The sequence below is a fragment of the Nocardia grenadensis NBRC 108939 genome, assembly GCF_001613445.1.
Taxonomy (GTDB): domain Bacteria; phylum Actinomycetota; class Actinomycetes; order Mycobacteriales; family Mycobacteriaceae; genus Nocardia; species Nocardia grenadensis.
On the sequence record NZ_BDCJ01000017.1, the window covers coordinates 1 to 56,570 of the forward strand.

The 56,570-nt window shown below is 68.8% G+C and carries 56 protein-coding genes and 3 pseudogenes (1 of these 59 running past the window's edge); 15 read left to right on the plus strand and 44 right to left on the minus strand.

Annotated elements, in window-relative coordinates:
* Positions 1-4,184, plus strand: a 4,184-nt coding sequence (locus NGR01S_RS17540; protein ID WP_063038127.1) for a bifunctional nitrate reductase/sulfite reductase flavoprotein subunit alpha, incomplete at its 5' end; no start/stop codon positions are given.
* A gap of 9 nt (positions 4,185-4,193) precedes the next feature.
* Here NGR01S_RS17540 and NGR01S_RS17545 read toward each other — a convergent pair.
* Positions 4,194-4,415: pseudogene (locus NGR01S_RS17545) on the minus strand (aldo/keto reductase); the annotation flags it as partial.
* A gap of 15 nt (positions 4,416-4,430) precedes the next feature.
* Between NGR01S_RS17545 and NGR01S_RS32850 the strand changes: the two are divergent.
* A pseudogene (locus NGR01S_RS32850) lies at positions 4,431-4,523 on the plus strand (TetR family transcriptional regulator); the annotation flags it as partial.
* A gap of 33 nt (positions 4,524-4,556) precedes the next feature.
* Positions 4,557-4,958, plus strand: a complete 402-nt coding sequence (locus tag NGR01S_RS17550; protein WP_245664646.1) for a TetR-like C-terminal domain-containing protein — start codon at positions 4,557-4,559, stop codon at positions 4,956-4,958.
* Positions 4,959-4,983: 25 nt separating this feature from the next.
* Here NGR01S_RS17550 and NGR01S_RS17555 read toward each other — a convergent pair whose 3' ends face one another.
* The 4 genes from NGR01S_RS17555 to NGR01S_RS17570 form a co-directional block, all read right to left on the minus strand.
* Positions 4,984-5,568, minus strand: a complete 585-nt coding sequence (locus NGR01S_RS17555; protein ID WP_063038133.1) for a TIGR03086 family metal-binding protein — start codon at positions 5,566-5,568, stop codon at positions 4,984-4,986.
* A gap of 98 nt (positions 5,569-5,666) precedes the next feature.
* Positions 5,667-7,304, minus strand: coding sequence for a 2-succinyl-5-enolpyruvyl-6-hydroxy-3-cyclohexene-1-carboxylic-acid synthase (gene menD / locus NGR01S_RS17560; protein WP_063038135.1), 1,638 nt, complete (start codon positions 7,302-7,304; stop codon positions 5,667-5,669).
* 205 nt (positions 7,305-7,509) lie between these two features.
* Complete coding sequence (locus NGR01S_RS17565) at positions 7,510-7,956, minus strand: DUF6918 family protein (RefSeq protein WP_039826921.1); 447 nt, start codon at positions 7,954-7,956, stop codon at positions 7,510-7,512.
* Positions 7,957-8,231: 275 nt separating this feature from the next.
* Positions 8,232-8,888 carry a PaaI family thioesterase gene (locus tag NGR01S_RS17570; protein ID WP_063038137.1) on the minus strand — a complete coding sequence of 219 codons (657 nt, stop codon included), beginning with the start codon at positions 8,886-8,888 and terminating at the stop codon, positions 8,232-8,234.
* Positions 8,889-8,993: 105 nt separating this feature from the next.
* Here NGR01S_RS17570 and NGR01S_RS17575 point away from each other — a divergent pair, with 105 nt between their 5' ends.
* From NGR01S_RS17575 to menE, 3 genes are all read left to right on the plus strand, one after another.
* A complete protein-coding gene (locus NGR01S_RS17575; RefSeq protein ID WP_063038138.1) occupies positions 8,994-9,887 on the plus strand; it encodes a 1,4-dihydroxy-2-naphthoyl-CoA synthase in 894 nt (297 codons plus the stop codon).
* A gap of 176 nt (positions 9,888-10,063) precedes the next feature.
* Positions 10,064-10,447: a VOC family protein gene (locus tag NGR01S_RS17580; protein WP_063038140.1), complete on the plus strand. Its 384-nt coding sequence runs from the start codon at positions 10,064-10,066 to the stop codon at positions 10,445-10,447.
* A gap of 296 nt (positions 10,448-10,743) precedes the next feature.
* Positions 10,744-11,907 carry an o-succinylbenzoate--CoA ligase gene (gene menE / locus NGR01S_RS17585; RefSeq protein WP_063038142.1) on the plus strand — a complete coding sequence of 388 codons (1,164 nt, stop codon included), beginning with the start codon at positions 10,744-10,746 and terminating at the stop codon, positions 11,905-11,907.
* Positions 11,908-11,950: 43 nt separating this feature from the next.
* Here the strand turns inward: menE and NGR01S_RS17590 are convergent, their stop codons facing one another.
* Entirely contained in the window at positions 11,951-12,238 is a 288-nt protein-coding gene (locus NGR01S_RS17590) for an Rv3202a family protein (protein ID WP_063038146.1), read from the minus strand.
* A gap of 300 nt (positions 12,239-12,538) precedes the next feature.
* Here NGR01S_RS17590 and NGR01S_RS17595 point away from each other — a divergent pair, with 300 nt between their 5' ends.
* Complete coding sequence (locus tag NGR01S_RS17595; protein WP_063038148.1) at positions 12,539-13,411, plus strand: 1,4-dihydroxy-2-naphthoate polyprenyltransferase; 873 nt, start codon at positions 12,539-12,541, stop codon at positions 13,409-13,411.
* A 4-nt stretch (positions 13,412-13,415) separates the two neighbouring features.
* Here the strand turns inward: NGR01S_RS17595 and NGR01S_RS17600 are convergent, their stop codons facing one another.
* The 3 genes from NGR01S_RS17600 to NGR01S_RS17610 all read right to left on the minus strand — a co-directional run bounded on the left by NGR01S_RS17600 (position 13,416) and on the right by NGR01S_RS17610 (position 14,710).
* Positions 13,416-13,799, minus strand: a complete 384-nt coding sequence (locus tag NGR01S_RS17600) for a phage holin family protein (protein ID WP_063038150.1) — start codon at positions 13,797-13,799, stop codon at positions 13,416-13,418.
* Positions 13,800-13,912: 113 nt separating this feature from the next.
* A complete protein-coding gene (locus tag NGR01S_RS17605) occupies positions 13,913-14,488 on the minus strand; it encodes a Clp protease N-terminal domain-containing protein (protein ID WP_063038152.1) in 576 nt (191 codons plus the stop codon).
* On the minus strand, positions 14,489-14,710 hold the full coding sequence (locus NGR01S_RS17610) for a hypothetical protein (protein WP_039826929.1): 222 nt from the start codon (positions 14,708-14,710) through the stop codon (positions 14,489-14,491). It lies immediately after the preceding gene.
* A gap of 108 nt (positions 14,711-14,818) precedes the next feature.
* Between NGR01S_RS17610 and NGR01S_RS17615 the strand changes: the two genes are divergently transcribed.
* Positions 14,819-15,808: an ATP-binding cassette domain-containing protein gene (locus NGR01S_RS17615; RefSeq protein WP_063038154.1), complete on the plus strand. Its 990-nt coding sequence runs from the start codon at positions 14,819-14,821 to the stop codon at positions 15,806-15,808.
* The gene (locus tag NGR01S_RS17620; RefSeq protein ID WP_063038160.1) at positions 15,805-16,629 is read left to right on the plus strand and encodes an ABC transporter permease; all 825 of its coding nucleotides are present in this window, start codon (positions 15,805-15,807) and stop codon (positions 16,627-16,629) included. Before NGR01S_RS17615 ends, NGR01S_RS17620 begins: the two co-directional genes overlap by 4 nt.
* 22 nt (positions 16,630-16,651) lie before the next feature.
* Here NGR01S_RS17620 and NGR01S_RS17625 read toward each other — a convergent pair whose 3' ends face one another.
* The 3 genes from NGR01S_RS17625 to NGR01S_RS33020 are packed head-to-tail and all read right to left on the minus strand — an operon-like array spanning position 16,652 to position 21,630.
* A complete protein-coding gene (locus NGR01S_RS17625) occupies positions 16,652-20,047 on the minus strand; it encodes an ATP-binding protein (RefSeq protein ID WP_063038512.1) in 3,396 nt (1,131 codons plus the stop codon).
* A 57-nt stretch (positions 20,048-20,104) separates the two neighbouring features.
* A complete protein-coding gene (gene cds1 / locus NGR01S_RS17630; RefSeq protein WP_063038162.1) occupies positions 20,105-21,190 on the minus strand; it encodes an L-cysteine desulfhydrase Cds1 in 1,086 nt (361 codons plus the stop codon).
* The gene (locus NGR01S_RS33020; protein WP_307718774.1) at positions 21,187-21,630 is read right to left on the minus strand and encodes a DUF4229 domain-containing protein; all 444 of its coding nucleotides are present in this window, start codon (positions 21,628-21,630) and stop codon (positions 21,187-21,189) included. Before NGR01S_RS33020 ends, cds1 begins: the two co-directional genes overlap by 4 nt.
* A gap of 159 nt (positions 21,631-21,789) precedes the next feature.
* Here NGR01S_RS33020 and NGR01S_RS17640 point away from each other — a divergent pair, with 159 nt between their 5' ends.
* Entirely contained in the window at positions 21,790-22,002 is a 213-nt protein-coding gene (locus NGR01S_RS17640; RefSeq protein WP_063038164.1) for a BldC family transcriptional regulator, read from the plus strand.
* A gap of 235 nt (positions 22,003-22,237) precedes the next feature.
* Positions 22,238-22,438, plus strand: coding sequence for a hypothetical protein (locus tag NGR01S_RS17645; protein ID WP_063038514.1), 201 nt, complete (start codon positions 22,238-22,240; stop codon positions 22,436-22,438).
* Between the two features lie 57 nt (positions 22,439-22,495).
* Here NGR01S_RS17645 and NGR01S_RS30995 read toward each other — a convergent pair whose 3' ends face one another.
* The 7 genes from NGR01S_RS30995 to hemL all read right to left on the minus strand — a co-directional run bounded on the left by NGR01S_RS30995 (position 22,496) and on the right by hemL (position 29,563).
* The gene (locus tag NGR01S_RS30995; RefSeq protein ID WP_157107305.1) at positions 22,496-22,720 is read right to left on the minus strand and encodes a hypothetical protein; all 225 of its coding nucleotides are present in this window, start codon (positions 22,718-22,720) and stop codon (positions 22,496-22,498) included.
* A gap of 167 nt (positions 22,721-22,887) precedes the next feature.
* Complete coding sequence (ccsB, locus tag NGR01S_RS17650; protein WP_063038166.1) at positions 22,888-23,856, minus strand: c-type cytochrome biogenesis protein CcsB; 969 nt, start codon at positions 23,854-23,856, stop codon at positions 22,888-22,890.
* A gap of 91 nt (positions 23,857-23,947) precedes the next feature.
* Entirely contained in the window at positions 23,948-25,567 is a 1,620-nt protein-coding gene (resB, locus tag NGR01S_RS17655) for a cytochrome c biogenesis protein ResB (RefSeq protein WP_063038168.1), read from the minus strand.
* Positions 25,564-26,448, minus strand: a complete 885-nt coding sequence (locus tag NGR01S_RS17660; RefSeq protein ID WP_063038170.1) for a cytochrome c biogenesis CcdA family protein — start codon at positions 26,446-26,448, stop codon at positions 25,564-25,566. Before NGR01S_RS17660 ends, resB begins: the two co-directional genes overlap by 4 nt.
* Before the next feature lie 247 nt (positions 26,449-26,695).
* Complete coding sequence (locus NGR01S_RS17665) at positions 26,696-27,316, minus strand: TlpA disulfide reductase family protein (protein WP_063038172.1); 621 nt, start codon at positions 27,314-27,316, stop codon at positions 26,696-26,698.
* Between the two features lie 121 nt (positions 27,317-27,437).
* Positions 27,438-28,109: a histidine phosphatase family protein gene (locus NGR01S_RS17670; RefSeq protein ID WP_063038516.1), complete on the minus strand. Its 672-nt coding sequence runs from the start codon at positions 28,107-28,109 to the stop codon at positions 27,438-27,440.
* A 119-nt stretch (positions 28,110-28,228) separates the two neighbouring features.
* Positions 28,229-29,563, minus strand: coding sequence for a glutamate-1-semialdehyde 2,1-aminomutase (gene hemL, locus NGR01S_RS17675; protein ID WP_063038518.1), 1,335 nt, complete (start codon positions 29,561-29,563; stop codon positions 28,229-28,231).
* A 170-nt stretch (positions 29,564-29,733) separates the two neighbouring features.
* Between hemL and NGR01S_RS17680 the strand changes: the two genes are divergently transcribed.
* Positions 29,734-30,129, plus strand: coding sequence for a hypothetical protein (locus NGR01S_RS17680; protein WP_245664647.1), 396 nt, complete (start codon positions 29,734-29,736; stop codon positions 30,127-30,129).
* Between the two features lie 9 nt (positions 30,130-30,138).
* Here NGR01S_RS17680 and NGR01S_RS17685 read toward each other — a convergent pair whose 3' ends face one another.
* The 9 genes from NGR01S_RS17685 to NGR01S_RS17725 form a co-directional block, all read right to left on the minus strand.
* Complete coding sequence (locus NGR01S_RS17685; protein ID WP_063038174.1) at positions 30,139-30,387, minus strand: hypothetical protein; 249 nt, start codon at positions 30,385-30,387, stop codon at positions 30,139-30,141.
* 63 nt (positions 30,388-30,450) lie between these two features.
* Entirely contained in the window at positions 30,451-30,966 is a 516-nt protein-coding gene (gene mce1N, locus NGR01S_RS17690; RefSeq protein WP_063038176.1) for a transport-regulating membrane protein Mce1N, read from the minus strand.
* Between the two features lie 350 nt (positions 30,967-31,316).
* A complete protein-coding gene (locus NGR01S_RS17695; RefSeq protein ID WP_063038178.1) occupies positions 31,317-31,820 on the minus strand; it encodes a hypothetical protein in 504 nt (167 codons plus the stop codon).
* Complete coding sequence (gene hemB, locus NGR01S_RS17700) at positions 31,817-32,794, minus strand: porphobilinogen synthase (RefSeq protein ID WP_063038184.1); 978 nt, start codon at positions 32,792-32,794, stop codon at positions 31,817-31,819. Before hemB ends, NGR01S_RS17695 begins: the two co-directional genes overlap by 4 nt.
* A 154-nt stretch (positions 32,795-32,948) precedes the next feature.
* A complete protein-coding gene (locus NGR01S_RS17705; RefSeq protein ID WP_039826942.1) occupies positions 32,949-34,511 on the minus strand; it encodes a bifunctional uroporphyrinogen-III C-methyltransferase/uroporphyrinogen-III synthase in 1,563 nt (520 codons plus the stop codon).
* Entirely contained in the window at positions 34,508-35,674 is a 1,167-nt protein-coding gene (hemC, locus tag NGR01S_RS17710; protein ID WP_084481291.1) for a hydroxymethylbilane synthase, read from the minus strand. Before hemC ends, NGR01S_RS17705 begins: the two co-directional genes overlap by 4 nt.
* Positions 35,671-37,098: a glutamyl-tRNA reductase gene (locus NGR01S_RS17715; RefSeq protein ID WP_063038186.1), complete on the minus strand. Its 1,428-nt coding sequence runs from the start codon at positions 37,096-37,098 to the stop codon at positions 35,671-35,673. The genes hemC and NGR01S_RS17715 overlap by 4 nt, the downstream gene beginning before the upstream one ends.
* Positions 37,095-38,066, minus strand: a complete 972-nt coding sequence (locus NGR01S_RS17720; RefSeq protein WP_063038188.1) for a redox-sensing transcriptional repressor Rex — start codon at positions 38,064-38,066, stop codon at positions 37,095-37,097. Before NGR01S_RS17720 ends, NGR01S_RS17715 begins: the two co-directional genes overlap by 4 nt.
* Positions 38,067-38,314: 248 nt before the next feature.
* Positions 38,315-38,578, minus strand: coding sequence for a glutaredoxin family protein (locus NGR01S_RS17725; RefSeq protein ID WP_063038190.1), 264 nt, complete (start codon positions 38,576-38,578; stop codon positions 38,315-38,317).
* A 107-nt stretch (positions 38,579-38,685) separates the two neighbouring features.
* Here NGR01S_RS17725 and NGR01S_RS17730 point away from each other — a divergent pair, with 107 nt between their 5' ends.
* Entirely contained in the window at positions 38,686-39,708 is a 1,023-nt protein-coding gene (locus NGR01S_RS17730; RefSeq protein WP_373861433.1) for an HAD family hydrolase, read from the plus strand.
* Positions 39,709-39,742: 34 nt separating this feature from the next.
* Here NGR01S_RS17730 and NGR01S_RS17735 read toward each other — a convergent pair whose 3' ends face one another.
* The 9 genes from NGR01S_RS17735 to NGR01S_RS17770 form a co-directional block, all read right to left on the minus strand.
* Positions 39,743-40,756, minus strand: coding sequence for a lysophospholipid acyltransferase family protein (locus tag NGR01S_RS17735; protein ID WP_063038192.1), 1,014 nt, complete (start codon positions 40,754-40,756; stop codon positions 39,743-39,745).
* Positions 40,753-41,826 (minus strand): NAD-dependent epimerase/dehydratase family protein, encoded by a 1,074-nt coding sequence (locus NGR01S_RS17740; RefSeq protein WP_063038524.1) that lies wholly within the window; start codon positions 41,824-41,826, stop codon positions 40,753-40,755. Before NGR01S_RS17740 ends, NGR01S_RS17735 begins: the two co-directional genes overlap by 4 nt.
* A 186-nt stretch (positions 41,827-42,012) precedes the next feature.
* Positions 42,013-42,114 carry a 30S ribosomal protein bS22 gene (locus NGR01S_RS30300; protein WP_003402602.1) on the minus strand — a complete coding sequence of 34 codons (102 nt, stop codon included), beginning with the start codon at positions 42,112-42,114 and terminating at the stop codon, positions 42,013-42,015.
* Positions 42,115-42,315: 201 nt separating this feature from the next.
* A complete protein-coding gene (locus NGR01S_RS17745; protein ID WP_030525584.1) occupies positions 42,316-42,564 on the minus strand; it encodes a helix-turn-helix domain-containing protein in 249 nt (82 codons plus the stop codon).
* A gap of 145 nt (positions 42,565-42,709) precedes the next feature.
* Positions 42,710-43,528 carry a pyrroline-5-carboxylate reductase gene (proC, locus tag NGR01S_RS17750; protein ID WP_063038196.1) on the minus strand — a complete coding sequence of 273 codons (819 nt, stop codon included), beginning with the start codon at positions 43,526-43,528 and terminating at the stop codon, positions 42,710-42,712.
* A gap of 120 nt (positions 43,529-43,648) precedes the next feature.
* Positions 43,649-44,551, minus strand: coding sequence for a thioesterase family protein (locus NGR01S_RS17755; RefSeq protein ID WP_063038198.1), 903 nt, complete (start codon positions 44,549-44,551; stop codon positions 43,649-43,651).
* Between the two features lie 463 nt (positions 44,552-45,014).
* The gene (locus NGR01S_RS17760; protein WP_063038200.1) at positions 45,015-45,941 is read right to left on the minus strand and encodes a sugar phosphate isomerase/epimerase family protein; all 927 of its coding nucleotides are present in this window, start codon (positions 45,939-45,941) and stop codon (positions 45,015-45,017) included.
* Between the two features lie 11 nt (positions 45,942-45,952).
* A complete protein-coding gene (locus NGR01S_RS33025) occupies positions 45,953-47,677 on the minus strand; it encodes an Rv0497 family membrane protein (protein ID WP_063038202.1) in 1,725 nt (574 codons plus the stop codon).
* Positions 47,674-48,702: a Ppx/GppA family phosphatase gene (locus NGR01S_RS17770; RefSeq protein WP_063038204.1), complete on the minus strand. Its 1,029-nt coding sequence runs from the start codon at positions 48,700-48,702 to the stop codon at positions 47,674-47,676. Before NGR01S_RS17770 ends, NGR01S_RS33025 begins: the two co-directional genes overlap by 4 nt.
* A gap of 128 nt (positions 48,703-48,830) precedes the next feature.
* Between NGR01S_RS17770 and NGR01S_RS17775 the strand changes: the two genes are divergently transcribed.
* Entirely contained in the window at positions 48,831-49,697 is an 867-nt protein-coding gene (locus NGR01S_RS17775) for a DUF3109 family protein (protein WP_063038526.1), read from the plus strand.
* 12 nt (positions 49,698-49,709) lie between these two features.
* Positions 49,710-50,063, plus strand: coding sequence for a hypothetical protein (locus NGR01S_RS17780; RefSeq protein ID WP_063038206.1), 354 nt, complete (start codon positions 49,710-49,712; stop codon positions 50,061-50,063).
* Between the two features lie 9 nt (positions 50,064-50,072).
* Here NGR01S_RS17780 and NGR01S_RS17785 read toward each other — a convergent pair whose 3' ends face one another.
* The 7 genes and pseudogenes from NGR01S_RS17785 to NGR01S_RS17810 all read right to left on the minus strand — a co-directional run.
* Positions 50,073-50,762: a response regulator gene (locus NGR01S_RS17785; RefSeq protein ID WP_039826973.1), complete on the minus strand. Its 690-nt coding sequence runs from the start codon at positions 50,760-50,762 to the stop codon at positions 50,073-50,075.
* Positions 50,759-51,994 carry a sensor histidine kinase gene (locus NGR01S_RS17790; RefSeq protein ID WP_063038207.1) on the minus strand — a complete coding sequence of 412 codons (1,236 nt, stop codon included), beginning with the start codon at positions 51,992-51,994 and terminating at the stop codon, positions 50,759-50,761. Before NGR01S_RS17790 ends, NGR01S_RS17785 begins: the two co-directional genes overlap by 4 nt.
* 222 nt (positions 51,995-52,216) lie before the next feature.
* Positions 52,217-54,268 (minus strand): CocE/NonD family hydrolase, encoded by a 2,052-nt coding sequence (locus tag NGR01S_RS17795; protein ID WP_063038209.1) that lies wholly within the window; start codon positions 54,266-54,268, stop codon positions 52,217-52,219.
* Between the two features lie 246 nt (positions 54,269-54,514).
* The gene (locus tag NGR01S_RS17800) at positions 54,515-55,252 is read right to left on the minus strand and encodes a phosphoglyceromutase (protein ID WP_063038528.1); all 738 of its coding nucleotides are present in this window, start codon (positions 55,250-55,252) and stop codon (positions 54,515-54,517) included.
* A gap of 70 nt (positions 55,253-55,322) precedes the next feature.
* Positions 55,323-56,219: an ROK family protein gene (locus tag NGR01S_RS17805; RefSeq protein WP_063038530.1), complete on the minus strand. Its 897-nt coding sequence runs from the start codon at positions 56,217-56,219 to the stop codon at positions 55,323-55,325.
* Positions 56,220-56,316: 97 nt separating this feature from the next.
* Positions 56,317-56,412 (minus strand): annotated as a pseudogene (locus NGR01S_RS32600) (PPOX class F420-dependent enzyme); the annotation flags it as partial.
* Positions 56,413-56,560: 148 nt separating this feature from the next.
* Positions 56,561-56,570, minus strand: the 3' end of a protein-coding gene (locus NGR01S_RS17810; protein WP_063038532.1) for a type III secretion system chaperone family protein. 494 nt of this gene lie beyond the right edge of the window; the window shows 10 of its 504 coding nt (coding positions 495-504); its start codon lies off the right edge, out of view; the stop codon is at positions 56,561-56,563.

Genomic DNA, 56,570 nt, shown 5'->3' on the forward strand with positions numbered 1-56,570 from the left:
GCAATCGGCGGCCGGGCACGACCAGGACCGCGTGCTCCTACTGCGGGGTCGGGTGCGGTATCGAGGTCACCACCACGTCCGACGACACCGGCGCACCGGTGATCGCCAAGGTGAGCGGAGACACACTGCATCCGTCGAATACCGGGCGGTTGTGCACCAAGGGGGCCACCCACCTCGAGTTGATGCGGGCACCGGGCCGGATGTCGACCGCTTTTCTGCGACCCGAACGTGGCACCCGGCCACAGTCGGTCGGCGTCGACGAGGCGGTACGCGAGGCCGCTGCGCGGTTGCGGCGGATCCTGGCCGAGCACGGCCCCGACGCCATAGCGCTCTATGTCTCCGGGCAGATGTCCCTGGAGGCCCAATACTTGGCCACGAAGCTCGCCAAAGGTCACCTGCGCACTATTCATATGGAGGCGAATTCCCGGCTGTGCATGGCCGGTGCGGGTACCGGTTACAAACAGTCGCTGGGCGCGGACGGACCGCCGGGTTCCTATGACGATTTCGAGCACGCCGATCTGTTCTTCGTGATCGGCGCGAATATGGCCGACTGCCATCCCATCCTGTTCCTGCGCATGGCGGACCGGCTCAAAGCGGGCGCGAAACTGATCGTGGTGGATCCGCGGCGCACCGATACCGCCGCCCGCGCGGATCTGTTCCTGCAGATCGCCCCCGGCACAGATCTGGCCCTGCTCAACGGTCTGCTGTACCTGCTCGTCGAAGCCGGCGATATCGATACCGAATTCATCGCCGAGCACACCGAGGGCTGGGATGCCATGCCGGAGTTCCTCGCCGGCTATCCACCGGAGAGAGTGGCGGAGCTGACCGGTCTGGCCGAATCGGATATCCGTACCGCCGCGCGTTGGATCGGGACGGCCGGGGAATGGATGAGCCTGTGGACCATGGGACTCAACCAGTCGACCCACGGGACCTGGAACACGAACGCGCTGTGCAATCTGCATCTGGCCACCGGCGCCATCTGCCGTCCCGGCAGCGGACCGTTCTCGCTCACCGGGCAGCCGAACGCCATGGGCGGACGCGAGATGGGCTATATGGGTCCTGGTCTGCCCGGCCAGCGGAGTCTGCTGAACCCCGCCGACCGCGCGTTCGTCGAGGACGCCTGGGGGCTGCCGCCGGGAACACTGCGCGCCGAGGCGGGCCCCGGCACCATCGAGATGTTCCGCGAACTCGCCGCGGGCACGATCAAGGCAGCCTGGATCATCTGCACCAATCCGGTGGCGACCGTCGCGAATCGGAAGACGGTGATCGCCGGCCTGGAAGCGGCGGAACTGGTGATCACACAGGACGCCTACACCGAGACCGCTACGAACACCTACGCCGATATCCTGCTGCCGGCCACCCTGTGGGCCGAATCGGACGCGGTGATGGTGAACTCCGAACGCAGTGTCACGCTGCTGCGGGGAGCGGTCGAACCGGCCGGTGACGCCCGGCCGGACTGGCAGTTGATCGCCCAGGTGGCCACCGCCATGGGGTTCCCCGGCTTCGAGTACGCCTCGAGCGCCGAGGTGTTCGACGAACTGCGCCGCTTCGCCAACCCCGCCACCGGCTACGACCTGAGCGGGATGAGTTACGAGACGCTGAGCGAGGGTCCGATGCAGTGGCCGTGCCCCGACCCCGCACAACGCCGCAACCCGATTCGCTATCTGAACGACGGCGTGAGCGGTCCACGCTACCGTGATCCCGAAGGCAACGAGCCCCGGCCGGCGTTCGCCACCCCGAGCCGACGCGCCGTCTTCTGGCCGCGGCCGCATATGCTGCCCGACGAAATGCCCGACGACGACTACCCGTTCCTGCTCAATACGGGCCGGCTGCCGCATCAGTGGCATTCGATGACCAAGACCGGTCGCGTCGGCAAACTCACCAGGCTGAACGGCGAACCGTTCGTGGAAGTCCATCCCGACGATGCCCGCACTCTCGGGCTGGAGCCGGGGGACGAACTGGAGATCGCCTCGCGGCGCGGGCGCGCGGTGCTGCCCGCCCGGATCAGTGACCGAGTGCGGCCCGGTGGCTGTTTCGCGCCCTTCCACTGGAACGACGAACAGGGCGAATACCTGACCATCAACGCGGTGACCCACGACGCGGTCGATTCCGATTCACTACAGCCGGAATTCAAGGCCTGTGCGGTCGCCCTGCGCCGGGTCGCGCCGATGCGGCGGGCGGATAGGCCGGAAACAGTGGGCAGCGCACCGGAATCCGCCGCGGCCGGTCCGCACCCCCTCGCCACGCTACTCGGCCTGAATACCGCGGCCACACCGACGCTGAGCGAAACCGAGCGGATCTATCTGGGTGGCTATCTCGCCGCGCTGCAGTCGTTGCCGGTCTCCGGGCAGCCGGTCCTGCCCACGTCGGCACCGCTGTCGGATCGGAGCCGGCTGTGGGTGGACGGGTTGCTCGCCGGTATGTATTCGCGCGAAGTGCCCGCGGACCCGGAGGCCGGCGACCCGACCGCGGCCCCGGCCCGGACCGTGACCGTGCTGTGGGCCTCCCAGACCGGCAATGCCGAGGATTTCGCCGCGACCGCCGCCGCGCGGCTCACCGAGTCCGGGCTCCGGCCGCGGCTACTCGATATGGACTCTTGCGAACTCGAGGGGCTGACCGACGACGTCCTGGTCGTCACCAGTACTTTCGGTGACGGCGGCCCACCGGACAACGGGGCCGATTTCTGGACCCGGCTCGCGGCGAGCGCGGTCCGGCTCACCGGTATGCGGTATGCGGTGTTCGCGCTCGGCGACTCCTCCTACGACGATTTCTGCGGCCACGGTCGCAAACTCGACACCCTGTTCGCCGACCGCGGCGCGATCCGGCTGCTACCACGCCAGGACTGTGAGCCCGATTTCGACGAACCGGGGGCGCACTGGCTGGACGCGGTGATCACCGCACTGTCCGAAGCGGGTGGATCCGAGCCGTCCGCCGGCCCCGGCGGTGGAACTCCGCGCCGAACCGCCGACGCGCCGGCCGGTGGTGCTACCGCGGTCGGTGTCCTGGAACGGACCGCGCCCGCCCCGCTCTCGGTGCGGGAAGCGGCAGCCACCGCGTTCGCCCGCACCGCACCGGTCGCCGCGCCTCTCCTCGACAACGAGGTGCTGACCGCCCCGGGCGCGGCGAAGGAGGTCCGGCGGATCAGTTTCGACCTGACCGGGCTCGACGCTCGGTACGAGGTAGGCGATTCGCTCGGGGTCTGGCCGGCCAACTGTCCGTCGCTGGTCGGGGAATGGCTGGCGGTGACCGGCCTGGACGGTCGTCGCTCCGTCGCCGCCGGCCAGCGCGAGATACCGCTGGAGCAGGCCCTGCGCACCAGCTACGACATCACCCGGGTCTCGCGCGATCTGCTGGAATTCGTCGCCGGGCACAACCCGAGCAACCGGCTCGCCAAATTGCTGCGCCGCGACAACCGCAACGAACTCGCCTCCTATCTGTGGGACCGCCAGCTGGTGGATGTGCTGCGGGACTTCCCGGTCCGCGCCGACCTGGTGGAATGGCTCGATGTGCTGAAGAAACTGCAGCCGCGCCGGTATTCGATCTCGTCGAGCCCGCTGACGAGCCCCGACCGGGTGGAGCTGACCGTGGGCATCGTGCGCTACGGCGACCCGGCGGCCGCGGGCTCGGCGGCCCGGCGCGGCGGCGTCTGCTCCACTTTCCTGGCCGACCGGGCCACCAACGCCCCGGTGCCGATATTCCTGCAGCGCGCACCGCATTTCCGGCCACCGCTGGACCCCGGCGTGCCGATGATCATGGTCGGCCCGGGCACCGGTATCGCGCCATTCCGCGGTTTCCTGCACGAACGGCGCGCGCTCGGGGCGACGGGACGCAACTGGTTGTTCTTCGGCGATCAGCACGCCGCGCAGAACTTCTACTATCGGGCCGAGCTGGAGGACATGTTCCGCACCGGCCACCTGGCGCGACTGGATCTGGCCTTCTCCCGGGATCAGCGGGAGCGGATATACGTGCAACACCGCATGATCGAGCACGGTGCCGAACTGTGGTCGTGGCTGCGCGACGGCGCCCATTTCTATGTGTGTGGTGATGCCGCGCGGATGGCCGCGGATGTGGACGACGCGCTGCTGCGGATCGCCCGCGTCCACGGCAAACTCGACGAGGACGGCGCCCTGGCCTTCAAAAAGCAGCTCACCGCCGAGAAACGCTATGTCCGAGATGTGTACTGACGACCCGGCTCAGGCAGCGGGGGCATTGAGCCGGGCGAAGTCGGCCAGGCGGTAGTACGGGTAATAGGGGTAGGGCGGGGTGAGCGCGCTCGCCTTGTCCAGCCGGGCCAGCTGGTCGGCGGTGAGTGCCCAGCCGACGGCCCCGAGGTTCTGGCGCAACTGTTCCTCGTTACGCGCACCGACGATGACGGTGCCGACGGTGGGCCGGGCGAGCAGCCAGTTCAATGCGATTGCGCCGGCGACCTACTGGCCGAACACGGTTTCGCCCGGCTCGACCTCACCGAGGTCGCCGCACGCGCCGAGGTCGGCAAAACGACCGTCTACCGTCGCTGGCGCACCCCGACCGGACTCATCGTCGACCTCCTGGTAGATATGGCCGCACAGTCACTACCGCGCGCCGATACCGGCTCCCTGCTCGGCGATCTCACCGTCAATGCCCGGCTGGTCGCGGAAACCCTCGCCGACCCCCGGCAGGGCCGCCTGTTCCGCGCCGTGATCGCCGCCGCCACCTGTGACGAGAGCACCGCTATGGCGCTGCGCCGGTTCTACGACGTCCGGCTCACCGAATGGTCGCCGTGTATCACCGACGCCGTCGCCCGCGGGGAGGTACCGGCCGGAACCGACCCTCGCGCGGTCCTCACCGCGGTCTCCGGCCCGCTCTACTACCGGCTGCTGGCCAGCGGTGACCCCATCGACGACGCGGCCGCCCGGACGGCGGCCGAAACCGCGGCGCACGCGGCCGCGGCCGGGATATTCGGCCGTACCGGCCCATGACCCCACCGGATCACCGGGTGGCCGTTCACCGCGCCTTGGGAATCCAGAACGGATCACGCCCGGTGAGCCCCAGCACCCGGTGCAGGGCCGGAGCTCCGGGGCCGACCGGCACCACGGGGCCGAAGAGGCCGGGTGTGCCCTCCGGCGGTGTGTCCTTCAGGAACCGCAGCAACACCGCGAGATCGGTTTCGGCCACCTCGACGTCGCGGCCGGTGGCCCGCGCCAGATCCCAGGAGTGGATGATCAACTCGTCCAGCGCGACGCGCGCCGTGACCGCCGCGGGCATGGTCACACCGCCGGCCTCCGTCTCGCCCTCCCATGCCTCCGGTTCCTGCCACGCTGCGGCGAGAGCCTTCAACTGCGCGGGAATCCGGGCCCGCCAATCCGGCGCCAGGGCCGCGCCGCTGTCGAATTGCGGCGCCGCCGACGCCCCGACCGCCTCCTTGGTGGCGGCCGCGCGAAACGCCTCGGCCAGTCCGCCGACATGTTCCAGAATCGCGCGGACCGGAAGATCGGCGGGAGTGCGGGCATCGAGCTGCTCGTCGCCGATCGCGGCGACGATATCGGCGAGTGCGGCGGCCGCCTGCGACATATCGAATTCGGGTTGCATTGGGGCTCCTCGGGGTCGGTGGATCCACCTGTACCGACGAACCCGGCCGATGGAATTCACCGGCCGTTCGGCAAAAGGTACCGAGCGACCGCCGGAGGTTACGCCGGGGCCCCCACACTCGAGCGGACCGCCGCGTGCAGATCACGCAACCCGGCCCGGCTGGTGACCACCTCCAGCACCCGGAACCCGCTCGTGGTCCCGGTAAGCTCGGTCGCCAGATCCTCCAGTCCGACCTGCCGGTGCGGAACCCGGTAGGCCGCGCACAGCGCCGACAGGTCCATCCCGTGCGGGGTGCCGAACACCCGCTCGAAAACACCGGCGTACTGCGGGTCGCCCTGTTCGAGGAGTTCGAAGATCCCGCCCCCGTCGTCATTGGCGACCACGATGGTCAGATCCTCCGGGCGTGGTTCACCGCGCCCGATCAGCAGGCCGGAGGCATCGTGCAGGAAGGTGAGATCCCCGATCAACGCGACAGTGCGACCCGGATGGTGCAGGGCCGCGCCCACCGCCGCGGACACCGTGCCGTCGATACCGGCCACGCCCCGGTTCGACAGCACCCGGACGCCGGGGCGCGGCGTCGACACCAGCGCGGCGTCGCGTACCGGATTCGACGCCCCCAACAGCAATTGATCACCCTCGCGCAGCGCGTCCATCACCACCGCGGCCACGTGCAGGCCGGTGGGCTTCATATTCCTGGACAGTTCCTCGCGGACCACCGAGTGGGCCCGCTGGTCCAGCTCGCTACAGCGGGTCAGCCACGCCGGATCGGGCGTACCGGTCGTCGTCGCCCGGGTCCCCGTGCCGACGACATTGCCCGAGACATCGGGCCAACGCGGGCCGGTGGTGAGCGCGTACACCCTGACCTCGGGGTCGGCCAGTACCCGGGAAACCTGCCGGTGCAGTGTCGGCCGCCCGGTGATGATCGCCTGGCGGGGCTTCAGCAACGGCAGTGCCAGCGGATGCAGGGCCGGACCGTGCACCGACGCGGTGGGTTCGGCGACCGTCGGCAATGCCGCCAGTTCGGTGTGCAGACCGGCGCCGTGCCCGGATATCACCACGGTATCGGGAGTGAGGTCGATACTCAGCGGGACATCGAGAGTGGCGTACTGGGTGGCCGTCCAGGGCTGTCCGATGCCACGCCCGGCCGGGATGTTCTCGTCCTCCAGTGAATCCGGCACCAGCGGTTCGCGTAGCGGAATATCGAAGTGCACCGGACCGGCGTTGCCCGAGCGGATCCCGCGGGCGGCCGCCAGTACTCGGCACACCGCGGAACGCCAGACGCTGTTCTGCTTCGGATAATCGGCGGCCGGCTCGGCCTCGGCGAGTCCCAGATTGATGGTCGTACGCACCTGGCTGCCGAACAGACCGAGCTGTTCGACGGTCTGGTTGGCGCCGGTGCCCAGCATCTCGTACGGACGATTGGCGCTGAGTACGATCAGCGGGACCCGCGCGTAATTGGCCTCCAATACCGCGGGCCCCAGATTGGCCACCGCGGTGCCCGAGGTCATCACCACCGGAACCGGGGCGCCCGAGGCTATGGCCAGGCCGATCGCCAGGAATCCGGCGGTCCGCTCGTCGACTCGCATATGCAAGCGGAGTCGTCCGGCGGCATCGGCGGCCTGGAGGGCGAACGCCAGTGGAGCGTTACGCGAGCCGGGACACAGCACGACTTCCCGAACCCCACCGCGTGCGAGTTCGTCGACGACTACCCGCGCCTGCGCTGTTGACGGATTCACGCCTCTAGATTGTCAGACCACGGGCGCCGTGTCGGCGTCGCCCTGCTCACACAACTCGGCCGTGACCGTTCCGCGTCGGAACCCGGCGGCTCCGCGCCGCTCGGGGCAGGCCGGATATCGATACCCCCGAGAATTCCCCCCGTTGGGGACCTCGCCGTCGAGGCCCCCAGGTGCCGCGCGCACGCGCGGTCTTGTCACACGTCGCTCAGCCGGCGTGCTTCTGCACCAGGTCGCCGACCCGGGGCAGCGCCTCGATAACGTTCTTCTTCGCCGAGGAACGCATCGAGTTGTACACCTTCTGCAGGGCCGGGCGGCTGGAGCTCGCGGCACGTGCGTCGGTGACGGTCAGCAGGGACTCGGCGACCTCGTCACCCTTGGCGCTCAGCAGCTCACCGAAGGTGCCGGTGCCACCGGCCTGGAACTCGCTCCAGTACGGCTGGAGCTGCTCGAGCAGCTTGGGCGCCAGCGATTCCAGGGCGTCGGGCACGATGGACGGGCTGATCTTCTTCACCGCCGCGTACCCACCCTTCACGGCCAGACCCGACGCACCACCCTTATCGGAGACCTCGGCGTCCAGAACCTGGACGGCGTCGGCGAGAAAGGCCGGGCGCGTGGCCTCGTCAAGCAGTGATTCAGACAGTGCTGCAACCAATTTAAGGATCCTCCGGATCAGTACTCGTATGGACGGGCAACGCAACTATACGCACCACCCGCAGGAGTACTTTCCGCCCCGCATGGGTAAGCAACAGGCGGAGATGACGCCTCCGCAACCACGGAAGCGTTACGGCGCCACGTGATTCGGCCCGGCCCGCCCCGCCGCACCGGGCCCGACCAGCAAGATCGGCCGGGCGACCCGTCACACGCGGGAACCGGGAGCCCCTGCCCCGACCCGGATACCGCCGTGGCGATACCGCCGGGACGCCCCGATCACGGCTGCCAGGGCAGAAGTTGAACCATCAGTCCTTCACTGTCGGCCAGCACGGTGCCCTCTTCGTCGACGAGTTCGGCGCTGATGAAGGTTTTGCGGCCCTCGATGCGCTCGACCCGGCCGCGCACCGTCAGTGGCGTATCGAGCGGCGTCACCTTGCGGTAGTTCACGTGCAGGAAGGCGGTGCGGCTGATCGGACGCCCGGCGTAGTGCACGGTCATCCCGAACAGGTCGTCGAACAGTAGCGGGAGGACACCGCCGTGCGCGGCGGCGTTCCCGCCGAGATGGAATCGCCGGAACACACCCTGCATCACGATGCCGTCTGGTCCGGCCGAGACCGTCCGCCAGGGCAGCAGCAGCAGACTGCCGCGCCCGGGCAGTTCGACGGCCCGGCCGGCCGGGCCCTGCTGCTCCGGAGCCCGGTAGGGTCCGAGCAGATCGATGAGCGCGTTCACCTGATCGCGGGCCGCCCCGTACACCTCGGCGGGGGCGTCCGCGGAGACGGCGAGATCCTGGAGCGTGCGCATGGCCTCGACGAATTCACCGAATTCCGGGCCCACCCGGGCCGGGGTGACCTTGGGGAACCCGCCGTGCCGCTCGTACCGATCCTCGTCGACGGCGCTGTCGTCGATCGTCGGTTGGGTCTGCTCGCTCATATACGCACCGTAACTCCGGGTTATACAGCGTCCAAACATTTCGGCTCAGATGTGGTGAACTCAACGGCCCGCCGACAGCCCCGCCGAGCCTGGTGTAATCACCCCATGACGTTCAATCCGACGCTGTGGCGCGAAGTGGCCGGGTTCGAGAACCTGACCGACATCACCTACCACCGCCACATCGAGCAGGGCACGGTCCGGATCGCATTCGACCGCCCCGAAGTGCGCAACGCCTTCCGCCCGCACACGGTCGACGAACTCTTCGGCGTCCTCGAACACGCCCGGACGACCGCCGATGTCGGCGCCGTCCTGCTCACCGGCAACGGACCCAGCCCCAAGGACGGCGGCTGGGCGTTCTGCTCCGGCGGCGACCAGCGCATCCGCGGCCGCAGCGGCTACCAGTACGCCAGCGGTGACACCGCCGACACCGTGGACAAGGCACGTGCGGGCCGGCTGCACATCCTGGAGGTCCAGCGCCTCATCCGGTTCATGCCCAAGATCGTGATCGCCCTGGTCAACGGCTGGGCCGCCGGCGGCGGCCACAGCCTGCACGTCGTCTGCGACCTCACCCTCGCCAGCCGCGAGCACGCGCGCTTCAAACAGACCGACGCCGACGTCGGCAGCTTCGACGGCGGCTACGGCAGCGCCTACCTCGCCAAGCTGGTCGGCCAGAAATTCGCCCGCGAGATCTTCTTCCTCGGCCGCACATACACCGCCGAGGACATGCATGCCATGGGCGCGGTCAACGAAGTGGTCGACCACGCCGAACTGGAGAACGTCGCCTTGGAATGGGCGGAAGCCATCAACGGCAAGTCACCCCAGGCCCAACGCATGCTCAAATACGCCTTCAACCTGGCCGACGACGGCCTGGTCGGACAGCAGTTGTTCGCCGGGGAGGCCACGCGGCTGGCGTACATGACCGACGAGGCCGTCGAGGGCCGCGACTCCTTCCTGGAAAAGCGCGCCCCCGACTGGACCCCCTACCCCTGGTACTTCTGAAATTTTGGCGCCGCCTCCGGCGGCGCCAAAAAACCCAAAAAACACAGCACCTTCACGAGCAGGTCGGCATCTCCCACCTTCACCAACAAGCCCGCCCCCGCCGCGCGCCACCCACCCCGTCCCACGCGGCGCAAATCGGACACAACATCGCTGGCACACCCCTAGACTTTTCGACGATGGACATCCTCAGCAGCCGCATCATCCTGCGCCCGCGGGACTACGCGACCACACTGGCCTTCTATCGGGACTCCCTCGGCCTGGCGATCTACCGCGAATACCCGGGGGGAACGGTTTTCTTCGCCGGGCAGTCGCTCATCGAGGTGGCGGGGCACGGCGGTTCCGACGCCGCTCCGCGTAGCTTCGCGGGCGCGATCTGGCTGCAGGTGCGCGATGTCGGCGCGGTGGCGGTCGAACTGACGCTGAGCGGGGTGGCGATCGACCGGGCGCCGGTGACCGAGCCGTGGGGCCTGGTGGAGATGTGGGTGACCGATCCGGACGGGGTACCGATCGTGCTGGTCGAGGTGCCGGAGGAGCACCCGCTCCGACGGGACACCCGCTGACCCGGTACGGGTCGGAGTTTTCTGCCGGGTTGCCAACCCCCGGTCTCCCGGGCGACGATACGATCGGATGGCCGCCCGATCACCGACGCCCGGTGCGACCGCTTTCGTACCGTCCGACGAGTGAATCGCAGTCCCATGCCTGGCCCAGCCCAATCCGATCAGCCGGCTCCGGCACCCTGTCCCGGCAGCATCGAACCCTGCTGTCCGCTTTCCGGCGGACAGGAAACCATCGCTGCCGTGCGCGAGCGCAGCGCGCGAGTCACGGCCTACCGACAAGCCGGAGACAGGGCGCGGCCGTGACGAAAACCTTGCGTACTCTGCCCATACCTACCGGCAGCGGCGTCAGCGATGTGCTGCCGCATCTGCGGCAGGTGCTGGACGATAGCGGTTCGGCGGCCTGGCTACCGGTACCCGCCAGCGACCGGCGCGAAGCCCGCCGGCTGGGTGACGCGCTCGCCCCGGGCGAGCCGATCGCCGAGGATATCGCGCTGGTGGTCACCACCTCCGGTACAACGGGGGTCCCGAAGGGTGCCATGCTCACCGCGGCGGCGTTGCGAGCCAGCGGTGATGCCACCCACGAACGGCTCGGCGGCCCCGGTAGCTGGCTGCTCGCCCTGCCCACTCATCACATCGCCGGACTGCAGGTGCTGCTGCGGTCGTTGCTGGCCGGGACCGAGCCGACGGTGGTGGATGTCTCGGGCGGTTTCCTGCCCGAGGCGCTGGCCGGCGCGATCGCGGGTATGCGCGGGGAACGCCGGTACACCTCGCTGGTGCCCACCCAGTTGATCAAGGTCCTGGAGACACCCGCCGCGACCGCCGCGCTGGCCGAGTTGGACGCGGTGCTGATCGGCGGCGCCGCGACCCCGTCGCCGGTGTACGAGCGGGCTCGGGACGCCGGGATCAATGTCGTGCGCACCTATGGCATGAGTGAGACCTGCGGCGGCTGCGTCTACGACGGTGTCCCGCTGACCGGGGCCCGGGTGCGGATCGAGAACGACCGCATCCTGCTCGGCGGCGAAATGCTCGCCGCCGGCTACCGCAATATGCCCGACCATCCGGCGTTCGCCGAACCGGGCTGGTTCCGCACCGACGACGCGGGCGCTCTCCAGGACGGCGTACTGCGCGTCCTGGGCCGGTTGGACGAAGCGATCAGCACGGGCGGCCTGCTGGTGATCCCGCAGGTGGTGGAGGCGGTACTCGCCACTCATCCGGCCGTATCGGAATGTGTGGTGCTCGGCCTACCCGACGACAGGCTGGGTCAGCGGGTGGCGCTCGCGGTGGTGCCGGCGCCCGGATCCACGCCCACTCTCGACCAGCTGCGTGACCATGTGCTGGCCGAACTGGATGCCGTGGCCGCCCCGCGCGAACTCACCCTCGTCGACGAGATTCCGTTGCTGGGACCGGGCAAACCCGATCGCGGCGCGCTGCGCAAGCATCTGCTGGCCGGGTCGGCGTCCTGAGCGAGCGGTCCGTGGCGGTTCCCGCCACGGACCGCTCGACGGTTCAGGACTCGTCGTCGCCGTACTCGCCTTCGTAATCGTCCCCCAGCGGGACCGCGATGGACTGTTCGGCGATATCGACCGGGTTCGCCTGCCACTCGTCGAGACGCCCGCCGACCAGCGCGGGCTCGTCGGGTACCGGCATATCCTCGGGCACCGACCGGGGATCGATATCGCTGTCGGGGGCATCGTCGGGGTAGGCCGGTACGTCCTGTTCGGCGCGGTCGGCCTCGGGCACTGCTTCGAAGGTGCCCGGATCGATCGTCCGGGGCAGCTTGTCGCGCTGGGCCATGATGGGCTCCTCTCCTCCGTATACGCCTCGCCGGGCGACTACCCGCCGAGAGGAAGATCAGTCCAACTTTGTCGAGAATGCCCCGAATGATCCGATCGGGCAAGTAACCGGTATCCCTCGTCACAGTTCCTGTGCACAGCCGCCGCGGCATACCCGGGCCCGGTTCCACCAGGCCACACTCCTGGACCGCGGCGGTCCGGGGAGAGGTACCGTCGACTACCCCGGCGGCCCGGCGCCTCGCTGCCGCCGTACGCGGTCCGTGGCCGAGCCGCGCTCCACCCCGCGCATTAGGCTGCGGAGATGGCTACCGCAGCACAATGGATCGAGGGCGCCCGGCCCAGAACTCTGCCGAACGCGATCGCCCCCGTCGTGGCCGGTACCGGCGCCGCGGCCGCCATCGATGGTGCGGTGTGGTGGAAAGCGCTGCTGGCCTTGGGTGTTTCGCTGGCGCTGATCATCGGGGTCAACTATGCCAACGACTATTCCGACGGGATCCGCGGCACCGACGACGAACGCGTCGGCCCGCTGCGGCTGGTCGGCTCCGGGCTGGCCTCTCCCGCAGCGGTCCGGGGCGCGGCCCTCGCGTGCCTCGCGACCGCCGCGGTACTCGGGCTGATCCTGGCAGTGCTGTCGGCCCCCTGGCTGCTGTTGGTCGGCGCGGTATGCCTGGCGGGTGCCTGGTTCTACACCGGCGGAAGCAAGCCCTATGGCTATAGCGGTTTCGGCGAGATCGCCGTTTTCGTATTCTTCGGCCTGGTGGCCGTGCTGGGGACGCAGTACGTCCAAGCGCTCCGGATCGACTGGGCCGGAGCGGCGCTGGCGGTCGGGGTCGGGGCGTTCTCCAGCGCGGTTCTGGTGGCCAACAACCTGCGCGATATCCCGACCGACAGCGAAACCGGTAAGACGACGCTGGCGGTGAAGATGGGTGACACCCGCACCCGCACCGTGCATCTGGTTCTGCTGGTGGTCCCGTTCGTACTGACCCTGGCGCTGGTGGCCCGCACCCCCTGGGCCCTGGCGGGTATGCTGGCCCTCCCCCTGGCCGTCCGCGCGAACGCGCCCGTCCGGGCGAACCGCGCCGGCCTGGAGCTGATCCCCGCCCTGCGCGATTCCGGCCTCGCCCTCCTCGCCTGGTCCGTACTGTCCGCCGTCGCCCTCTGGCTCGGCACCTGAACTCTCAGTCGTTGTCCGGGATCAGGATGCCGATGGCCCAGTTGACGATCGTGACGATGATGGCACCCAGGAACGCCGCCCAGAATCCGTCGATCCGCAGGCCGTAGTCGGTGACTTCGGTGATCCAGGCCGTGAGCCACAGCATCAGCGCGTTGATCACCAGCAGGAACAGGCCGAGGGTCAGGATGACCAGTGGTAGCGACAGTAGTTTCACCAGCGGTTTGACGAAGGCGTTCACCACGGTGAACACCGCCGCTACCGCGAGCAGGACCACGATCTTCGCGCCGTTGCCCTGGTCGGGCGGGGAGACGATTTCGATATTGCCGACCCATAGCGCGGCCAGCCAGATGGCGAAGGCGGTGCCGATCAACCGGAGCACAAGCTGCATATCTCATGCTAAGCACACCGGAGCGTCGCGCGCCGGATACGGCGGGATTCCGGCCCGGCCGCAGGCGTGATCCGAGGAGTCGGGGACGCCGAGCGCGGCCGGGCCGGGTGCGCTCATGCCGCCTTGTCGAGAAGGGTGTTGATCTCGCCACGCAGGCGGGCGATCCTGTCGGGGCCGCCGAGCAGTTCGGTGGCGACCGGACCGGGTGTGCGCAGGATGCCGAGCAGGACATGGCCGGATTCGATGGATTTGTCCTTACGCGCCAAGGCTTCGCGCAGCGACAGTTCCAGGGCTTTCTTTGCGTCGCGCGTGAACGGGACATGCCCGAAGCGCCCGCCGCGGCGACGGCCGCGGGATTCCGCCGCGGGGATCGCCCGGTCCAGTGCGTCGGCACCGAACCCGGCTTCCAGGCTTTCGCGTACCGCGTCCAGGTCGATACCGATGGAGCGCAGCGCCTCGGCGTCGCCGGGCCCCAGTGGGTCGTCGGTGGTCGCGGCGCTCAGCGATTGCTGTGCTCCGTGCAGCGTGAGCCCGGTCTGTTCCAGTAGCGAGCGCAGTTGCGGTTCGCTCTCTTCCAACAGTCCGAGCAGGAGGTGCTCGACCCGGATCTCCGGGGACCCCAGTTCCCGCGCCTGCTCCTGCGCTGCGACGACCGCCGTTCTGGCGGCCCCGCTGAATCGTTCGAACATCTATCGACCCCTGTCTCTCCGGTTGTGTTTCTGATGAACCGCCTGTTTGCTGACCTCGAGTGCGTCCGCGATGGCCTGCCAGGACCAGCCCTGGTCGCGGGCATTGCCCACCTGGATCGCTTCCAGCCGTTCGAGGAGTCTGCGCAGCGCCAGCACGGCCCGTAGACCCACCGCGGGGTCCGGGCTGCCCGCCGCCGCGGCCAGCGTGGTTGCTTCAGTCATAAGTCAATTTTTATTGACGCTCACGCCTGATGTCAACAAAAATTGACGACAGGTGCGCGCAATCGCGACGCAAGAGCTGTGCAAGTGGGGAAGAGGACCGTAGCCGCCATGACGAATCACGTATCCGCGGCCACGTTCGCGATCGAGGCGGACGACCTGGTCAAGGTGTTCGGCAGCCAGCGGGCCGTCAATGGGGTGAGCCTGGCCGTGCCCCAGGGCTCGGTCTACGGCGTACTCGGGCCGAACGGGGCGGGCAAGACCACGACCATCCGCATGCTGGCCACTCTGCTCCGCCCCGACGGCGGCAGCGCCCGGGTGTTCGGCCGCGATGTCGTCGCCGAACCGGGCGCCGTGCGGTCGCTCATCGGCGTCACCGGGCAGTACGCCTCCGTCGACGAGGATCTGACCGCCACCGAGAACCTGATGGTCTTCTCCCGGCTGCTCGGACTGAGCCGAGCGACGGCCAGACGCCGGACCGCCGAACTACTGGAAGAATTCGAGCTCACCGACGCGGCGAACAAATCACTGAAGAACTTCTCCGGCGGTATGCGCCGCCGGCTGGACCTGGCGGCCGGTCTCATCGCGACCCCACCGTTGCTGTTCCTCGACGAGCCGACCACCGGCCTCGACCCACGCACCCGGGCCCAGATGTGGGAGACCATCCGCAGGCTGGTGCGGGACGGCATCACCGTACTGCTCACCACCCAGTACCTGGACGAAGCCGATCAGCTGGCCGATCGGATCGCGGTGATCGATCACGGCCGGGTCATCGCCGACGGCACCGCCGACGAGCTGAAGGCATCCATCGGCGGCTCCTCGCTCCAACTGACCCTGGCCGACCGATCTCAGCTCGAAACCGCCCGCCGGATCATCGCCGAGGTGTTGCACACCGAGGCCCAGACCACACCGGAGGCCGGCCGGCTCACCGCGGCGCTGCCCGATCCGAACGGCACCACCGAGTTGCTGATCAGCCTGCGTGACCGCGCTGTCGCGGTGGAGGAGATCACGGTGACCAAACCCAGCCTCGACGAAGTGTTCCTCACCCTCACCGGCCACCCGGTCGAATCCGTTACCGACACCGAACGGACCGCAGCATGACCACGACACTGACCGAACCCGCGCCCGTGGCGGCGCCGCGGGTGCCGGTACCGGCCGCCCGCATCGGCCTGCGCAGAACTTTCGACAACACCTTGACCATGGCTTACCGCGGCCTGCTCAAGATCAAGCACAATCCCGAGCAGCTCTTCGATGTGGTGATCCAGCCGGTGATCTTCACTCTGATGTTCACCTACATCTTCGGCGGGGCCATCTCCGGCGATGTGAAGAACTATCTGCCGGTGATCATTCCGGGCATTCTCGTCCAGACTGTGGTGATGACCTCGGTGGTCACCGGTGTACAGCTCAAAGAGGATATGGAGAAGGGCGTCTTCGACCGCTTCAAATCCCTGCCCATCGCCCGGATCGCCGCGCTGTCCGGTGCGCTGACCGCCGATATGGTCCGCTACGGCATCGCGTCGGTGCTGACCGTGGTGATGGGGTTCCTCATGGGCTACCGTCCCGAGCCCGCCGGTGTCCTACTGGCGGTGCTGCTGGTGGTGGTCTGTTCCTTCGCCACCAGCTGGATCTGGGCCTTCTTCGGCGTGATCGCCAACAAGGCCTCGGCGGTGCAGGGCTACTCCATGCTGGTCATGTTCCCGCTGACCTTCGCCTCCCCGGCCTTCGTGCCCAAGGAGACGATGCCGGGCTGGTTGCAGGCGTTCATCGACGTCAACCCGGTCTCCCATCTGGTCTGGGCCTGCCGGGAACTGATGAACACCGGGCATATCGGAATCCACGTCGTCTGGTCCCTGGTCGGCGCCGCGGCGATCGTCGCGGTATTCGCGCCACTGACCGTCCGGGCCTATATGCGCCGGGCCTGACGGCAGCGGCCGCCGGGCCCGCTCAATCGGCCGCGATCCGATCGAGCGGGCCCGGCGGCCTCGCCGCGATCCCGCCGACCAACTCGAGAATCCGCGCGGCGGCCATATTCCTGCGCAACCGGCGCGCGGCCGCCAGCGCCGCGTCCAGCCGCGGCGCACCGATCCGGTCCCGCCACAGCGCGCAGTGCCGCTCCCACCGGATCACCGGGTAGTCCTGCCGACCCGACACCACCTGCGCCAGCGCGAGCAGTTCGACCGCGGCCTCGGTCCGCTCGTCCAGAGCCAGCAATCCCGATCCCAACGCACAGGCCACCGCCCCGATCTGCGGCAGGTCCGGGACGCTGTCGAGCCGGTCCAGTGCCATACCCGCGAGTTCGGGTACCAGCACGGCGACCGTCTCGGCCCGCCCGGCGAGCACATGCGCGGCGACCGTTGTCGCACACATCAGCAGCGCCCCGGGGCCAGGCGTGAATTCGCCCTCCTGCCAGGCCAGCAGATCCAGCGCGCGCCGGAAATGGGCCAGTCCGGCCTCGATATGGCCTTCGGCGAGTTCGACCTCGGCCAGACCCGCCGCGATCGTGGACAGTCGATGGTTACGGCGGATGGTCGGGTCGTCGACCAGTTCCAGTCCGGCGGGACCGGAATCGGACAGACCCAGGGCAGCCGCGAGTTCCCGGCGTGCCCGCACCGGATCCCCGATACCGGCCAGGGAGACCGCCAGGTACGACCGCACCTCGAGACTTTCTTCGTAGGCCTGGATCCGGAGCAGCAACTCGGCCGCTTCCTCGTAATAGCCGACCGATTCGCGGTAGTGCCCGGTCTGGCCGTCCAATGCGCCCAGATGCTGCACCACCATCGCCCGATTCCACACCTGTGCCTCGCCGGTGAGCGCCCGGGCGACGTGCGCGTCCCGGCGGGACGCGTGGATCCGGCCCATGTTCTCCCAGATGTTCGCCCGGGCAACCAGCGCGACAACCCTGATCCGTTCGTCGTCTGCCCGCGCTCCGTCCGCGAGCAATCGGGCCAGCCGTATCGAATCGGCGGGACAGGTCAGCAGCAGCCCGAGATAACGCAGGGTTGCGGTCAGCCCGACGGCGTGCCGCAGCAGCGCGCGGACCCGGGACCGGACCACCGCCAACTCCCGGAGACTACGAGTCATGAATGCCAGATGCAGCGCGGTCATGGCATGGCCGAGCATGTGCAGATCCGCGTAGGTTCCCGACGCCCGCTCCGGCGGCGGTAGTGCGAGCAGCCGCGGGATCCAGCCCAGCAATTCCAGGTGGGCCCCATGTGCGACCCACCGCATGGCCAGCGCCGGGAACACGGCGTACACGGTGAACCGGTCCCGGTCCGCCTCGGCCCGGCGCAGCACCGCGACGAGGTTGTCCAGTTCCGCGACCATGAGCAGGGCCGGTCCGAGTTCGTCACCGGCGAGATAGCGCCGCGCGACCGCCACCGCGAAGTCGCGCGCCCAGCGCGCCATCCGCGACTCCACGAGTTCGATCTCGCCACCGGACTCGTCATCGGCCGCGACCAATTGCTGCTCACCGAATTCGCGAACCGTCTCCAGCATCCGGTAGCGCACGCCCCCGACGTGCTCGGCAGCGGGGTCCGCGTCCTCGACAACGGTCAGCAGCGATTGCCCGACCAGTCCGTCGACGGCTGTCGCGATATCGCCGACCTCCGGACCGCCGGCCACCACCTCCGCCGCGTCCAATGTGAAACCCGCCGGGAAACGGCACATCCGGCGCAGCGCGATCTGCTGGGAGGGCTCCAGCAGGTTCCAGCTCCAGGCGATCACCGCGTGCAGGGTGCGATGCCGTTCCGGTGAAGTGCGGTCGCCGGTACGCAACAGCGCGAAACGCTGGTCGAGCCGCCGCTCGATATCCTCCACGCTCATGGTCCGCACCCGGGCGGCGGCAAGTTCGATGGCCAGCGGCAACCCGTCCAGCGTGTGGCAGAGCCGGGCCACGACCTCCGGGTCCAACCGGACCGACGGCCGTACCGCGCGGGACCGGGCGGCGAACAGGTCGGTGGCCGGTGACCCGGCCGGGTCGATCGCCAACGGCGCCAGCGGATACACCGTTTCGGCGGTGATCGCCAGCGGTGATCTGCTGGTGGTGAGCACGGTGAGTTGCGGACAGCTCCCCACCAGATCGGCGACCACCAGAGCCGCACCGTCGATCAGATGTTCACAGTTGTCCAGTACCAGCAGCATCGGCCGGGCCGAGAGCGCGTCGCGTAACCGGCGACTGCTGTCGGTGGGCGGACGCACCTGCGGCAGCGCGCGATCGCGGACGGTCTCCCCGAGACCCACCGCCCCCGCGATCGCGGACTCGATATCCACCACCGCGTCCCGGCTCGTACCCTCCGGACGCACCGAGGCCAGTTCCACCAGCACCACCGGCCGATCGGCGGCCGACCGTGCGGCCAGTTCATTGGCCACCCTTGTCTTCCCTGCCCCGCCCGGCCCGAGCACGGTGGTCACGCGCGAAACCCGGAGCAGGCGGGCGAGTTCCGTGAGATCGTCGGCACGGCCGAGCAACGCGTTGGGCGCGGCCCGCACACCGACGGCCGTGATCGGTGATAGCGGGGCGGGCCGCCCCGCCTCCTCGCGGGATCCGAGATCGCCGCGCAGGATCGCAGTGTTGAGTTCGGTGATCGCGGCCCCCGGGTCGGTACCGAGTTCGGTGGCCAGAATCGTCCGCAGCGCGGCGAAGACGTCCAGCGCCTCGTTATCGCGGCCCGCGGCGGCGAGCAAACGCATCAGGGTCCGGGCGCGGGCCTCGTCCGCGGGCTGCTGTCGTGCTTGCGCACGGGCGATTTCGACAGCGCCGTCCAGATCGCCGCATGCCTCTCGGGCCGCCCGCTCGATATCGTCGAGTTCTCCGGCGTATTCCGCGGCCAGGCCGGCGAGTTCGGTGGCCGGTTCGCTCGGCGGCAGCTCGGCGCCCGGCTCCCCGGACCACAGGCCGCGCGCGTGGCCCACAAGGGCCAGCGCCCCGGCCGGATCGCCCGCGGCCAATGCGGCACCGGCGCGGCGCGCCGATTGCCGCGCGGCCGTCAGATCCACCTGGTCCGGCTGCAGCGCGAGCCGATATCCGGCCGGGCCCGCCTCCAGCACTCCCTCGGGCAGAGCGGCCCGTAGCCGCGAGATCTGGGTGTGCAGCGCGTTCATCGGCGAACGCGGCGGCTCATCGCCCCAGATATTGTCGATGAGTACGGCGGCGCTGCGGTCGCGACCCGGCCGTAGCGCCAGCGCGACCAGCAGCAAACGGGCCCGGGCCCCCGGCAGCGCCACCAGCTCCGCGTCCCGGCGCAGCGCGATACGGCCCAGCAGCGTCACCACGAGTGTTTCGGCCGCGGATGCCGGGATCACCGGAAGACGGCCGTGCGAGCGGCCCGGATCGAGCTCCATACCGACGTCATCGTATGCGCCGCGCCGTCGGCTCGGCGTCACCACCGGGTTGTGCCGTCAGGCCCGCCACCGTCCGGTGGCCAGGAACTCATCCAGGACCGCTGTGGGCTCGGTCAGGTCCCAGCCCTGGCCCGCGACCCATTCGTCGCTGTAATAGGTGCCCGCGTAGCGTTCACCGCCGTCGCACAGCAGGGTGACCACGCTGCCGCTGCGCCCGGCCGCCAGCATCTGCGCGATCAGCGCGCACGCGCCCCAGAAGTTGGTTCCGGTGGAACCGCCCACCATCCGGCCGAGCCCTTGGCTCGCGAACCGGGCCGCGGCGATCGAGGCCGCGTCGGGGACGTGGATCATCCGGTCCACCACCTCCGGGACGAACGAGGGTTCCATCCGGGGTCGTCCGATCCCCTCGATCCGCGACGGCATCCCGGTCGCGTAGTCGCGCAGGCCGGTCTCGTAGGCGCCGTAGAACGCGGAGTTGTCCGGATCCACTACGGCCAGCCGGGTCGAATACCGGCGGTAGCGAATATACCGGCCGATGGTCGCGCTGGTACCGCCGGTGCCGGCGCCGACCACGATCCACTCGGGCACCGGGTGGGTCTCCAGGGCCAGCTGGTTGAAGACGGACTCGGCGATATTGTTGTTCCCGCGCCAGTCCGTCGCGCGTTCGGCATTGGTGAACTGGTCCAGGTAGTGCCCGCCGCATTCGGCGGCCAGCCGGGCCGCCTCGGTGTACATATCGGGTGCGCGCTGGACGTAGTGGCAACGCCCGCCCTGGGCTTCGATGAGCGCGATCTTCTGCGGTGAAGTATTGGCCGGGACCACCGCCACGAAATCCAGGTCGAGGAGTTGGGCGAAATACGCCTCGCTCACCGCGGTCGAGCCCGACGATGCCTCGACGATCGTGGTGCCCTCGGTGATCCAGCCGTTGCACAGGGCGTAGAGGAACAGGGACCGGGCCAGCCGGTGCTTCAGGCTGCCGGTGATATGGGTGGATTCGTCCTTGAGGTAGAGCTGCACATTCCAGCCGGCCGGCAGCGGATACCGCAGCAGATGGGTGTCGGCACTGCGCTGGGCGTCGGCGTCGATGAGCCGGATCGCCTCATCGGCCCAGTCGCGCGGGTTGCCGCGCGCGCAGGACTTCACGCCGGGCCGCCGGAGCTACCCTTTTCCCCGCGTTCCGGATCCGTCTCCGGCGTGCTCTCGGCCGTGCTGCCGGACCCCGGCGCGGCGGGCTTCTCCGGTACCGCGGTCCCGGGCTCCCCGCGCAGCCGGGCCCGCAGCTGTGCCTTGTCCCGGCGGCGGCGTTCGTCGACCGCCGCGATATCGGAGTTCACCTTCGTGCGCAGGCCCTTGAACAGGGTCAGCGAGAGCGGGAGCGCGATGACGATCGCGAAGAGAATCGCCACGACCAGCGGAATCTGCACCCCGATCACCGCGGTCACGGCCATGATGACAGCGGTGAGTACCGCGACCAGTACCAATCGGGCCAGGGTGTAGAGCGCCAGGTTGCGTGCCAGCCGCCGGCCCGGCGACGTACCGGGCCGGGGGGCGTTCGGTTCCTCGGATAGGTTCACGTCACTCACCTGACCAGCGTAAGCGACGCACCGAACGCCCTCGTACCGCGTATCCGTTTTGTCCATTACCTCCGCTTTACCAACAGTAGGTGGTTCGAACACCCGGGGGTCGCGGTGCCACTATGTCGGAATCCGATGAGAAAACGTGACGAAACAGAAAGGTTTGCCATGACCGCGATCGCCATGGGGGCACAGGAGAACCTGTTGACCCCGGGCCAGGTTGCCGCCCTGTTCCACGTAGACCCCAAGACCGTCACCCGCTGGGCACATGCGGGACGGCTCGGCTCGCTGCGCACCCCGGGTGGCCATCGCCGGTTCCGTGAATCGGAGGTGATGCGATTGCTCGAATCGCTCACCACCGAGGCGACCGTACGCGGCTGAGGCCGCGTACGCACGGACGGCACCACTATGCGGACAGCTCGGCCGCTCCCTCGACGCGGCTGAGCTGGCCCCCGCCCGGCGGGCGGCCCGGCAGGCACCGTGGGGCGGACCCGTCCGCGGCCCGCGGGCGGCGCGCGCGAAAGCGTAGGTACCGACGTGGAGCTACGCCGGCCCCACGACCGCACTTACCCCGTAGCGGCTCGTGGAGTTAACCTCGTTGGAGGAGGTGAGCCACGTGATGTACCTGTTGGCACTCATCGCGATCGTTGCGATCGTGGTGCTGTGCTGGAAGGCATTCGGCCCCGGACACAGCACGTCCGCGCCGGGACCGACCCGAAAGCGTGTTCTCGGCCCGGATGACGATCCCGAATTCCTCTGGCGTATCTCGCGTCAGCAGAAACATCGGGACGGCGATCCGGGGCCCGCCGAACACTGACGCCCGCGTCCCGACAAAGCCCGGCCGCGGGTATTACCCGCGGCCCGGAGGGCAGGTTCAATCGCTGGTGCTGTCCACTTGGGGCAACCCCTCGACCGCCCGCAATTTATCCGCGACCACGGCCAGGCGGTCGAGCGCGTCGGCCGGCAGGCCGACCGCGGTGCGCACCAATCTGACCAGGGAGTCCGGCTCGAGACCACAGATGAGCGCGTTGTTCGCGGCCACCGACGCGCAACAATCGGCATCGCCGCTGTTATCCGAACTGAAATTCTCCGAATCCACTGCCGCTCTCCTCATTGCTCGCCGCGCTATGGAGGGGAAATGACCGGTCACGCCCGATAAATCGCAGGCCGGGCCTCGTACAGTTCAGCAAATAACTCGCCCGAACAATAGCAACCGTGCATTGCGGCGGAGTAACGATCATTACGGCCGGAGAAATAGCCGTCCGATCAGGTCAGGCCGGAGTAACTGTGCAGACCGGAAACGACCAGGTTGATGATGAAAAGGTTGAACAGCATCGCCACGAAGCCCGCCACATTGATCCACGCGGCTTTCGTGTCCCGCCACCCGGAGGTGGCCCGCGCGTGCAGGTACGCGGCGTAGAGCACCCAGGCGATGAACGAGCAGGTCTCCTTCGGGTCCCAGCCCCAGAACCGTCCCCAGGCCGCCTCGGCCCAGATCGCCCCGAGGATGACCCCGGCGCCGAAGAGCGGGAACCCGATGATGGTGGTGCGGTAGGCCAGCCGGTCGAGCGTACGGGCATCGGGCAGGCGACGCGCGATCATACCCAGCACATTCGAGGATTCCGCACCCTCGGGCTGACGCATCCGGTACAGGAACAGCAGACTCGCCACACCCGACACCAGGAACACGCCACTGCCCACACTCACGATCGTGACGTGCAGCGGCAGCCAGAACGAGCGCAGCGCGGGTACCACCGGCGCCGCGTCCGAGTAGAGCACCGTCCCGGCGAGGAACATCAGGATCAGCATCGGTACGAGCAGGAACACCCACATCGCGCGGAAGCGGGCGTCCCGCATGAGCACCAGGCCGACCACCGCCGCGGCCGCGGTCGCCATGGATACGAACTCGTACATATTGCCGAGCGGGAACCGCCCGGTGGAGAATCCGCGCAACACGATCGAGCCCACATGCAGGGCCACCGCCACGAACAGCACCGAGAAGGCCATATTGCCCAGTCGCTCGGACAGCGGCCGGGTCGGCGTCTCGGCGATCCGGCCCGGGGTCGCACTGCCCGCGGCGACGCCGCCGGCGGGAACCATCTCCCGCTCGCTCACCTGCCGGACCCGCGCCGAGGCGTACTGCACGATCAATAGCAGCAGCACCAGCGCGTACACGACGATCGACGTCTTGTAGGCGAGGTCGCTGTAGCCGGCGAGCGTATCGTCGATCGGCATCGTTATATCTCCCGTGTTCGTACCGCGGTGCTCGGTGGACAGCACTGCTGCCCGTGCGTGGTCGCCCACGCGGGTGCTCAGGGGCCGGCGATCAATCGCCGGACGCGTCCAGCAGCCGGTGCCGCAGGCGATCGAACTCCCCGCCCCAGCCGGCCTGATCGGTACGGGCCAGTCCGCCCATCTCTACTACGACGCGTCGTTGCTCTACGGTACCCTCCGGGGTCACCCGCAACCAGACCCGCCTCCGCGAAACCAGCAGCGAGACCAGCAGCCCGCCCATCATCACCAGCGCACTCACCAGCACCCACTCCTGGGCCGGATCGTGCGACACCTGGAGATTCACGAACTCCTCGGCCCCGTCGAAGCGCACCTCCGTACCACCCGGCAGCTTCGTGGTCTCGCCCGGCCGCAGGTTCACCCGGGCTTCCTTGGTGAGCCGGCCCTGCGCGACCATCTCCTGATCGAGCGCGAAGATCGACTGCGGGCGGCCGGTGTCCAGGCCGGTATCACCGCGGTAGACATCCACCGCCACCGCCGGATCGGTCATCTCCGGATACACCGAGGTGAGCAGCGACCCGTGGAAACTGGCGGTCGGCGCGAAGAGCCCCTCGATCGCGATCTGATTCTGCCGCCGCTCGGCCTCGGTGGCGAACATCCCACCCGGCGGATCGATCCGCAGCACCCCGCTGGAGAGGAAGGTCTGCAGATCGGAGGGCTGCCACTGTATGGTCTCGGTGCGCTTCTCGCCGTTCGGGAAGGTTACGGTGAACGTCGGCGCGTAACCGTGCCCCTGCAGGTAGACCCGGTCCCCGCCGACCCGCAGCGGATGGTTCACCCGGATGGTCGTATCCCGCCAGGTACCGGCAGCCAGATCCGCACCCTCCTGATACGAGATATCGGAGGTGAACATCTCGGCCTGACCGTTGTCGAGGTAGTCGGCCCGGAAGTTCTTCACCTTCACACACATCGGGGTCATGCCGGTGCCGTCGTTCACATTCCCGGCCCGGAACGAGTCGAAAACCGCCGGCGAGGTGGTGCAGAAACCGGGTCCGTTGTTCGCGACGACGATGACGTTGCCCTCGTAACCGAACAGCTTCCCGGCCGCGATGGCCACCAGCAGACCCACCAGGGCCAGGTGGAACACGAGATTGCCCAGTTCGCGGGTGTAGCCCTTCTCCGCCGACAGCGTGACCTCGCCGTCGCGCTCCCCCGGCCGGATCTCGATACGCCAGCCCCGCAGCCGCGTCCGGGCCCGCTCGGCGATCTCGTCCGCGCTGCCGTCGAGCACCACTCGATGGTGGTGCGGCAGCCGGGCCAGATTACGCGGTACCCGCACCGGCGGGGTCCGCAGCGCGCGATAGTGGTCCACCGTACGCGGCAGGATGCAACCCACGAGGGAGATGAACAGCAGCACATAGACCGCGGTGAACCAGAAGCTGGAGAACACGTCGAACAGTTCGAACCGGTCCATCCACGCACCGAGCACCGGCCGGTCGGCGATATAGGTCGCCACCTTCTGTTCGTTCAGGCTGCGCTGCGGCAGCAGCGCACCCGGAATCGCGGCCAAGGCCAGCAGGAACAGCAGCACCAGCGCGGTCCGCATACTGGTGAGCCCACGCCAGGCGTTACGCACCAGCGCGCGGGCACGGCCCAGCGGGGATTGCCGGGGCGGTTGGACCGGGGGGGCCTTGGGGCGTTCTGTCACGGTCATATCGGCAGCGTCACCTCGGCGACGAAGCCGTCGCGGACCCAGCCGACGAACTGATCCCAGGCTCCGGTGACCAACGCCGCCCCCACCGCGACCAGCAGGATTCCGCCGACGATCTGAATCCGGCGGGAATTACGCCGCAACCACCCCACACCGCGCAACGCGCTCGCCGACCCGAAGGCCAGAATCACGAACGGCAGGCCGAGGCCCAGGCAGTAGGCGACGATAAGGGCCACGCCACGCACCGCGGTGGCGCCCTCGGTACCGGCGGCCACCGCCATCACGCCCGACAGCGTAGGACCCAAACACGGGGTCCAACCGAGCGCGAACACAGCGCCGAGTAGCGGGGCCCCAGCGATCCCGCCGAGCCGCCGGGGTTCCATCCGGGTATCGCGCTGCAATGCCGGGATGAGACCCAGAAACGCCAGACCCATCACGATGGTGACCACGCCGCCCAAGCGCTGCAGCAGTTCCCGGTTCACATTGAGTGTCTGGATGAGACCGAAGACGGTGGCGGTGGCCAGCACGAACACCACTGTGAAACCGGCGACGAACAGTCCCGCCGCGCCCGCGACCCGCAGCCGCCCCGAACCAGGGGCGGGCGCGGTCTCCGCCCCGGCGGGGGTTTCGGTGAGCACCGCCGTGGCGGTACCACCGGCGGGCGCCGCGCTCCGGTTGCGCCGGGCCTGGTCCACAGTCGCCGGCGGCGCCTGCGCGCCGACCAAACCGGCCAGGTAGGACAGATACCCCGGCACCAGCGGCACCACGCACGGCGAAGCGAACGACACCAGACCGGCCAGCAGGCAGGCTCCGAGGGCGAGCAGCAACGGTCCGGTGGCCGCTGTCTGCTGAAACGATTCCCCCACTCCTGCCAACACCGTCAACGCGAACTACGCTCCGATTCGCCTTCGGCGGTATTCACACGCCGCTCGTCACCGCGCCCACCCGGCGCGGTCGAACCCCGGCCACCCGACGGGCGTGAACTCGACACCCGCCGATCACTGCCTGGCTGCTGGGTCGCGGGCTGTAGCTCCCACGAACCGAGCGAGGACTTCACCAGTACTTCGGCCCGGACTCCGCGCGGTGGCCGGGTGGCCCCGTAGCGGCGTACGCCTCGGGATCGAAGACTTCTCATGATGCTCCCTCCGCGGCGATGTTCTGCACCACCGGTAAAAGATCTTCTGTGAGTAGGGCGCGCAGGAAAACCGCCGCTACCCGGTGGTCCCGATCCAGTACCAGAGTTGTGGGAATAACACTGGTCGGGAAATTTCCACCGAGCGCCAGCAGCGTGCGCATCGACGGGTCGTAGATCGACGGATAACCGACGTGGTTATCGATGACGAAATCTCGTGCTTTGTCCTGTTGGAAATCACGGACATTGATCCCGAGGAAAGCGACCCCGAGATCTTTGGTCTGTTCGTAGACCTGTTCGAGCGCGGGGGCTTCACCGCGGCAGGGCCCACACCACTGCCCCCACAGATTGATGACCACCACCTGGCCCGGGAAATCCTCCACCGAAACGTTCTCCCCGGTATCGGACATCAGCTCCGGCCCCGCCAGCTTGCCGATCGTGCCACGCGCGGCCGGCGGATCGTAGAAGATATCGGTCTGCCCGCCCGGCGAGACGAATTCGAAGGTGCCGCCCGTGGCTACCGCATCGGTACCGGTCGAACACGCCGACGCGGTCAGGCACAGCAGTGCGGCGAGCGCCGGCAACAGCCGGAAACGGAAAGCCGCGGCACCTTTTCTCATGCGCTCTGCCTTCTGGTTCTCATGCGCTCTGCCTTCTGGCTTCTCATGCGCTCTGCCTTCTGGCGCACGACCGGGCGCCCTGCGTGGTTACGCTGCGCTACCGCCTCCGGGCGCTGACCGTTCATGCGCCGTGCACCGTCGGGTCCGAACCGCCCGCGGGCTCCGAGTAGACGATATCGACGAGGGTGTCGCCCCGGTACACCAGCGAGGTGAGCGAGGCCAGGCCGCACTGCCGGGCGCGCGGATCGTGCCAGAGGCGCTGGCCCTGCAGGAACCGGCGCAGCGTCCACACCGGCAACTGATGGGAGACCAGCACCGCCTCGCGACCCGCCGACTCCACCCGGGCCTTGTTCACCGCGGCCAGCATGCGGTGCGCGATCTGCAGGTAGGGCTCGCCCCAGGAGGGGGTGAACGGGTCGCGCAGTTTCCACCAGTGCCGGGGCTTGCGCAGGGCACCGTCGCCGACCGACACCCGCAGCCCCTCGAAGGTGTTACCGGCCTCGATGAGGTTCTCGTCGGTGCGCACGATCAGCCCGTGCCGACCCGCGATGGGTTCGGCGGTCTCCTGCGCGCGCTGCAGCGGTGACGCGATGACCAGGGCGATATCGTGATCGGCCAGCGCCCGTGCGACCGCGCCGGCCTGCGCCCGCCCGGTCACCGACAGACCGAAACCGGGCAGCCTGCCGTAGAGGATCCCGCGCGGATTGTGCACTTCGCCGTGCCGCAGCACGTGGACGATGGTTTCGACCGATTCGGCATCGGCGGCACCGGTCGACGGCGCGGCGGCGGCCACCTCACCCGGCGGGCCGGCATCGGTGCCGGTCTCCGCTGGGGGGACGGTCGCGCCGGCGCTGGAGATCGGGTCGTCCCGGTCTGCCGGGGCGGCGGATACGCGCTCGGGGTCGGGCTTGCTCACGCGCGCTTTCCTTCGGGTGTGGCGCTCGCGGCCGCTTCGGCGGCGGCGGGCAGGGCTGCGGCGATTCGATCGAACGCGGCGTCGTCGAGCGCGGCCGAGACGAACCAGGCCTCGAACGCGCTGGGCGGCGCGTACACCCCGCCGTCGAGCAATGCGTGGAAGAAGCCCGGATAACGCCAGGTCGCGCTCGCCTTGGCGGCGGCGTAGTCGAGTACCGGTTCATCGGCGAAGAACACGCTGACCATATTGCCCGCGAACTGCACCCGGTGCGGGACCCCCGCGCCGGTGAGGGCATCGGTGAGCAGAATCCCGAGCCGTTCGCTGTTGCGGTCCAGCGTGGCGTACACCGCGTCGTCGGCGGCGCGCAGGGTCGCGAGCCCGGCCGCCACGGCCACCGGGTTCCCCGACAGGGTGCCCGCCTGATAAACGGGGCCCAGCGGGGCCAGCCGGTCCATCACCTCGGCCCGGCCGCCGAACGCGGCCGCGGGCAGCCCGCCGCTCATCACCTTGCCGAAGGTGTAGAGGTCGGCGGCCACCGGATCGAGTCCGTACCAGCCGGCCGCGCTCACCCGGAAACCGGTCATCACCTCGTCCATGATGAGCAGCGCCCCGTGATCGGAGGTGATCCGGCGCAGCCCGGCATTGAAATCGGGCAGCGGCGCCACCGCGCCCATGTTCCCGGCGGCGGCCTCGGTGATCACCGCGGCGATCTCGCCCGCGTTCGCCTCGAAGGCGGCGCGCACGGCGTCCAGATCGTTGTACGGCACCACGATGGTGTCGGCGGCCTGCGCCCCGGTGACACCGGGCGAGGTCGGCAAGGCGAATGTCGCGACGCCGGAACCGGCTTCGGCCAGCAGCGCATCGACGTGACCGTGATAACAACCGGCGAATTTGATGATCTTGGTGCGCCCGGTGTACCCACGCGCCAGCCGGACCGCGCTCATGGTCGCCTCGGTCCCGGAATTCACCAGCCGCACCTTCTGCACCGGAGCGACCCGCTCGACGATGAGTTCGGCCAGTTCCACCTCGCCCGGTGTCGGCGCCCCGAAGGACAACCCCGAGCCGGCGACCTCGCGGACCGCCTCGACCACCGCCGGATGAGCGTGCCCGAGGATCATCGGCCCCCACGAGCACACCAGGTCGACGTAATCGTTACCGTCGGCGTCGGTCAGCCGGCAGCCCCGGGCGGATGTGATGAACCTCGGCGTGCCGCCCACCGAGCCGAAGGCACGCACCGGGGAATTGACACCACCGGGAACAACCGCTTCGGCTCGCTGGAAAAGCTGACTGGAGGTCGGCACCGCCGTACCGGCCACGCGCAGAGAACTCACGGCCTCCAGTTTGGCAGCCGCCTCCGGCGGCGTCGACGACAGGGTGCGCATACGTGACATACACCGCCACGGCGACACCGGCAAAGCCAAATACAGCCGGGTCCGGATTCGAGTGCGTAGTCTCTGTCTGCATCGGAACTAACAGTGGATCACCGGCCGGGGAGGTCGTTTTGCGAATTGCCAGGAGTACTGCGGCTCTTTCTCTGGTCTCGGTCGCCCTCGGAGCCCTGGCCACCGGACTCGGCGCGGGTACGGCGGCGGCCGCCGTACCGGTCGTGGACCCCGACAACGCGCGCGCCGGATTCCGGCTGAACCAGCCCGAAACCGCGGCGCTGGCCGCAGGCCCGATCCCGGCCCTGGTCGACCACGTGGTCCCGCCCTCCCAGATCGGTGCCGGTCTCGACAGCGACACCCGCCTCTACCGCGACGAGAACGGTGGCGTCCACGCCTCACTGCGCCAGGTGATCCTGGAATCGGCCGACAACGGTGGTTCGGTACTGGTGTTCTTCCACGTCCCCGGCGCACCGCACGGCCGAGTGTTCGATATCTACCAGCAGTGGCGCTGACCGGCCGGTTCAGGCCCGCCGCGGCGCCCGGACCAGCCGGGCGACGGCATCGATGACGGCGCTACCGGCACCCGCCACCAGCAGCATCGCCAGAAACAACCACGGCCCCGCGTACCGGGTCGCGGTGTAGGCCGGCACGTCTCCGGTCGCCGGGAAATCGGTGTTCTGGACGCCCAGGTTCCAGCAGAGCGCGGCCGCCGCCAGCGCGAGAACCGCCAGCAGGATATCGGCAGCCGGTAGGACGAGCGAACGGTTCACAGGTCTCCTCGGGTCGGCGGCTGGGACGCGATCACCCGATCGTGCCCGCGCGCGACCCGATAATCAATCGTCGCGACCGGGATCCGGCGCGCGATTCTCCTCGACGGAAGGCGCGCCCACCACCCGGGTCAGCGCCGACCGCAGCGCGCGATGATCCTTGGCCCAGGTGCGCACAAGTTCGCCGTCGGTGCGGCGCAACCCGATCGCGGTACGCCGCCGCGGGATCCCGGTCAATTCGCCGAGCGCCCGGCCGCTCTCCCAGGGTTCGTCGGCATCCACCGGCAGCACCGCGGCGATGGACCGGACCGGTGTCGTCTCGGCGCCGTTGCGCAGAAACCCGTCGGTGAGTTCGACGCCGACATGGGTGCGTGCGGCATACACCTGCAATACCGCGAACCCACCGATCAGCACGGCGCAGAAGATGAGGGCGAACCAGTGCGGTGTGACACCCACCGCGATCTCCACGGCCAGCAGTAGCGCACACACCAGCGGGCCGTACGCGACCGCCCGCCAGCGGGCTCCGGGCTCGGAGAAAAGAACCGCCCCGGCCTCCGGGGCGGTATCCACTCGATCAGGCATGGGTGAACCGGCCGGAAACCAGGGCCACCCGTATCAGCCGATAACGCCGGGGATCAGCAGAACCGCGACGGTGAGAACCCCGAACAGGACCAGAAGAGTCAGTACGAGCATATCCCGCCGAATACTCTGTGGCTGTTGGATCACCACTCGCATCATTGCCTCCGATCCCCGGACGGTCAGGTCTCCGTCCTACTGACCGGGTACCCGAGGCCGCCGGTTGGCATGTCCTCTGTGACAGCCCTCACCATACATGGCGGAATACCGGGAACAAACTCCACGTTCGTTATCTGAATCGGCCACCGACCAGGCGTGGATAACGATGCCCAGGTCAGCGATCCGGGTTTCGGTTATCAGCGATTTCCGGGCGCGCCGGGTCCACGCGGCGGCAGGAACCATTTCGCCGCTTCCGGGCGCTGGCAGAGGAAGATCGCCCCGCCGGCCAGTACCGCCTGCACGATGGACGCCGCCCCGGACAGCACCGGCCAGATACCCTCCACCACGCCGATGGAGAACAGCGCGATCACCCCGGAGACCACCAACCAGACCCCGGCGAAGGTGAGCAGGGTCCGCGCCCACACCTTCCCTCTGCCGAGCTGATGCACGACCAGCACACCCAGCGCGGCGACCGCCAGGCCCAGAATCACGCCCAGCACCGCCCCCACCGTGACCAGCAGGTCGACCATGGCCGGTGTGATCTGCGGGTCCGCCGCTTGCATACGTTCCCGGAAATCCGCGCTGAACCGCTCGCGGTTCGTCAGGGTGTCGGCCAGGGATACGAACAGCCGGCCCACACCCAGACCGATTACGCCCCACCACAGTTGCCGCGCGGTGACAATATCCACCGGCGGAGTCATGACAGCCAGAGCGCCGCCTCCGTCGCCCAATAGGTGAGCACGATATCCGCGCCCGCGCGCCGGATACCGGTCAGCGATTCCAGCACGGCGCCGCGGCGATCGATCCACCCGCGTTCGGCCGCCGCCGTGATCATCGAATACTCCCCGGAGATCTGATACGCCGCTACGGGAACCGGGGAGCGGTCGGCCACCTCGCGCAGAATATCCAGGTACGACATGGCCGGTTTCACCATGACGATATCGGCGCCCTGCTCCAGATCCAGCTCCAGCTCCCGGATCGACTCCCGGCGGTTGGCCGCGTCCTGCTGATAGGTCCGGCGATCGCCCTGCAGCGACGACGCCACCGCCTCCCGGAAGGGGCCGTAGAACGCCGACGCGTACTTGGCCGCATAGGCGAGGATCGCGGTATCGGTCCGGCCCGCCTCGTCCAGCCCGTCGCGGATCGCGCCGACCTGACCGTCCATCATCCCGCTCGTACCGAGCAGATCAGCACCCGCCTCGGCCTGCGCCAGCGCCATCTCCACGTACCGCCGCACCGTGGCATCGTTGTCGACCGCGCCCGAGCCGTCCAGCACCCCGCAATGGCCGTGATCGGTGAACTCGTCGAGACAGGTATCGGCCATGACCACGGTGGCATCCCCCACCTCGGCGGCCAGCGCCCGCAACCCCCGGTTCAAGATGCCCTCCGGATCGGTCGCGCCGCTCCCCACCGGATCCTTGTCCTCCGGCTTCGGCACCCCGAACAACATCAAACCACCCACCCCGGCGGCGACGGCCTCGGCGGCGGCCGCGCGCAGGGAATCCAGCGAATGCTGGAACACCCCGGGCATCGAACCGATCTCCCGGGGCTCGGACAACCCATCCGCCACGAACATCGGCAACACCAGATGCCGCGGCTCCAGACTGGTCTCGGCCACCAGCCGCCGCAACGCCGGCGTACGCCGCAGGCGCCGCGGACGCTCGATACCGCTCATGGGAGGAAGTCTAGGGGTGCCGGTTGCAGCGGGTTCGACGCCCCTCTTACCAGGCCCTGAAAAGGTCGAGGCTTTTCACCGAGCCACCCACGCTCGGAGCACCAGCCGTGACCACGCAACGTCGTCCACGCGTAGGCGATCCGAGCGTCGACAACTAACGGCTGCGGCGGCTCTTCTTACGAGGGGGCGGGAGCAATCCCTCGGCCCGGAGCCGGGCTGCGTGTTCGGCGAGGGCTTCCACCAGCGGGCCCACCTGCGCGACCTCCGGCTGCACATCGACGCGCAGGCCGAATTCCACCGCGGTTTCAGCGGTTTTCGGGCCGATGCAGGCCACGATGGTTCGGGCGTGCGGCTTTCCGGCGATACCGACCAGGTTGCGGACCGTGGAGCTCGAGGTGAACAGCACGGCGTCGAAGCCGCCGGTTTTGATCATCTCGCGGGTTTCCGCGGGCGGCGGGGAGGCCCGGACGGTCCGGTAGGCGGTGACATCGTCGATCTCCCAGCCGCGTTCGCGCAGTCCTTCGGCCAGGGTCTCGGTGGCGATATCCGCCCGCGGCAACAGAACCCGGTTCACCGGATCGAATACGTCGTCGTAGGGCGGGAAGTCGGCAAGCAGGCCGAGCGAGGACTGTTCCCCGCTGGGCAGCAGTTCCGGGTTGATACCGAAGGAGCGCACCTTCTCGGCGGTGGCCTCACCGACGCAGGCGATCTTCACGCCCGAGAACGCGCGAGCGTCCAGACCGAATTCGGCGAATTTCTCCCAGACCGCGCGGACGGCGTTGGTGGAGGTGAAGACCACCCACTGGTAGCGACCGTCCACCAGCCCCTTGACAGCACGTTCCATCTGGGCGGGACTACGCGGCGGTTCCACCGCGATGGTCGGCACTTCCTTGGGGATGGCTCCGTGGGTGACCAGCCGTTCGCTCATCTCGCCGGCCTGGTCCTTGGTCCGCGGTACGAGCACGGTCCAGCCGTACAGCGCGCGTGACTCCCACCACGACATCTTCGACCGTTGCGCGACCGCCTTGCCGATGGTGACCACCAGCGGGCCGACCAGTTCGGAGGCGGCGCTGTTCAGGGTGGCCAGGGTGGCCTCGATGGTGCGCTGCTGGCGGGTGGTGCCGCGGACGGTGACCGCGACCGGGGTCTGCGGGGCCATACCGTGTTCCACCAGGGCGCTCGCGGTTTCGGCCAGATGCCCGGAGGTGGCGTGCAGGACCAGCGGCCCGGGTGCGGCGGCCAGGGCGGGCCAATCCACTTCGCCGCGCACATCGGCCTCGGTATGACCGGAGCCCAGCGCGATACCGGCGTAGCTGGGCACCGCCGAGCCCGACGGCAGCCCGGGCAGCACCTCGAACACGATATGCGAGCGGGTGACCGTGGTGACCTCGGCGATCACCGCGTCGGTGGTGAGCGGGTCACCGGAGACCACGCGTACCACGTCATGGCCGGCTTTGGCCTCGGCGATCAGCGTTTTGGCGACCTCGGCGGGTTCACCGAGGGCGGGCCGGACATCGACCGAGCGCTCCCCGTCGGGTTCCGGTTCGACCTCGGTGCCGATCAGGGCGAGTACCCCGGCGTCGACATCGGGGTCGGTGAACGCGAGGGTTGCCCGGCACAGCACTTCGCGCGATCGGGTGGTCAGCAATGCCGGGTCCCCCGGGCCCGATCCGACGAACAGGATCCGCCCCGGATGCTTCTTGCTGGCTCGACTCATCGGTTGTTCTCCATTGGACTGGGTTCGGTGAAGTCCGTGGCGGTGCTCGTTCCCGCTGCGGCGGCGCTCGGTTCCACGGCGGCGGTGCCGCCTGATTGCGCTGCGGCGGTGCTCGTTCCCACCGGGGTGGTGTGGTCTCCGGCTCTCGCGAGATCCGGTTCCGCGGTGCCGGGTTCGGCGGCGAGTAGCTCGCGGGCACCCAGCTCCAGCAGTTCGCGGGCCAGGGCACGGCCGAGTTCGGCGGCCTCGGCCGGTGCACCCACCGTCGAGGCCCGTATCACATCGGAACCGTCGAGCGCGGCGGCGCAGCCACGCAGCGAGAGTTCCTCGACGATACGCCCGTCGTCGTCCAGAGATTCGACGATTTCGGCGATCGCTCCGACGGGCGCGGTGCAGCCCGCCTCGAGTTCGGCGAGCAGTGCCCGTTCCGCGGTGACGGCCGTTCTGGTGGCGGCGTCGTCGAGGACGGTGAGCAGCTCGATCAGGTCTGTGTCGTCGGCGCGGCATTCCACCGCCAGCGCGCCCTGCGCGGGCGCCGACAGCATCTGCACGGGCTCCAGTGCCTCGGTGACGGCGTCCAGCCGGCCGATCCGGGCCAGCCCGGCGCGGGCGACAACGACGGCGTCGAATTCGCCTTCGGCGACCTGACGCAGACGGGTGTCGAGATTGCCGCGCAGCGGACGGATCTCCAGACCCAGCCCCAGTGCCAGCAGTTGCGCCACCCGGCGCGGCGCGGAGGTGCCGACCACCGCGCCCGGCGGTAGCTCGCCCAGCACCAGGCCGTCGCGGGCCACGACCGCGTCGCGCGGGTCCTGGCGCGGCGGCACCGCGGCGAGCACGAAACGGTCGTCCCCGGCGGTGGGTAGGTCCTTGTACGAGTGCACCGCGATATCGATGTTCGCGGCGGCGAGTTCGGCGCGCAGCGCGCTGGTGAACACGCCCACGCCGATCTCCTGGACCGGGTCGGCGGACAGATCGCCCGGTGTTTCCACGATCACCAGCTCCGCCGGCTGCCCGGCCGCGATCAGCGCGTCCCGCACGTCACCGGCCTGGGTCCGCGCGAGCAGACTGCCGCGGGTGCCGATCCGCCACGGGCGCCGGCCCGCTCCGGGCCCCCCGGCGCCCGCGACCGCTGCCGCGTCCGAGCCCTGCAGGATTGTCATGTCGACTGCTCCTGTTCCTCGTCGTGGCCGGCGGGTGTGAAATCGTCGGCCAGGGCTACTTCGCCGTCCAGGCCCATCCAGCCTGCACCGTTGTGTTCGGCCCGGCTGATCTCCATGGGCGCAGCGACCGCCTGGGCCGATCCGGGTGTCAGTTCGAACAGTTCGCGCAGCGCCTCGGCGTAGCTGTCGCCGCCGGGGGTGCTGGCCAGTTGTTTGACCCGCACCGTCGGCGCGTGCAGCAGTTTGTCCACCACCCGCCGCACCGTGCGTGCCACCTCGTCACGTTCGGGGTCGGCCAGTCGCGGCAGCCGCGAATCCAGCCGCAGCAGTTCGGCCTCCACCACCTCGGCGGCGCGCTGGCGCAGCGCGGCGACGGTCGGCGTGACCTCGGCCATCCGCTGTCCGGCCAGATACCTGGCCAGTTCCTCGGCGACGATGGCCCGGGCGGCGGCGGTGTCGCCGGCCGCGGCGCCGGCGGCCGGGTCGTGCTGCAGGGTCTCGATATCGATCACCGTGACACCGGGCAGTCCCGCCACCGCGTGGTCCACGTCCCGGGGTAGGCCCAGATCGCAGAACACCATGGGGCGGCCGTGCCCGCGAGCGGGATCCGACAGCGCGTTGTGCGCATCGGCCAGGGTGACCACCGAACCCACCGCGCCGGTGCAGGTGACCACCACGTCGGCCACCGACAGCGCGTCGGCGAGCCGGGACAGTTCATATGCCTGCGCCGCCACCCCGTGCGACTCCGCGGTCGCGGCGAGCCGCTGCGCACGTTCGATGGTGCGGTTGACCACCAGGATCCGCCCGATCCCGGCGCGGGCCAGATGCGCGACCGACAGGCCGCCCATGGCACCGGCGCCGATCACCGCGGCCGTCCGACCGGCCAGCGGACCGAGCACCGTGGTGGCCCGGTCCAGGGCCACCGACACCACCGACGCACCGGCCCGGTCGATACCGGTTTCCGAATGCACCCGCTTACCGACGCGCAGCGCCTGCTGGGAGAGTTCGTGCAGGGTGCGGCCGACGGCCTGCTGAGCGTCGGCGGTGGTGTAGGCGCTGCGGATCTGGCTGAGCACCTGCTGTTCGCCGACCACCATCGAATCCAGCCCGCTGGCCACCGCGAACAGATGCTCGGCGGCGGCCTCGCTGTAGCGCACATAGGCGTGGCGGGTCAGTTCCGGCATCGGCAGCCCGGAATGGGCGGTCAGTAGCTCTCCGACATCGGCCAGGCCGCCGTGGAACGCGTCGACCACCGCGTAGATCTCCACCCGGTTGCAGGTGGAGACGATCATGGCTTCGGAGATATGGCTGGAGGCCAGCATGCGGTCGATCAGCTTGGGCCGATCGGCATCGGTGATCGCCACCTTCTCCAACATCGCAACCGGCGCGCTGCGATGTGAGATCCCGACGAGAAGAACGCTCATGGTGTGACCACCGATCCCTTGCTGGTTGGCTCCGTTGCCGTATGCGAGGTCGTCTGGGCGGTCTGGGCCGCACAATGGGACAGTCCGGCGGAGCCCGGCGGCGAATGCGCGGGCATCCGGCGGGCGATCCGGCCGGAGCCGTTCAGTGGATGGGCGGACGGCACGGCACTACCCGTTGCAACGCCGCCCACGATGGGATCGTTTGCCGCTTCGGGCGCGTTCTCCGCCACATCCGCGGTGTTCACGACGTCGTCCCGGTCGGTGGCGAGTTCCTCCGGGTCGGCGTTGCGGACCCGCTCGAACGAGAGCATCTGCATCTCCACCGCCAGATCCACCCGGCGTAACTCCACACCCGGCGGTGCGGTCAGCGGGCACAGGGCGAAACTCAGGATGGACTGCACCCCGGCGGCGACCAGTTCGTCGCACACCCGCTGGGCGGCGTCGTCGGGCACCGCGATCACCGCGATGGTCGGCCGCAGGATCGCGATACCGTCGGTGAGTCCGGCCGCGTCGCGTACCCGCAGGCCCTCGACATCGCGGCCGATCACCTCGGGGTCGTTGTCGAAGACCCCGACCACCGCGAAGCCGCGGCGCCGGAACCCGCGATAGCCGACCAGCGCGCGCCCGAGATTGCCGGCGCCGACCAGGACCACCCGATGCCCACCGGACAGCCCGAGCACATCCTCGATCCGGGCCCGCAGTCGCGCCACGTCGTAGCCCACACCGCGAACTCCGTTGGGGCCCAGGAACGACAGGTCTTTACGCAATTTGGCGGAATTGACACCCGCCGCGACAGCCAGTTCCTCACTGGATACGATGGCCACACCGTCATCGGTCAGCAGGGCGAGCACCCGGAGATAGGTGGCCAGCCGCGCCACCGTAGCCTGGGGGATGCCCTTCTGCAGTGTGCGGGTGGTGACGTTGGGAGCATCGCCGGAGACGTCGCGCGTCTCATGCTGCTCTGTCACGTCCTGGCTCCTCGTCCGGGCCGAAGCGGCCCGGGTGCTCGGCGACCTCCGTTGCGGTCCATGCGCCGATTACGGGGTCGGATATGGGTTGATTCACCTGCTACCGGCGGCCGGATACTCGCCCCGGCCTGCGGCTCGCGTGCCACCACCGTAACCGCTTGTGAACCCATGCACAAAGTCGGTGAAATTCGCCTCATTTTGTGTCGCGATGCGACCTTGTACGATCCCCGGCCGTAATTCGGACACCCTCAGCGATTCAGATCGGTCCGCAACCGGGTCTCGTCCACATCGAAATAACTGTGTTCCCGGCCGTCGAGCAGCACCACCGGCAGCCGGTCACCGTATTCGGCACGCAGTCCGGGGTCGGTACCGGCGACCGCGTCCACATCCACACTGCCGACCTCGATACCGAATTCCGCGCAGATCACCCGCAGCTGTTCCAGGGCCCGCTCGCACATACCGCAGCCGGCGCGGGTCAGCAGGGTCACCTCATGCGTTGTCGAGTTCGTCATGACCGCTATTCAACCCGCCGCGGACCGGACGCGGCGGGCTGTAGTGCGTCTCGGGGCAGCCGTCCGGTTACTGTGGACGTGATTCGCGCGAACAGGCGGAGGTACTGGTGCCGGAACGATCGAAGGTGGGGAAATCCGGGTTCATCGCGGGCCGGTTCGGGGAACTTCCGGTCCGATGGAATCTGGGCCCGCTCGGACAGGGCCTGTCCGAACAGTTGGCGCGTATATCGCGCAGCCCGTTCGGGCCCAGCGAAGAGGAGGTCCGCGCCAATGTCGCCGGTGAGGCCAGCGCGGATGCCGCACTGGCCTTACAGGACGCTGAGCGGGCGGCCGTCGGCGCCCCGCCGGAGGTCCCGCGCGACCTCACCGCGGCGGCTTTTTTCGACGTCGACAACACCATGGTGCAGGGTGCCTCGATCGTGCATTTCGCCCGAGGTCTGGCCGCGCGCAAATACTTTCGCAGCGCCGACCTGGTGGATATCGCTTGGAAGCAGGTGAAGTTCCGGATCACCGGCAAAGAAAGCAGCACCGATATGGCCACCGGTAAAGAGAAGGCGCTGGAATTCATCGCCGGGAGGTCCACCGCCGAACTCGCCGCGCTCGGCGAGGAAATCTACGACGAGATCATCGCCGACAAGATCTGGCCCGGCACGCGCGCGCTGGCCCAGATGCACCTCGACGCCGGTCAGCAGGTGTGGCTGGTGACCGCCACTCCCGTCGAACTCGCGCAGGTGATCGCCAAACGTCTCGGCCTGACCGGAGCCCTGGGCACCGTGGCCGAGAGTGTCGACGGAAAATTCACCGGCCGCCTGGTCGGCGATATCCTGCACGGGCTCGGCAAGGCACACGCCGTCCGGGCCCTGGCCATCCGCGAAGGCCTCAACCTCAAACGCTGCACCGCCTACTCCGACAGCCATAACGATGTGCCGATGCTGTCGCTGACCGGCACCGCGGTGGCGATCAACCCGGATTCCGATCTCCGCGAGGTCGCCAAGGCCCGTGGCTGGGAGATCCGCGATTTCCGGACCGGCCGCAAAGCCGCCAAGATCGGGGTGCCCACCGCCCTCGCGCTGGGCGCGGCGGGCGGGGCGGTCGCCGCCGCGGTCACCCGCCGCAAGAGCGCGCAGTGAGCGGCGGGTGGGCGGCGCCACCCGCGGCTGCCGCTCAGCCCATGAAGGCGTTGCGGCGCCGGACCAGCAGTTTGTAGAGGGTCTGCTGGATCGTTTCGCGGACCTGGTCGGTGACCTCGAACATGAGCATGGGGTCGTCGGCGTCCTCGGCCTGGTACTCGGTGGTGCTGATCGGGGTGCCGAACTCGATGTACCACTTCGAGGGCAGCGGGACCGCGCCCAGCGGACCCAGATGCGGGAACGTGGGGGTCACCGGGAAGTAGGGCAGGCCGAGCAGCCGGGCCAGTGGCTTGATGTCGGCGATCTTCGGATAGATCTCCTCGGACCCCACGATCGAGCACGGGATGATCGGCACTCCGGCGCGCACCGCCGCGGCGACGAATCCGCCGCGGCCGAAGCGCTGCAATTTGTACCGGTCGGCGTACTTCTTGCCGACACCCTTGAAGCCCTCGGGGAACACACCGGTGAGTTCGCCGGCGCTCAGCAGCCGCTCGGCGTCCGGGCGGCAGGCCAGGGTGTGGCCGGCTTTACGGGCCAGGGTGCCCAGCATCGGCATCTCGAAGACCAGATCGGCGGCCAGCAGGCGCAGGGCACGCTGTTTGGCGTGATGATCGTGTACCGCGAGTTGCAGCATGAGCCCGTCGATCGGCACGGTGCCGGCGTGGTTGGCCACGATCAGGGCTCCACCGACCTCGGGCACGTTCTCCATGCCACTGGTCTGGACCCGGAACCAGTTGTCGGCCAGCGGACGCAGAGCCGGTAGCAGTACCGATTCCAGTAGATGCTCGTCGAACCCGAATTCGTCGATCTGGTAGTCGCCGGTGAGCCGCCGCCGGGCGAATTCGGCGGTACGTCCGATCTGCCTACCGATAGCGTCGCGCATCAGATCGGTGACCGAGCGCGGTGCGGCGGGCGTGGGCGGGGTGAGACGGTCGGTCAGCGAAGTCACCGACCGGTCGGCAGGACCGGTCCAGGTACGTGTCGCGGGCCGTGGCCGCGGCACGGTAGCGAGGTCCTGCAGTCTGATGACTTTGGCGACGTCGTTCATGTATGTGCTCCCGTACCGGCCTTGATGAGGCCGAGCAGTTTGTTTTCTGCGGCGTCGATCCACGCTGGATCGACCACGGGCCGCGACACTGCGCCCCCGGTGAAGTCGTCGAACGCCTGTACCGTCGTCCAGCGCGGCTCGAACCCGAGTTCGCCGCGCATACGCGTCGTGTCCAGACCACAACCGAAAAGAAAGTAATCGAGCTGTTCGGAACTGAAATCACGCATCACCGGACTCATCAGCGTCCGGCCGACGGTGCGGAACACCGACCAGGGTACCGGCATTGCGACCCGTCCGGAACGACGCACAGCCTGAGAAAGTGCGAGGGCGCCGTCACCGGCCACATTGAAGGTGCCGCCCGGGCCGTGCCGGACGGCGTGAATCAAGGCGGCGACCGCGTCCTCTTCGTGGAGGAACTGCATACGCGCGTCCCGGCCGAGCACGGTCGGAGTGATCGGAGAGCGCAACAGCTGCCCCGCCCGGGCGCCGAGACCCGGGCCGACCATCGGCGCCAAGCGCAGCGTGAGCACGGTGATATCGGGGCGGCGACGGGCCAGACCGCGGGCGAAGCCCTCGATCTCGATCATGTCCCGGGCGAACCAGCCCGACGGTGGCCGGCGGGCGCTCATCTCCTCCGTGAACTGCGCGGGGTCCTTGGCACTTCCCCCGTATACCCCGGAACTGGAACGTGACACCACCCGGCGCACGGTCGGCGATTTCTGGCAGACGGCGAACAGCTGCATCGCCCCGAGGACGTTCATATCCTTCATGGCGGCCCGCCCGCCGCCCGAGGGCGGCTGGGACAGCACCGCGGTGTGTACCACGGTATCGACCTGATAACGTTCGATGACTTTGCGGATCAAGGGGTTCCGGATATCGGCACGCACGAATTCGGCGCGCCCCATCCGGCGGCGCAGCGGTGGCGCGGGGGTGAGTACGTCGACCGCGACGACCCGCTCGATCTCGGGGTCGGAGACGAGCCTGCACACGACGTTGCCGCCGAAGAATCGACTGGCGCCCGTCACCAGTACGACCTTGGGCTTGTAGCTGCCGTTCGCTTCAGTGTCCACCTGCACCGGACCGTTCCACCTCGAGCATCGACCCCCGCTCAATAGTTCCGACTACCAGCCTAACGACCGGCGCAGTCACCACCGGATTCTTAACGGGGACCTAACCCCGATTTCAGTTGATGGAAACGCGACGAAACCCGCTACCGAATGGTAGCGGGTTCCGCCGAAGACGTTGCGCGCTTGCGCTTACTTGCCGAGTTTGCGCCGCTGCACGCGGGTACGACGAAGCAGCTTGCGGTGCTTCTTCTTCGACATGCGCTTGCGGCGCTTCTTGATCACAGAACCCATAGGGTGTCCTCGCGTTCTCTCCTCGGCGCGTCTCGCGCTCGCTTACGTCAACTGTCCGGTCGTATGCCCGGTTGCTCGCGGCTGAATCTCAGCCCTGGAGGCGGCGGCCCCGCGCGGCCACGAAAGGGAGGCAGCGCGCCGCCGATCCAACACAGCGAGCGTTGATGTTACCGGCCCGCTGGCGTGGGCCGGTAACCGCCTTCACCCGGCATCGAAATAGGACGTCTCCAGATAATCGTGCACCGCCTTGGCGTGCACCCGGAAAGATCTCCCGACACGAACCGCCGGTAGCTCTCCCGAGTGCACCAGCCGGTACACCGTCATCTTGGAAACTCTCATCAAATTCGCCACCTCGGCGACGGTGAGAAATTGCGTACCACCACCGAGTATTGATTGTCCTGGCGACGAACCACCGCCGCTGTTAGCGGACATCTTGTTCGAAGACATCATCGCACCACTGACCTCCGGCACGTCCGCGCCGCCGGCTTCCCCACCAGCGGAACAGACACGCACGTGCTCCTTGAAGCTTAGCGGGACCAGTGGGATTACTGCGACGGGAGTGAGAAATCAGGTTCATACGCTGGGGGTCGGGAGGTCATTCCGCGGTCGCGCCCTGTTCCGCGGAACGCTGTTTGGCCGCGTGCAGCGCCTCCAGGAACGCCGACCGCAGACCCGCGCGCTCGAGTTCGCGCACCGCCGCCGCGGTGGTCCCGGCCGGAGAGGTGACCGCCGCGCGCAGATCCACCGCGCTCTGCCCGGATTCCGCGAGCATGGCCGCCGAACCGAGCATTGTCTGCGTGACCAGCTGGGCCGAGACATCGCGGGTCAGACCGAGCCCGACCCCCGCCTCGACCATCGCCTCGACCACCAGGAAGAAATACGCCGGTCCGGAACCCGATACGGCGGTCACCGCGTCCATCTGCGATTCGGCGACCACGCACACCTGCCCCACCGTACTCAGCAGTTCGGTGACCAGCTCCAACTGCTCGGTCTTGGCGTAGCGACCGCCGGCCAGCACACTCATCCCCTCGCCGACCAGCATGGGCGTGTTCGGCATGACCCGCACCACGGGGAATCCCGCGGGTAGTTTGGCCTCCAGCCGCGCCGTCGGCACGCCCGCCGCCAGCGAGACCAGGATCTGATCACGGTCGCCGCCCAGGTCGGCCTTGCCGAGTTCGGTGAGCACGGCATCCACATCGCCCGGTTTCACCGCGACCACCAGCAGATCGGCACCCACCGCGGCATCGTCGACCGCGTCGGTCACCCGCACCCCGAACCGGTCCGCGAGCAGTTCGGCCCGGTCGGTGTGCGTTTCGACCACCACCAAGTCCTTGACGGCCCGTCCGGCCTCCAGCAGGCCGGCAATGAGGGCCTCCCCGATCCGGCCGCCACCGATCACCGCAATTCGTGTCATGGGCGCCATTGTTCTTGGCGCACTCTCGGTGGCGGGGTCCGGGGGCCCCATTGTCCGGTCACCGGATCACCCGGGCCCGGGACCTGCCACGAGAGTCCGGGACCCCGCGGCACCGGCGCGTCAGCGCTTCGGCGAGGGGAGCAGGGCCAACTGGCGGCTCTGGGCGACCAGCGCGCCCGTGGAGTCGACCACGATCTGGTCGGAATCGAATATCCCGCCGCCGACCTCATGGGTGGTGGCGATGATCCGCAACCAGCCCGGCGCGGGCCGACGCCGGAGGTAGGTCGTCATCTGGACGGTCGGGGACCAACCGAAATAACCGAGGTTGGTGGGGACCGGCGGGCACATATCGGCCGCCATCATCGCGATATAGGACGCGATCTCCGGATCGGCCTGATCGGCCGGGCGCGGGCGCAGCCACATCCGCAACCGCGGTTCGCCGTGGGCGTTGTCGATGAACCGCGCCCACTCCCGGTCCAGGAAGGCGTCCATACCCCGGGCCACGTGCACGATCCGGCCCATCGACGACCCGGGCTCGTAACCGATGGCGTCCGCGGTCGGTTTCGCCGGCAGATCGGTGTGCTCCGGGGTGTAGAGGGGCGGATGCTCCGGACCGTCCAGGTGGCCGAAGGTGAACGCGGTACGGACCAGCGGCCGGCCGCGCTGCACCAGCGTCACATCGACCAGGCAGATCTGACGGCCCACCTTGCGGACCGTCACGTCGTAGATCACCTCGCCCGGCTTCGGGGCGCCGAGGAAATCGGTACTCCCCGACAGCGGGGCCATGGTCGCGCGCTCCGGCTCCACCGTCCGCAGCCAGCGACTCGCGGCCGCCGCCGAACCGGCGACCATGGTTCCGCCGTGCACTTTCGGGCCGATCGTCCAGATATCGTCGATGATGCCGCGATAGCGCCCGTCTCCCGGTTCGTCGGCGGCGAGCTCGGTCAGGGAACACACCCGGCGGAACGGGGCGTCGGTGGCCGCCGCACCCGGCTCGGCGTGCAGTTCCGTCTCCGTCGTCATCGGTACTCCTTATCCTCGGCCCGGTAACCGTTCCGCGGGTGCATACTGCCGGTCGATCTCGGTACAGCAAACTCACCCGGGTACAGCCGGACCGATAGGGGCGCGTGTGCAGTCGGCATCCATGGATCGGTGACCATCGAGCACTGACAGTGATGTGAACCTCCCCGAGCCGGTCGAGGCGCACGACAGCATGCGTCTGTTGTCTCCTCCAGATGGTCCACCTCCATGGTCGGGGCCCGCCCCCGATTCTGGACCGACGGAGCGACGGAGCGCAGCGACCGAGCGTGTGCAGTCGACAGTCCAGAGGATGGCGACCATTGAGCACTGACAGTGATGTGAGCCTCCTCGGGCCGGTCCAGGCGCACGACAGCATGCGCCTTCTGTCTCCTCGGTATGGTCGACCTCCACGGTCGGGGTCACAGGGCCCCGACCCGCGCGCCGGAGGCGCGCAAACAAATACAGCTCAACGGGTCTCGATCGGGCTTGGGCCGGGGTAGGCGGTGATCGCCGGGTTCAGGTGGGTCCGCGCGAACGCGAGGGTGCGGTCCAGCATGTCCGCGCGGGCCGCGGTGGTGCGGGCGTCCTGGGTGTTGATCTCGGCCACGGCGTGCCCGGTGAACCCGTTGCGGACCAGCATGGCGCACACCGCCGCGCACGGCTGGGTTCCCGCGCCGGGGACCAGATGTTCGTCGTGGGCGGCGCCGCGACCGTCGGCAAGGTGCAGATGGCTCAGGCCCCGGCCCATCCGCGCGACCAGTGCCAGCGGGTCGGCGCCGGCGGTGGCGGTATGCGACAGGTCGAGGGTGTAGTGCCGGAACCCGATATCGGTGGGGTCGTAGCTGGGGCTGAACGCGGTGAGCGATAGACCGGGGCCGCCGCGACGTTCCAGGCGCTGGATATCGCGGGCGCGCCGGGCGAAGAGCCGGTCGGCTCGCATAGGAAACATGTTCTCGACCGCGACGGCCACCGAACTGCCCTCTTCGAGGTCGCGCACCTGGTCGGCGAAGCCTTCGGAATAGCGGCGTTGCCAGCGGAACGGGGGATGCACCACCACGGTGTCGGCGCCCAGCGCCTCGGCCGTGCGCACACTGCGTTCCAGTTTCGCCACCGGGTCGGCGCCCCAGACACGCTGGGAGATGAGTAGGCAGGGCGCGTGGACCGCCAGGACCGGTACCGAGTACTTGCGGGCGTAACCGCGCACGGTGGTAATGCTCTGGCTGGCCGGTTCGGCCCAGACCATCAATTCGACACCGTCGTAACCCAGTTCGGCCGCGTAACGGAAGGCCGCCTCGGTGTTCTGCGGATAGACCGAAGCCGTCGACAGTCCCACCTTGATACCGCGACGCTGCCCGTCGTCCCGCAGGCCGGCCGCGGGAGAATTGCTTCCCATCGCTGCCTCGCTCAGCCCGTACTGAGTAGGAATGCCAGCGGACCCAGGGTGACGAATACGCCGACAACCACAGCGATCACGGTACTGAACATATCGTCGCCGCGTCGCAGGATCCGCACCAGCGCGACGAGCCCCAGAATCACCACGACCGCCAGTGCGAGCGCGGCCAGTGGCTGCCCCTCCCACAGCATCTCGAAACCCTTGAACGCCAGCATTCCGGCGATCGCCGCGCCCACACTCTGCGCGCCGAGCACGATCCATTGTTTGCGTGGATCCTCGGTGGTCTCGCGATCGGTGGTGCGCGCCCCGGCCCCGAATCTCGCCTTGGTGGCAGCGAATTTGTCCCCGGCCGCACCGAATCTCCCGCCCAGCGCCGAACGGGCGCGGCCCAGCCGGTTCGCATCGACGGTGTCCTCGGGATCGTCGTAGTCGTCGGCGTCCGAATCGAATTCCGGCTCGAATTCGCCGGTTTCGTATCGCTCGCCCGAGGCGGCGGGAAGGGGCCGCATGGGGCCGTACACATCGGTGGCGAAGATATCGTTCTTCGCGAAGCCCGGGACGGGGTCGTGCCCCCGATCGTGCCCGTAACCCGCATCGGGGCCGAAACCCTGATCCGCGCCGAAGTCCGGACCGGGGCCGAAACCCTGATCCGCGCCGAAGTCCGGGGCGGGCGGCGGTGGCATCGGCCCGCCCGGCCGGCCGTTGCGGGCACCCGGACCACCGAAGTCGGAAGCGTCACGCGGCGGCGTCTCCAGCCCCTGCAGTCCGGCGCGCAACCGCACACCCTGATCGGTCGGCGACCATACGACGGTGCTCTGGTCCCCGTTCGGCCGGTCGGGCGATTCCGGGAACGACGCGGGCTCCGGCAGCGGCCGCGCACCACGACGGCGGCGCTCGAGCTTGGGCCGCGGGTCGTCCGCCGATGTCTCGGGCGCCTGCCACGCTTCGGTCGGTGGGGCGGCGCCGGGCGGACCCAGCCGGGGCGGGCCGTCGAAACCCTGCCCCGGCCACGACGGACCGGCATCCGGTCCGCCGAAGTCCGGAGCGGGTGCCCGACCGACATCACCGGGTCCGGGCGGAAGGCCGTAATCCGCGGGCGCCTCCGGTTCGGCGGGCGCGGACTCCGCCGCGGCCGCGGCTTCGGCGGCTTCCGCGGCCCGGCGGCGCGCGGCCCGTCCGCTGCCCGGCGCCTGCGGACCGGTCTCCCAGGACTGATTCGGCTCGCCTCCGGTGCCCGGGTCGTCCGCGAAAGCGGCGAAATCGTCGTCCGGTTCCGCACGGCGCCGGCGACCACCGCGGCGCGGTGCCTCCTCCGCGGGCGGGAACTGCTCCCGGTCGCCGGCATAGGGGTCCGGATCACCCAGCCGCGCAGGGGCACCGTCACCGGCGGGGCCCGGCGCATACGGCTCCAACGGGTTGTAGACGGTGATCGGGCCGGACATCGGCGAGTTGTTCGGATCCGGGGCGGCATACGAAACCCGCTCGCCCCCATGATCCTGCGCACCGACGCCGCTATCGCCCGCCGTAGCGGCGGAATACTCCTCGTCGGCCTCGTCGGCCTCGTCGGGAGCCGCATGGGCCGAACCGTTGCGTTCGACGGCCGGTATATCACCGGACAGGTCGTCGACCGAGAGCCCGCGCCCGCCGCGCCGTCGCCGGCCGCCGCCGGTGGCCGGCTGCGCGCCGTTGCGAGCCAGCAGTTCGGCTACCGACAGTTGATTGGAGTTCCTGCTCATGAAGGCACCGTTTCGATCGGGCCCGCCGACGTCGCGCCACCGGGCGTCGAACCGTTCCCGGCGGCCGCGTTCGGCGTGTTCGTTGTCAGTGGTCCACCATCCATATCGGTATCCAGTTTGCGCAGGATCAGCCCTTCGCGCAGCGCCCACGGACAAATTTCCAGCGTATCCAGGGAGAGCGCGCGCATGGCGGCCTCGGCCACGAGCGCTCCCGCCACCAATTGCTGGGATCGGTCGGCGCTCACGCCCTCCAGTTCGGCGCGATCGGACGCGGTCATCCGGGAAATGAACGCGATCAGCTGGCGCAGGCCGGAACCGGTCAGTGTCCGGCGAACCCGGGGACCGGCGCCCGAGGGCGCCGCGCCGGTGAGCCGGGCCAGCGAACGGAAGGTTTTGGAGGTGCCCACCGCCAGATCGGGCTTACCCGCTTCGGCGAGCTGTTTGGCCGGATCCACCATCTCGGCGGCGAGCCAATCGCGCAGGATGCCGATGCGCCGTTTACTCGGCGGATCCTCCGGTAACCATTTGCGGGTCAGCCGACCGGCCCCCAGCTGCAGCGACAGCGCCACCTCCGGTTCCTCGTCCACGCCGCTGCTCACCTCGAGCGAGCCGCCACCGATATCGAGGTTGACGATCCGGCCCGCGCTCCAGCCGTACCAGCGGCGCACCGCCAGGAAGGTCAGCCGGGCCTCGTCCGCCCCCGCCAGCACCCGCAGGTCCACCCCGGTCTCCGCGCGCACCCGGCCCAGCACCTCGTCGGAGTTGGTCGCCTCGCGTACCGCGGAGGTCGCGAAGGCCATCAGTTCCACGCATCCCGACGCGGCGGCGAGATTCGCCAGATCGGCCACCGTATCGACCAGTTTCTGGGCACCGGCCGCGGTGATCCGGCCCCTGTCGTCCATATTCTCCGACAGCCGCAGCGACTCCTTCGTGGAGCTCATCGGCATGGGATGGCCACCCCGATGCGCGTCCACCACCAGCAGGTGAACGGTGTTGCTTCCGACATCGAGGACACCTAGACGCACACGGACACGTTACTTGGTGTACCTGAACACCAGGCGACCCGGTTGTGGTGTTAGCGTTAGGGGTTGTGACGTCAGGCGCTGCCGCGAACGACTCCGTCCCCGGTCCGACCGACCTTCCGATGCCGAAGATGCGGCCGAGCCGGGAAGTACCACTCGATTTCCCGCGCGAGTGGCTCGAGTTCGTCGACCCCGCCGACGACCAACATCTGATCGCGGCCGACCTCACCTGGCTGACCTCGCATTGGACCTGCGTGTTCGGGACCCCCGCCTGCCAGGGCATCCTGGGCGATATGCCGGACGCGGGGTGCTGCACACACGGCGCGTTCCTGTCGGATGACGATGACCGCAAACGGCTGCGCCGGGCGGTGAAGATGTTGACCGCCGAGGACTGGCAGCTGATGGATCGGGCGCGTGATGAGCACGGCAAGATCAGCCGCAAGACCTATCTGGAAGCCGACGAGCTCGACGGTGGGCCGGCCGAGCGCACCCGCCGGATCGACGGGGCGTGCATCTTCCAGAACCGGCCGGATTTCGCCGGCGGCCCGGGGTGCGCCCTACATGTCATGGCGGCACGCCGGGGCCTGGAACCCCATACCGTGAAACCCGATGTGTGCTGGCAGCTACCCATCCGCCGCACCCAGGAATGGGTGGACCGGCCCGACGGTGTGCAGATCCTGCGGACCGTCATCACCGAGTACGACCGGCGCGGCTGGGGCCCGGGCGGAGTGGATCTGGATTGGTATTGCTCCGGTTCGCCCGATGCCCATATCGGGGAACGGCCGGTCTGGCAGACCTATCGCGCCGAATTGATCGAACTGATCGGTGAACCCGCCTACCGGGAACTCGAACGGCAGTTGCGGAGCCGGCCGGGGTCCGGGGTCGGCGCGGAGCATCCGGCGACCACCCGGGCCCGGCGCAAGGCTCGGACCAAGGCGGCCGAGGAGAACGGGCAGGCGGTACGCCCCACCCGGATACTCGGACTGGACCTGCGATAACGGGAGCACAGCATGGCGCGGAGCCCCTGGACGCGATGGCCGGCCGGTACGGCGGCGCTGATGATCATCGGCCTCGCCTGCGCGGCGACGGCCGGCGGCGCGGGCGCCCGGCCCGCGGCCGACCCGCAGCAGTTCACCGATCGGACCGCCGAGTTCGTCCCACTCGGTGACCCGGACGCGCTGGCGGCCCGGGACGCGGGCAGGCATCTCGTACTCAGCCCGCACGGCACCCGGCACAGCATCGTCTGCCGAGGCGACGGGGCAGCGGTGCCGTTCTCCGAGTGCGCCCAGGAGGACGGCCTGGGCTGGGCACCGCTGCACCGCAGTGATACGCCGGTGGGCGAGGTCTGGCTCTATTTCCCCTGAACCACGCGGTCAGGCCTCGAGTTTGTAGCCCAGCCCACGCACGGTGACCAGGTGTTCGGGCCGGGCCGGATCGGCCTCGATCTTCGACCGCAACCGTTTCACGTGCACGTCGAGGGTTTTGGTGTCGCCGACGTAATCCGCGCCCCACACCCGGTCGATGAGCTGGCCGCGCGTCAGCACCCGGCCCGAATTGCGGAGCAGGTATTCGAGCAGGTCGAATTCCTTCAACGGCAGGGTCACCGGTTTGCCGTTCACCAGCACCGTGTGCCGGTCCACATCCATTCGCACCGGACCCGCCTCCAGGACACCGTTCTCACTGCCCGAGTCCAGTTCGTCACCGGCGCCGCGGCGCAGCACGGCCCGGATACGGGCGATCAGCTCCCGCGCCGAGTAGGGCTTGGTGACGTAGTCGTCGGCGCCGAGTTCGAGCCCCACCACCTTGTCGATCTCACTGTCGCGCGCGGTCACCATGATGACCGGCACCCCGCTGCGGGTGCGCAGCTGTTTGCAGACGTCGGTGCCGCTCATACCGGGCAGCATCAGGTCGAGCAGGACGATATCGGCGCCGGAGCGATCGAATTCGGCGAGCGCCGAGGGACCGTCTCCCACGACCGTGACCTCGAAACCTTCCTTGCGCAGCAGGAAGGCGAGTGGATCGGCCAGCGACTCCTCGTCCTCGACGATCAACACACTGGTCATCTGCGTGCCTCCACACCGTTCGTTCGGCCCGGGCCCGACGGGCGCGGGCTGGTTTCTCTTTTGGTCAGCACGGGCGGACCGGCGGCGGCGGTGCCGTCGGCCTCCTGATGCGCGGGTATGCGCAGCGTGAATGTCGAGCCGGTGCCGAGTTTGCTCCACAGGGTGATCTCACCGTTGTGGTTGGCGGCCACGTGTTTCACGATAGCCAGACCGAGTCCGGTACCGCCGGTCGCGCGGGAGCGCGCCTTGTCGGACCGGAAGAAGCGTTCGAAGACCCGTTCCTGATCGTCCTTGGCGATACCGATGCCGCGGTCGGTCACGGCCATCGCCACGTAGGAGCCACGGACGGACCGGCTCACCGAAACATGGGAGCCGCGCAGCGAATAGGCGATGGCGTTCTCGACCAGATTCGAGAGCGCGGTGATGAGGAGCGTTTCGTCGCCGAGCACTTCGAGCCCGCTGGGCCGGTCGGTGCTGACCGTGATCCCGGCGGCCTCGGCCGCGGTCCGCGACCGGTCCACCGCCTGATTGACCACCGTGTCGACATCGACGACCTCGAGTTCGGGGAGTTTCTCGGCCCCCTGGAGCCGGGACAGCGCGATCAGTTCGGTGACCATCTTCCCGAGGCGGCTGGATTCGGCCAGTACGCGCTGGCCGAAGTGGCGGACCGCCTCGGGATCATCCGCGGTCTCCAGCAGCGCCTCGGCCAGCAGACTCATCGCGCCCACAGGGGTCTTGAGCTCATGGCTCACATTGGCGACGAAATCGCGGCGAGTCGCTTCCATCCGGGCCTGTTCGGAATCGTCGTCGGCGAAGAGCACCGTGAAGTTGGTCTCCTCCGGGGACAGCGGCCGGGCGAGGCCGCGGACCGCGATCCGGCCCCGGCCGGGTGTCGGTTTATCGGCGGTGAGGTCGAACTCCGCCGTTTCGCCGGTCATCAGGACCTTCTCCACCGCCGTCCACGCCCGCTCGTCGAGCAGCCGGTTGCGGACCAGGCCGAGTTCTTCGGCGCGCGGATTGACCAGTACTACGTCGCGGTACTCGTCCACCACGGCGATACCGCTTTCCGAGGCCAGCACGATCAGGTCGAGAACCTGCGACATCGTGAGCCCGGAGTCGGCTTGGCGGCGCTGCGCCTGCCGAGCGTTCATATAGGGGATGACGAGTCCACCGACGGCCAGTCCGACAACAGCCGCCAGGACTGCCAGTAGTACGGCCTGGGGAACGCTCACATCAAGAATCGTACGGTCGACGACGCGTAAACAAACCCGGGGTCGGTGAAGTTTCGTGCAGGTCACGGGCGATTACTTCGTCGTTCGCCGGGCGTTTACGCGTTGTTCGGCGACGGAGGGGTTTCGATCTTCCCGGGCGTGTTCCCCGCCCGGAGACGCCGACGAACCCCATTGTGTCTGGGACACAACGGGGTTCGTATCGAGCGCGCTACCGGCGGCCGTTCACCAACCGGGGTCACCACGCACCGGCAGGTTCACGAAGCTCGGCCGGTTCGGGTCGAGTTGCACGTGCTGCGGCTTCAGCCCGGTATCGAGAAGCATCGGCAGCGGCGGCACCCCCTTCGGGGCATTGCCCGCGTAGACGTCCACCCGCAGCCGATGCCCGGGTTCCAGCTTCGCCTCGATCGCGGGCACCGCGATATCGAGTGTGGTCACCTCCCCCGGCACCGTGAGCCGCCGGTTCTCCAGCGTGGTGTACGGCCGGGGGGCGGTGTAGTCACCGTTGGCCGACCGGTCGCTCGAGGAATCGTCGATCTCCCGCAGGGAAGCCATCAGCTGACCCGAGGACAGCACCCGGGACTGCCCGTCGGGCGCCACATCGTTGACCGTCACCGACCAGTAGCCGTCGGCCGCGTCCTGCACCGTCTGCAGGTGCACGGCGATCGGCCCGGAGATCTCGACCGCTTCGGGCACCGGCGCACTGGTGAAGGTCAGCCCGTTCGACTCCTGGATCCGGGAATCCGCACCACAGGCGTTGATCACCGCGACCACCCCCGCGGTCGCCTGGCCGGCGTCATTGGAGCACAGTCCGGTGAGTCCCGGCGCGACGGTCAACCGGGCAGCACTGTCGGCGACCGCCGCCAGTGAACCGTCGTGCACGCTGTGCCCGCCGGTGCCGCTGGGCGCCGCCGACAGATACATCCGCCGGTATTCGGCCGCCTGATCCGCGGGCGCGCTCGCGCCGAAGCCGTCCCGGGTCACCCAGCCGCCGCCCTGCTGCCGCAGGGTGACCGGCCCGTACCGATCGATCCCGTTGTCGACGCCCTTCAGCCATTTGTCGAACCAGGCGCGCTGCAGGACGTCCAGCCGCGGCGGCAGCCCGGGTCTGCCCGATTCGCTTCCCGAGTTGATGTGATAGGTGTCGCCCATGAGCAGCTGCTTCTGTCCGGGCGGCACCGGCATGGCGTTGTAGATCTGGGACTCGGAATAGGTGAACAGGTCGTGCCAGCCCCCGGTCACGAAGGTGGGCACGTCGATCTGCGCCGGATCACCGAGCCAGGCCTGCCGGTCGGGGCTGTCGCCCCGGATCATCTCCTGCAGGCGCGGATCGAGATCCTCCACCCGCGGAGTGGTGTAGGCATTGAGGAATACGTCCAAGTAGGTGAACGGCGAGGACAGCCGGTCGTTCAGCCATTTCTGGTCGAAGGTGCCGTTTACCATCGACCCGATATCGGGTACCCATTTGGTCGAGTTGATCAGCGACATCCACAGCGGAATGAAGGCGAAGCCGAAGCCGCCGCCGGGCATGAGCACATCCTGCGTCAGATCGCTGCCGGGCACGACGGGGAACAGGGCCTTCAGCGCGGCCGGGTGTTTCTCGGCGGCCTGCAACTGGTTGATCCCGGAATACGACATACCGGTCATGCCGACCTGTCCGTCCGACCACTGTTGCCGCGCGGCCCAGTCGATGACCTCCACCGTGTCGGCCTGCTCGCGCTGCCGCAACATATCCCAGACGCCCTGGGAGAACCCGGTTCCGCGGACGTCCACCACCACCTGGACGTAGCCGCTCTTCACCAACTGGCGGTCCACGGCGAAATTGCGCATGGCCCCACCGCCGAGCGCCTTGGTCAGATCGGTCAGCCCGGACAACGGGGTGCCGGTCATATCGATATCGCGGGCCAACCGGTCCAGCGCGTCGGACAGACCGGGTACCGAGCCCATATGGTCGACCAGGTTGGACACCAGTTTCGTATAGGGCGTCATATTCACGAGTACCGGCAGCCGGGTGTCGATCGGCCGGGCGGCCCCGTCGGCGGGGCGGTACACATTCGCCTTCAAAACCGTGCCGTCGCTCATGGTGATCGGCACATCCCAGGTGATATTGATACCGGGATACTGCTGCGGTCCGTCGTGGGTGGCGGCCCACTGCGCCCCCGCCGCTCCCCCGTCGGGACCGGAGACCGCCGGCTCGGCACCGGCACCGCCGCCGAGCAGCGGTGCCAGCAACATCGTGGCGGCCAATACCACAGTGGCTCGTATCACAAACTTCATCGGTCGTGATCCATCTCTCGGGCTGATCGGATGGCCGAGAGCTTACACAGCATTACCGGCGGGTAATGAAAATCGATCGGGCCGCTGACAGGCCTTACCCGGCAATTTCGCACCAGGATCGTGGTACGACACAATAGCGATCGGTGTTTTCGGGTTCCCGTCACAGATATCGGCGTTCCCCGCAGCGCCGGTATCCCTACGAAAAAGCGCCGCAACCCGTTTCGGGTCGCGGCGCTGTGGAACGAACTACTTGCCGCCCTGGCTCGCGACGGCGGCCGCACCGGCGGCGGCGGCCTCCGGATCCAGATATGCCCGGGGTCGCACCGGCCGCAGATCGTCGTCCAGTTCGTAGCGCAGCGGAATACCGGTGGGAATGTTCAGTCCGGCGATATCCTCGTCGGAGATTCCATCGAGATGTTTCACCAGGGCACGCAACGAATTACCGTGCGCCGCGACCAGCACGGTCTTTCCACCGCGCAGTTCTCGCGAAATGGTCGACTCCCAGTACGGGACCATCCGGTTCACCACATCGAGCAGGCATTCGGTGCGCGGGACCTCGATACCCGCGTAGCGCGGATCGCTCGCCTGGCTGTACTCGTCGTCGGGTTCGATCGGCGGCGGCGGCGTGTCGTAGCTGCGCCGCCACAGCATGAACTGGTCCTCGCCGTACTCGTCGCGGATCTGGGCCTTGTTCTTTCCCTGGAGCGCGCCGTAGTGACGTTCGTTGAGGCGCCAGTCCCGCACCACCGGAATCCAGTGCCGGTCGGCGGCGTCCAGGGCGATGTTCGCGGTCGAGATCGCACGGCGCAGCAGCGAGGTGTAGACGATATCGGGCAGGATGCCGTGCTCGGCCAGCAGTTCCCCGGCCCGTTTACCCTCGGCGACACCCTTGTCGGTGAGATGCACGTCCACCCAGCCGGTGAACAGGTTCAGGGCATTCCATTCGCTCTCGCCGTGGCGCAGCAAAACGAGGGTGTTCGTCATGCGGGCCATCCTGCCATGGCCCGATACCGGCCGTGCGTACCCCTCGGGGCCGTCATCGGCCCACCACCTGCTAGGCGGACCCGGACAAACCGGCCGCGAGTACGGCCGCGCCGTGCAGCGTCGCCCCCTCCGGAAGGCGGGACGCTTCCACCCGCAGCCCCCGGATGAAATCCAGCCCCGAGTGCCGGGCGACCGCGGCGCGCAGCGGTGCCCACAGGAGTTCACCCGAGTCCGCGAAACCGCCACCGACCACGACCGTATCCACATCGAGCAGCGCGGCCGCGGAACCGATCGCCGTACCCAGCGCGGTACCGGCCCGCGCCAAAGCGGCCCGCGCGACCGGGTCCCCGGCCCGGGCGTCACGCGCGAGTTCCGCGCCGGTCTCGCCGGTCCAGCCCTGTTCCCGCGCCCAGCGCGCCGACGACATCCCACTCGCCACGGCTTCCAGACACCCGAAACCGCCGCACGCACACGGCACATCCCATCCGGGCACCACCAGATGACCGATATGCCCGGCATTGCCGGTACGCCCGACCGATACGCGGCCGTCGATCAAGATGCCGCCGCCGATACCCGACGAGACGGTCAGCGCCAGCCCGTTCCGCAGACCGCGCAGGGCCCCCGAATGCTGTTCGGCCAACGCCAGACACGCCCCGTCGAGGGCGAAACGCACCGTGGCGCCGGGAAACAGCTCGGCCACCGCCGCCGCCACCGCGAATCCGTCGCGCCACTCGGGAATATTGAGTGCACGGGTGATACCGGCCGGAACGTCCACCGGGCCCGCCGAGCCGATCCCGACCGCTGTCACCACGGCATCGGCCGCGACGTCACGGAGCAGAGAGGCGCACGCCTCCCATACCCGCTCGGCCGGAACCGGCACCCGCCGCACCGCGCCGAGCCGACCCGCCTCGTCCACCGGCCCGGCGGCGAATTTCGTCGCGCCGATATCCAGTGCCACAACCGCCACCGCGCCCTCCCGAAGATCCGATTCGCAGATGGTGATTGTCACTCATCCGCGAACGTGGTCGTTGAGTCCGCAGCCCGGGTGTGGGCGCGGTCGGCGATCAGGAGGCGCCGGGGCCGATACCGCTCACCTTGTCGATCCGGATCCGGGTGCGGAAGCCGGGTGGGGCGTCCGGTGGCGGGAAGGCCGCACCGGGCTCGCCCGAGTTGCCTGCACACAATGCCGGTCGTGGTGCCGAGCAGCATCTCCGCCGCGGGCCAGACCGCCGAATCACCGTCCCAGAACGCCGGATTCCAGATCGTCGCCTCACCGAACCGGCCCGCGCTGTCGACGAACGCCGCGAATCAGTTCGGA

What these genes read in the sequence shown, in the direction of transcription:
- NGR01S_RS17550 (WP_245664646.1), top strand. Translation starts at nt 4,557, where the DNA reads ATGGCCGCACAGTCACTACCGCGCGCCGATACCGGCTCCCTGCTCGGC.
- NGR01S_RS17555 (WP_063038133.1), bottom strand. Translation starts at nt 5,568, where the DNA reads ATGCAACCCGAATTCGATATGTCGCAGGCGGCCGCCGCACTCGCCGAT.
- NGR01S_RS17570 (WP_063038137.1), bottom strand. Translation starts at nt 8,888, where the DNA reads ATGAGCGAGCAGACCCAACCGACGATCGACGACAGCGCCGTCGACGAG.
- NGR01S_RS17575 (WP_063038138.1), top strand. Translation starts at nt 8,994, where the DNA reads ATGACGTTCAATCCGACGCTGTGGCGCGAAGTGGCCGGGTTCGAGAAC.
- NGR01S_RS17580 (WP_063038140.1), top strand. Translation starts at nt 10,064, where the DNA reads ATGGACATCCTCAGCAGCCGCATCATCCTGCGCCCGCGGGACTACGCG.
- NGR01S_RS17590 (WP_063038146.1), bottom strand. Translation starts at nt 12,238, where the DNA reads ATGGCCCAGCGCGACAAGCTGCCCCGGACGATCGATCCGGGCACCTTC.
- NGR01S_RS17595 (WP_063038148.1), top strand. Translation starts at nt 12,539, where the DNA reads ATGGCTACCGCAGCACAATGGATCGAGGGCGCCCGGCCCAGAACTCTG.
- NGR01S_RS17600 (WP_063038150.1), bottom strand. Translation starts at nt 13,799, where the DNA reads ATGCAGCTTGTGCTCCGGTTGATCGGCACCGCCTTCGCCATCTGGCTG.
- NGR01S_RS17605 (WP_063038152.1), bottom strand. Translation starts at nt 14,488, where the DNA reads ATGTTCGAACGATTCAGCGGGGCCGCCAGAACGGCGGTCGTCGCAGCG.
- NGR01S_RS17610 (WP_039826929.1), bottom strand. Translation starts at nt 14,710, where the DNA reads ATGACTGAAGCAACCACGCTGGCCGCGGCGGCGGGCAGCCCGGACCCC.
- NGR01S_RS17615 (WP_063038154.1), top strand. Translation starts at nt 14,819, where the DNA reads ATGACGAATCACGTATCCGCGGCCACGTTCGCGATCGAGGCGGACGAC.
- NGR01S_RS17620 (WP_063038160.1), top strand. Translation starts at nt 15,805, where the DNA reads ATGACCACGACACTGACCGAACCCGCGCCCGTGGCGGCGCCGCGGGTG.
- NGR01S_RS17625 (WP_063038512.1), bottom strand. Translation starts at nt 20,047, where the DNA reads ATGGAGCTCGATCCGGGCCGCTCGCACGGCCGTCTTCCGGTGATCCCG.
- NGR01S_RS17640 (WP_063038164.1), top strand. Translation starts at nt 21,790, where the DNA reads ATGACCGCGATCGCCATGGGGGCACAGGAGAACCTGTTGACCCCGGGC.
- ccsB (WP_063038166.1), bottom strand. Translation starts at nt 23,856, where the DNA reads ATGCCGATCGACGATACGCTCGCCGGCTACAGCGACCTCGCCTACAAG.
- resB (WP_063038168.1), bottom strand. Translation starts at nt 25,567, where the DNA reads ATGACCGTGACAGAACGCCCCAAGGCCCCCCCGGTCCAACCGCCCCGG.
- NGR01S_RS17665 (WP_063038172.1), bottom strand. Translation starts at nt 27,316, where the DNA reads ATGAGAAAAGGTGCCGCGGCTTTCCGTTTCCGGCTGTTGCCGGCGCTC.
- mce1N (WP_063038176.1), bottom strand. Translation starts at nt 30,966, where the DNA reads ATGCCTGATCGAGTGGATACCGCCCCGGAGGCCGGGGCGGTTCTTTTC.
- NGR01S_RS17695 (WP_063038178.1), bottom strand. Translation starts at nt 31,820, where the DNA reads ATGACTCCGCCGGTGGATATTGTCACCGCGCGGCAACTGTGGTGGGGC.
- hemB (WP_063038184.1), bottom strand. Translation starts at nt 32,794, where the DNA reads ATGAGCGGTATCGAGCGTCCGCGGCGCCTGCGGCGTACGCCGGCGTTG.
- NGR01S_RS17705 (WP_039826942.1), bottom strand. Translation starts at nt 34,511, where the DNA reads ATGAGTCGAGCCAGCAAGAAGCATCCGGGGCGGATCCTGTTCGTCGGA.
- hemC (WP_084481291.1), bottom strand. Translation starts at nt 35,674, where the DNA reads ATGACAATCCTGCAGGGCTCGGACGCGGCAGCGGTCGCGGGCGCCGGG.
- NGR01S_RS17715 (WP_063038186.1), bottom strand. Translation starts at nt 37,098, where the DNA reads ATGAGCGTTCTTCTCGTCGGGATCTCACATCGCAGCGCGCCGGTTGCG.
- NGR01S_RS17725 (WP_063038190.1), bottom strand. Translation starts at nt 38,578, where the DNA reads ATGACGAACTCGACAACGCATGAGGTGACCCTGCTGACCCGCGCCGGC.
- NGR01S_RS17735 (WP_063038192.1), bottom strand. Translation starts at nt 40,756, where the DNA reads ATGAACGACGTCGCCAAAGTCATCAGACTGCAGGACCTCGCTACCGTG.
- NGR01S_RS30300 (WP_003402602.1), bottom strand. Translation starts at nt 42,114, where the DNA reads ATGGGTTCTGTGATCAAGAAGCGCCGCAAGCGCATGTCGAAGAAGAAG.
- NGR01S_RS17745 (WP_030525584.1), bottom strand. Translation starts at nt 42,564, where the DNA reads ATGATGTCTTCGAACAAGATGTCCGCTAACAGCGGCGGTGGTTCGTCG.
- proC (WP_063038196.1), bottom strand. Translation starts at nt 43,528, where the DNA reads ATGACACGAATTGCGGTGATCGGTGGCGGCCGGATCGGGGAGGCCCTC.
- NGR01S_RS17755 (WP_063038198.1), bottom strand. Translation starts at nt 44,551, where the DNA reads ATGACGACGGAGACGGAACTGCACGCCGAGCCGGGTGCGGCGGCCACC.
- NGR01S_RS17760 (WP_063038200.1), bottom strand. Translation starts at nt 45,941, where the DNA reads ATGGGAAGCAATTCTCCCGCGGCCGGCCTGCGGGACGACGGGCAGCGT.
- NGR01S_RS33025 (WP_063038202.1), bottom strand. Translation starts at nt 47,677, where the DNA reads ATGAGCAGGAACTCCAATCAACTGTCGGTAGCCGAACTGCTGGCTCGC.
- NGR01S_RS17775 (WP_063038526.1), top strand. Translation starts at nt 48,831, where the DNA reads ATGCGGCCGAGCCGGGAAGTACCACTCGATTTCCCGCGCGAGTGGCTC.
- NGR01S_RS17780 (WP_063038206.1), top strand. Translation starts at nt 49,710, where the DNA reads ATGGCGCGGAGCCCCTGGACGCGATGGCCGGCCGGTACGGCGGCGCTG.
- NGR01S_RS17785 (WP_039826973.1), bottom strand. Translation starts at nt 50,762, where the DNA reads ATGACCAGTGTGTTGATCGTCGAGGACGAGGAGTCGCTGGCCGATCCA.
- NGR01S_RS17795 (WP_063038209.1), bottom strand. Translation starts at nt 54,268, where the DNA reads ATGAAGTTTGTGATACGAGCCACTGTGGTATTGGCCGCCACGATGTTG.
- NGR01S_RS17800 (WP_063038528.1), bottom strand. Translation starts at nt 55,252, where the DNA reads ATGACGAACACCCTCGTTTTGCTGCGCCACGGCGAGAGCGAATGGAAT.